This is a genomic window from Hyphococcus sp. D3-15 (assembly GCF_055809375.1).
This window is the reverse complement of sequence record NZ_CM147910.1, coordinates 335,026-388,764: the sequence shown is the minus strand read 5'-3', so window position 1 is coordinate 388,764 and position 53,739 is coordinate 335,026. Positions and strand designations below refer to the sequence as shown.

Below are 53,739 nucleotides of genomic sequence, written 5' to 3'. Positions count from 1 at the left end.
AAGAGGCCGGGCTCTCCCGCGTGCGGGTTGAGGGCGCGACGGCGTGCGACTGGGTGCTGATCGACGCGGAAGATGTCATTGTCCATCTGTTCCGGCCGGAAGTTCGCGAGTTCTATAATCTTGAGCGCGTCTGGTCCGAGGCGGCGCATGCGCCGGACAAGACCAACGCCTAAGGCGCCAGACTGCAATGCGGATTGAGATCGCCGCCATCGGAAAGAAACGCGGCGGCCCCGAGGCGGCGATGGTCGAGGACTATCTCGACCGCGCGCGCGGCTTCGGCAAGCGCATCGGCTTTTCAGATGTCTCCCTGAGTGAACAGGATGCGCCCAAGGCGCTTTCCGGCGAGGCGCTGAAAAAGCGCGAAGGCGAACTTCTGTTGAAAACTATTTCCGACGGCGCCGTACTGATCGCCCTCGATGAGCGTGGGGAAAACCTTTCCAGCGAAAAACTAGCGTCGCTGCTTGGGCGCATGCGTGACGAGGGCGCGCCTGGTGCGGCCTTTGCCATTGGCGGCGCGGATGGCCATAGCGACGCGGTGCGCGCGCGCGCCAGCCGGCTTGTCTCTTTTGGCGCGGCGACCTGGCCGCATATGCTTGTCAGGGCGATGCTGGCGGAGCAAATATACCGGGCGATGACGATATTGTCCGGCCACCCCTATCACCGCTCATGAAATGGCGTTTTGCATTGCTGCCTTTGCTCTGGTGCGCGCCTGTAATGGCGCAGGCGCCGCAGCACGACCTTGAAAAGGTCGAAAAGCAACTGAAAGAGCGTGCGGAAGAAGAAAAGCGGCTGCGCAGTGAAGCGGCGGCGAAACAGCGCGAAGTCGCGGCGCTCCGAAACAGCCTGATCGAGACCGCGAATTCGATTCAGGAATCCGAACGCAAGATCGTCGATCTTGAAGAATCGATCGCAGAGCTGGAAACCGAAAAGGCCGAGGCCGAGGCCGCCCTGCGCAAGGAAAGCGCCAATCTGTCTGAAGTGCTGGCCGCGTTGCAGTCGCTGGAATTGTCGCGCCCGCCGGCTTTGCTGGTCTCGCCGGAAGACGCCAACAAGGCGGCGCGGGCGGCGATGCTGCTGTCTGATGCGGCGCCGGAAGTCGAGGCGCGGGCGGCGCGCTTGCGCAGTGCGATTGATCGCCTGTCCGAACTCGCGACGGAGCTCGCCAGGGACCGGGCGAGTTTCGCCTCGGAAAATGAAAAGCTCGCTTCGCGTCGCGATGTGCTCGCCGATCTGATGGCGCAAAAGGAAAAAGAGCGCGATGTCGCCGAAGCGCTCGCCGCCTCGGCCCAGCGTGAGACCGCGCGCATCGCCGCCGAGGCTTCCACCTTGCGGGAAATGATCGAGCGCCTGTCGCGATTTGCCCATTCCATCACGCCGCGCCTGAAACCCCCGGCCCCGAAAGAAGAGGTCCCGGTGATCTCTGCGACGCCGAACCTGCCGTCGATCAAGCGGGTCGCGCCGGAGCCGGTGCTGACCGCCAAGGCCTTCAGCGATGCGCTTGGCGCGCTGCGGGCCCCGGTGGCGGGACGGTTAACAGGAAGTTTCGGAAAATCCCGGCCGGAAGGCGGGAATTTCGAGGGACTGCGGTTTTCCGTGCGAGATCAAGCCATTGTGACCGCTCCCTTTGAGGGGCGGGTGGCTTTTGCTCAGGATTGGCAGCCCGTGGGCAATATGATCGTTCTGGACGTGGGCGAAGGCTACCATATATTGTTAATAGGCGTCGGCCGGATTCTGGTGAGCGAACATCAGCGTATCACGGCCGGAGAGCCGGTGGCGGAAATGGCCGGCGCGGGGGCGTCGCTGGACCTTGAAGTCCGCAAAAATGGTGAGCCTGTTAACCCGGCGTTGTGGCTCTCGCGCAAAACTATCGACAGCCTGATGTAGGTCAGGCCCGAAATTTAAGGTGTAGATTACTGATGGTGAAAAGCCCCAAATCCGCTCTCCGCTCCCAGTCCTCGATGTCCGGGAATTCGCGCTCCGGCGGCAGACGCTATTCCGGCGGCGCGATGATCGCTGCGGCCTGCGGCGGCGCGCTGGTGTTCGGCGCCCTGTCCAGCGCGGTTTTCGCGCGCGCCTCGATCTCCGCAGACACATTCCGCCAGCTCGACCTCTTCGGCGAGGTCTTCGAGCAGGTGCACGAAAATTACGTCGCCGATCCCGATGACGCCGATCTGATCAAGGGCGCCATTGACGGCATGCTGAATACGCTCGACCCGCATTCGAGCTATCTGACGGCGGAAAATTACCGCACCATGCAAGAGCAGACGCGCGGCTCCTTCGCCGGTCTCGGCATCGAAGTGACGATGGACAATGAAGGCCCCGACAAGGGCTATGTGAAAGTCGTCGCGCCGATTGACGAAACCCCGGCGCAGCGCGCGGGCATTCAGACCGACGACCTCATCGTTGAAATCGACGGCACGGAAGTGCTGGGCCTGTCGATTGATGAAGCGATCTCCAAGCTCAAAGGCGAAAAAGGCACCAAAGTCGAAATCGCCGTGGTGCGCGACCGCACCAAAGAGCCGTTCGATGTCACCATCGTCCGCGATATTGTGAAAGTGCAGTCGGTGCGTTCACGGATCGAAGGCGATTTCGGCTATATCCGCATCTCGACCTTCAGCGAGCAGACCGAAGCCGGCATTCTCAAAGCGCTGAAGGAATTCGAAAAGGAAATCCCCGGCGGCGCGAAGGGCCTGGTGCTCGATCTGCGCTGGAATCCCGGCGGGCTCCTCGATCAGGCGGTGGCGGTCTCCGACACATTCCTGACCGGCGGTGAAATTGTGTCGACCCGTGGCCGCCGCCCGCGCGATTCCATGCGCGAAATGGGCACCCCCGGCGACAAGTTTAACGGCAAGCCGATTGTCGTGTTGATCAATGGCGGTTCGGCCTCAGCGTCGGAGATCGTCGCCGGCGCGCTGCAGGATCGCAATCGCGCGCTGTTGCTCGGCACGCGGTCCTTCGGCAAGGGCTCGGTGCAGACCGTGATCCCGCTGCAAAATGGCTTGCAGGGCGCGTTGCGCCTCACCACCCAGCGTTATTACACGCCGTCCGGCCGCTCCATTCAGGCCCATGGCATCGATCCCGATATCGCCATGCCGCTGATCTATCCGGGTCAGGATGATGTGGCTGAGCGTCCGGGTGAAAAAGACCTGCCGGGCGCCCTTGATGTCGCCGAGGAAGATCCCGTGGAAGAAAAGGCCGCCGCCTCGCTGGACGCGCCGAAAGTCGAGCCGGTGCTGTGCCCCTTCAAGGAAGACGGCAAAACCCCTGAGGATTGCCAGCTCAACCGCGCGCTGGAAATTCTCGCCGATGCGACCACCTATAATCAGGCGCTGGCCCATGCGGGCGAGACCCGGACCGAATAATCCGGCTTATATGCCTGTCTGAACATTAAAACGGGGTCCCGGGCGGGCCCCGTTTTCATTTGGTTAACTGTGTTTTTCGTAAGTTGCCGGTTGGAAGGCCGCGCCCGCCCCTGGGCGTGGTGTTTGGCGCATGGGCGAAAGCAGGCGAAACGGAATGCACCGCCGCAAACGATTGAAGACGCCGGTTATCAGCCGCCTCACTATGGCGTGGCTGGGCGCTTTCGCCATTCTTGCTGGCGGGGCGAGCTATTTTGTCCATGCCTCGCGCAGCGGCGAGGGCGCGCAGCGTATCGCGCTGCCGGTCGATCAGGTCGAACGTCTCGCCCGCGCCCCGGAGGTCGCCACCCCCCATACGGAAGAACGCATCGCCGCGCCGGCGGTCCTTGAAGAACCGCCGATGATGGACAGCCTTGAAGGCGAAGACGCCGAAGACGGGCTGACCCTGATCTATCCCGGCGAAAACGATCTTTATGCGGAAAATGAAGAAGACCCGCTCTATGATGATGACGCGCTATATGGCGAGGATGATCCCGATGGCGAAGTCGTCATCACCATCGCCGGCCATAAAAACCAGGCGGTCGAGGCGCGCACTGCGTCGCTGACCCCGCCGGTCCGCGCGATCCCCGATCCCGATGCGGCGCTTTTGAGCAATACCGCGCTGGGGCAAATCCCGCGCATCGCGCCCGACGGCCGCAAGGCGATGCGCTATTATGCGCGCAGCTTTGAAGGCGATCGTTCAAGCCCGCGCATCGCCATCATTGTTGGCGGATTGGGCCTGAACGCAGCCGTGACGGAGCGCGCGATTGACGATCTGCCGCCGGAGGTCTCGCTCTCCTTTGCCCCCTATGCGAAAAATCTTGACTTCTGGACCCGCAAGGCCCGCCTTGCCGGTCATGAAGTGCTGATCGAATTGCCGATGGAAGGCTATGGCGCCAACAACCAGGCGCTTGGCGCCGCCGCGTTGTTGTCATCGCGCAGCGAGCAGGAAAATCTCCAGCGCCTTGATTGGCTGATGGCGCGTTTCGGCGCCTATGTGGCGGCGACGAATTATCTCGGCGCGAAATTCTCCGCCAATGAAGACGCCATGGCGCCAGTGCTCAACCGCCTCAAGGATGCCGGCGTCGGCTATATCGACGATACCGGCGCGGCGACCCGCGCGGGCGCGCAAACCGGCATCGCCATGGCCATGGTCTCGCGCATGATCCCCGCCGCCGCTGACGATGCGGATCTGCGCGCGGTGAAGCGCGAACTCGCTCAACTCGAACAGATCGCCGAACGCGACGGCTTCGCGCTCGGCAAGACTTACGCCTATGCGGCGACGATTGACGAGCTGGCGCAATGGACGAAATCGTTGGAAGCGAAGGGCTACGCCAATGCGCCCGCCTCCTCGCTCTTGCGAACCGCAGCCGCATCCCGCTAAGGGTGCCCGAGCGAGCCTCCCGCTCGCGAGAGGTTGCGTGATGAGCCAGAAGAATTTTCTCAAGCAATATCGGCCCAATGTGGGCGTCGTCCTGTTCAATCGCGACGGCCGCGTATGGATCGGCCGCCGGGTCACGGATTTCTCCGACCTGTCTGAATTCGCCGACCGGCCGAATGACTTCCGCTGGCAGTTCCCCCAGGGCGGCATCGACAAGGGCGAGAGCTTTGAGGCGGCCGCCTATCGCGAATTGCAGGAAGAAACCGGCGTCAAGCAATCAAAAGTCCAGTTGCTGATGATGACGCCGGGCTGGCTCGCCTATAATTTTCCGCCGGGCTACAAGAAAAAGGACTGGCGCGGCCAGCGCCAGAAATGGGCGGCGATGCTGTTCACCGGCGCCGACAGCGATATCGACATCGCCGCCGACGATCATCAGGAATTTGACGACTGGCGCTGGGGCGAGCTGGAAGAAACGCCGGAGCTCATCGTGCCGTTCAAGCGCGTGGTCTATGAAGATCTTGTCGCCGGCCTCGCGCCCCTGCGCGATTATATTCGCGCGCAGCAATAGATGGAAAAGGATCGCTTCATCCTGAGGGTAAAGCTTATTTCCCCCCACCCAAAACGGCGATGCCGTTTTGACCTCCCCTCGAGGGGGAGGTGAGTGTTGCGCCAGGTCCGGCCCTTTACCTCCCCCTTGAGGGGAGGTCGAAAGTGCGCCAGCGCTTTCGGGTGGGGGTGAATTTGCCCGCACCCGGAAAAATTCAAGACCTATCCAATGCCGTATAACGCGGATTTCCTTCTCGACCGGCTGCTTTATCGCGACGGCTTGATGTTGATCATCGACAAGCCGGCGGGCTTGCCGGTTCATGGCGGTCCGGCGGGCGGCGATAATCTTGAAAATTATTTCGACGCCTTGCGCTTCGGGCTGCCGCGCCCGCCCGCGCTCGCCCATCGCCTCGACCGCGACACGTCGGGCTGTCTGGCGCTGGGCCGCCACCCCAAAGCCTTGCGCAAGCTGGGCAAGCTGTTTTCCGGCGGCGCGGTGGAAAAGACCTATTGGGCGATCACCAAAGGCGTTCCTGAAAAGCTGTCGGGAACCATCGATGCGCCGCTGAAGAAGGAATCCCGCGGCTCCGGCTGGACCGTGGTTATCGCAGAAGACGGGCAGAACGCGGTCACCACCTATCGCGTCATCGCGCAGAAAGACGGGCGCGCGGTCATCGAGGCGAAACCGAAAACCGGGCGCACCCACCAGATCCGCGTGCATCTCGCCTCGCTCGGCGCGCCAATCCTCGGCGATCCTCAGTATGGGGACTTATCGCCTGAAGATCGCGCGCAGCCGATGATGCTGCATGCGCGCCGCCTCATCGTGCCGATCTCCAAAAACAAGGAGCCGGTCGTCGCCGAGGCGCCGCCGCCCGGGGCGATGCAGACTGTTCTTTCCGATCTCGGAATAGAATAGGCCGCGTTCCCCGGAAGTTTTCACAATGTCAAAGAGCCCGACAGGACAGGCGATCATGCCTTCCTGCCTGACGCTGAAAGAGCCTTCGGGCTTTCATGATGGCGCCGCCCGTCATGGGTCAGGCGCGGGTCGCTTTAGGGCCGCATCTCAACGCGAGGGAGATGATAAGGCCGTTTCAGAAGTGGGGGATAAGTCCGCACCAAATGCGGGATTCATGAAAGAATTCATCACTTTTGATGAATTTTGAAAGGCGCGATTCCCGTAATCCGTGTGGAAAAGCTAGGGGGTGACAGTCCGTCTGCCTGCTGAAAAACTCGGCGAAATTTCACGTGCGCAATTTTGATGGTGTGGGTGGAATATTTCCCCGAGAAGGAATTCAATCTTAAAATGTTTATGTTGAAAGATCGGCGTCGTACCCTTTGGGTCATGTTTGCGGTAGCGGTAGGGTTGAGTTTGGCTTTCTTTTTTGAGCCAGACGCGCCATCTGTAATCTCCGACAATACAAATCAGGTAACCGCGAGCGCTTCTTACGAAAGCGAGGTCACTTGTTACGCTGATTGCCAAGTGAAATTCCTGCGCGGCGGTGATGATAGTGCGGGCGAGGTGCGGGGTGACGGAGTGGGCGGGGGTGTTGAATTAGCTCAAACTGTCGACGGCGCAGACTTGCTCGCTCAGGAAAAAATGGCGTACTGGACAAGTGTAATTGGTATACTGACAGCATTGGGGTTGGCAGTCTTATATTTGACGCTTGAGGCGTCGCAGAAAGCGGTCAGAGAGGCCGAAAGCGCAACAAAGGTGGCAATATCTTCTTTAGAGAGAGATAGGCCGTGGGTTTTTAGAGAGGATCCGGCGCACTCTGTTTCACCTGAACAACCTCTTAAAGTTATATTCTACGTGAGTTGGAAAAATGCAGGAAGGAGTCCTGCGTTTATATTGAGTTCTGACGTGCGCGTTGATGCAATTTCATTAGATCAGGACGCTAGTGAAATATTCAAGAAATTGCCCCCTCCACGTGAAGGAGATCGATCCATACTTGCCCCAAATCAAGCATTTAACACAACTCCAGTTATGATGGATGGTCCGGATTTGCAGGCGTTTCGGCAAAAGAAACGGAAAATTGTGCTTTGTGGGCGAACCAGATACTCTGACGTCACAACGTCGAGTAAAACTTGGGAAACGACTTTTTGTTGTGAAGCTGCCTATGCCGGAGAAGCACGAAAAGCAGATGGCTCTTGGGAGTTGCAGTTTATGTTTAAGTTTGTCGGCCCCCATAATATGGCTACATAAGTAGTGAATGCGGGGATCCATGAGATTAGAGCAGTTTTTGTTTTCTGGATCCCGGCCTGCGCCGGGATGAGCGGGGAGAGGGGCGCCTATAACGAAGCGCCCAACATCTCCTCCGCCACCCTTACGGCCTGGGCTTCGCGCGCGTCCCAGTCGCTGCCTGAAATGATCGTATAGGGCGCGCGCCACAGATCGAGGCGCTCCTTCGCGGCGTTGAAAAACCACTCGCGCTCTTCCTGCTTGCCCGCATATCTGACGCCATCATCCGTCCACGGTGTTTCCGGCGTGAGCAACAGATAATGATCGGCGAGGTTTTCCCGCGCCAGCCGTTCCAGCCGCGCCAGCGGCGCGCCCAGCAGATATTCCGCCCAGACGGCGGTCATCAGCGCGTCGGTGTCTTCGATGATCAGCGGCCCGGCGTCGGGCGCCAGCGCGTCGCGCATCACTGCGTGGGTTTCGGCGATGGCGATCAGGTCCTGCTCGCGCCAGCCCTTGCCGTGCTTGTACCGGCTCTGCATGTATTTCTCGTCATAGATGCGGCCATATTCCGGCACCAGGCGGGTCGCGAAACGCTGGGCGAGGCGCTCCGCCAGCGTGGTTTTGCCGACGCTTTCCGGGCCGAGCAGGGTCAGGCGCTGTTGCTTCATCTCACTCATGCTTCGACCGTCTCGCCGCGCGCCCATGCGCGCCGCCAGCCCACATAGCCGATGGCGGCGATGATGAAAAACACCGCATAGAGCACGGCGGTGGGATAAAGTCCCTTGGTCGCATAAAGCCCGATGGCGAGGGCGTCGACCACGATCCAGACCAGCCAGTTTTCCAGAATGCGCCGGGCCAGCAGGATCTGCGCGACGACGCTGAGCGACAGGATCGACGCATCCCAATAGGGAAAGCTCGCGTCGGTGAAGCGCGCCATAAGCGTGCCCATCAGCGCGGCGCCCGCAATGGCGACAGCGGCGCTGGCGATTCCTGCACGGCGGCTGATGCGCTCGACGATGACGAGGCCCGCCGCGTCGCGCCGGCCGAGCCAGTGCGCCCAGCCATAGATCTGCACGACGAAGAAAAACACTTGCAGGATGACGTCGGAATAAAGCTTCGCGCCGTAAAAGACCCACGCATACAGCGAGACCATGATGATGCCGAACGGATAGTTCCAGATCGACCGGCGCGCGAGCAGCACGATATTGGCGATACCCAGAAAAAATGCGGTGATCTCAATCGGGCGCGCGCCGATCATCGCGGTCAGAAAGTCCAGCGCGTTTTCCATCAGAACGGCGCGCAGGCTTCATCTGCATGGCGCATGAACGGCGATCCCCCGAAAGACATGATCAGACCCTTATACCGTCGGCTCGCGCGGGACGAAGAAGTGAAATCCGATATAGGCCGCGCCCGGCAGGCCCGGCAAAAGGGCGATGGTCCAAAGCGGCGCGCCGAGCAAATCACCATCGGAAAACGCGCCGATAACCGCCAGTGCGACGCCAAGCGCGACCAGAAGAATGCCGCGGCGCAGATCGCCATTGGCGCCGATCGCGTCATGGGTGATGGCGGCGATCAGTTTCGGGTCCGCCTCGCCGGTTTTTTCAACGCTGGTTTTGAGCGCGTCATAGATCACCCGCCGATTGCGGTGGTGAAAATAGAACGGCATGGCGATGATGAGGACGATGCTGGCGAACACGATCAGGGGAACGACGATGGCGACATCCATGAGCTTCGTTCCTACTCTGCGGCCTTGACCAGGGTCGGGCCTTTCAGCGCGCCGGCGATGCGGTCGCCAAGCTGGCGGGCGACTTCATCCTTGGACATTTCCGGCCAGGTTTCATCGCCCTTGTCGGTGATCAGGATGATCGTGTTGCGGTCGCCGCCCATGGCGCAATGTTCGCCCGGCGAGACGTCATTGGCGACGATCCAGTCGCAGCCCTTGCGGTTGCGTTTCGCCTCCGCATGGCCGAGCACGTCGTCGGTTTCGGCGGCGAAGCCGACCACGAGACGCGGGCGGCCCTCTTTCATCTGCGACAGGGTTTTCAGAATGTCGGGATTTTCCGTCAGCGGAATATCGGTGAGGCCGCCGCGTTCTTTCTTGATCTTGTGCGTTGTTTCAATCGCCGGGCGGTAGTCGGCGACGGCGGCGCAACAGATCGCGCAATCAAGCGGCAGCGCCGCCTTGCTGGCGTCCATCATTTCCCGCGCGGTCTGCACCTGCACGACATTCATGCCCGCCGGAATTTTTTCATGGGTCGGGCCGGTCACCAGCGTCACCTCCGCGCCGAGATTTCGAAGCGCGGCGGCGATGGCGTAGCCCTGTTTGCCGGAGGACCGGTTGGCGATGAAGCGCACCGGGTCAATCGGTTCGACCGTCGGTCCGGCGGTGACGAGAATGCGCCGTCCCGCCAGCGGGCCATGGGCGTCTTTCAGGAAGAAGGCCTCGATTTCGTCAGCGATAGCGGCTGGCTCCGCCATGCGGCCATAGCCATATTCGCCGCAGGCCATGTCGCCCTTGTCCGGGCCGACGATCATCGCGCCGTCGCTCTTTAGGGTTTCGAGATTGCGCCGGGTCGCCGCATGCTCCCACATCCGCACATTCATGGCGGGGGCGACCATCACCGGCTTGTCGGTGGCGAGCAGGGCGGTGGAGGCGAGGTCGTTGGCGATGCCGTTCGCGGCCTTGGCCATCAGATCGGCGGTGGCGGGCGCGGCGACCACGAGACCGGCCGAACGCGACAATTCGATATGCCCCATTTCCGCCTCGTCGGTGAGATCGAATAAATCGGTGAAGCATTTCTCGCCGGTCAGCGAGGCGACCGAAAGCGGGGTGATGAATTCCGCCCCGGCGCGGGTCAGGATCGCGCGGGTTTTCACCCCGCGGCGAGCCAGCTCGCGGATCAGTTCGAGGCTTTTATAGGCGGCGATGCCGCCGCCGATGATCAAAAGAATGCGTCTGTCGTCCATGGCCTACAAATAAGACCATTGCGGGTTAAAGTCACGCGATCTGCTCGACCCGGGCTTTCTCACAAAGCGGGTAGTCGGCGAGGAAGGGGGAGAGTGCGGCCTTCATCTCGCTATAGGATGCGCCATAGCAAAACAGCGCGGTTTCCCGCTCGCCTTCCCAATAGCCGCGAAAGGCGCCTTTGCCTTTCAGAAGGCGGTCAAATTCGTCGATCACATGATTGACGTCGCAATTGCGATAGACTTCGTCCTCAAGTTCGCTGCCATTGAGATAGACTGCGAGACCTTCCGTGACGCCGAACGGGATTTGCTTGCCATTCGCTTCGATGATCAGGCGCGAGCCCTTGGGCGCGCCGAGATCGTTGAGGCGTTTGATGATGACGGCGAGCGCTTCTTCGCTGGCTTCATGAACGCAGATTTCCAGGTCGCAAAATTCGATGCCGTAGGATTCTTCGGAAAGCTGCGTGCCGCCGCCGGTGACCTCGCCAATGCCGGCGGATTTCAGCGTGTCGGACAGCGGGTCTTCATAGTAATCGCCGCGATCAATCGGCTGCACTTTCGCATTAAGACGTGCAGTGACAGTTTCGCCCTGCGGCGCGCTTTCCTGCTTGCGGGCGCCGCCAAGTTTGAATCCGAACATCGGAAACCCTCCCGAACTAAGCATTAAAGATCGGTGAGACAGCCAAAAAATCGGTGAGTGAAATAGCTGCAATTGAATCTACTCGCTCGAAAGTGAGTGTCAGATCCAGTTTGCGATGACCGCCGCGAGCACCAGCGTGGCGCCGGCGATCGCCCACAGCGCAAGGGCGCTCGCGCGTTTTGGCGCTTCGGCGGGCGGGGTTTGTCCGGACGCGATTTTCTCCGCCGCGATGCCGAGATTCTCAACATAAGAGGGCAGCTTCGGCGCGATTTCGAGGGCTTTGATGGTGGCGCTTTTCAGCTTCTCCGCATGCGCGGCGGGGCCGATCGCCTTGTTCACATAGTCTTTCACTACCGGCGTGGCGGCGGCCCACATGTCGATCTCCGGATCGAGCAGGCGCGCCACGCCCTCCACCGTCACCATGGTGCGCTGAAGCAGCACAAGCTCGGGCCGCAGATGCATGTCAAACAGGGCGGTGACGTCGAATAGCTGTTGCAACACGCGGGACATGTCGACCTGCGCCGCGTTGCGGCCCTGCAAGGGTTCGCCGACCGCGCGCAGCGCTTGTGCGAAGGCGTCCATGGAGTGACCCGGCGGCACATAACCGGCGGCGAAATGAACTTCCGCCGTGCGGGCGTAGTTGCGCGTGATGAAGCCGTAAATGATTTCCGCGAAAGTGCGCCGCGCTTCATCGTCAAGCCGGCCCATAATGCCGAAATCGATCAGGCCGAGGCGGCCTTCCTTGTCGACGATCATATTGCCCTGATGCATGTCAGCGTGGAAGAATCCCACATGCAGGGCCTGTTTCAAAAACACATGAATGACGAGGCGGGCCAGCGCTTTGCGGTCGATGCCGCGCGCATCGAGCGCTGCAATATCGCCCAGGGGCGTGCCGTCGATCCACTCGACGGTGAGGATGCGCTTGGCGCTTAAGGGCCAGATCACATCGGGGATGCGGATTTGCGGCTCGTCTTTCAAATCCTCGGCGATTTCCGAGGCGGCGCCCGCTTCCATGCGCAAATCGAGCTCAATGGCGGCGGCGGCTTTCAAGGTCTCGACAAATTTCACCGGTTCCATGCGCCGCGCAGTTTTGGAAACCGCTTCGAAGGCGCGGGCGGCGCGGCCAAAGGCGCGAAATTCGTCTCCGGCTTTCTGTTCGATCCGGGGGCGGAGGATTTTCACCGCAACCGTCTCGCCGTTTTTCAGTTTCGCCTTATGGGCCTGCGCGATGGAAGCGGCGGCGATAGGCGCGGAGAACTCATCATAGAGATCGTCCACCGGCTTGCCGAAGGCGCTTTCAATTTCGCGGCGCGCTGCCTCTTCGGAAAAGGGCGGCATCTTGTCTTGAAGCCGGCCAAGATCGGCGGCGAGTTCAAAGCCGATAATGTCGGGCCGCGTCGCCATGAACTGGCCGAGCTTGACGTATGCCGGGCCGAGCCGTTCAAACGCGCTGGCGAGGCGCTCTCCGGGCCGTCCCGTGCGGTTTGCGCCAATGCGGGTCAGCGCGCCGAACGCGCGCACCGGCGCGGGCGCGAGATGCGCGTATTCGCGCGGGATCAGCGCGTCGCGGCGGACCAGCGTCCAGCCGGCGCGGAGAAGGCGTGCATAATCGGCGAGGGCGGAAATCATGGCGCGCTCTAAACCCGCCAGCCGGAATGAATCGCGGCGACCCCGGCGGTCAGGTTTTCATATTTCACATTAGCGAAGCCGGCATTGCGAATGCGCGCGGCGAAAGCTTCCTGTCCCGGAAATTTGCGGATCGACTCGACGAGATACTGATAGCTTTCGCGATCCTTCGCAACGACCTCGCCGAGCTTCGGGATGACATTGAAGGAGTAAGCGTCATAGGCCTTTTGCAGGCCTTCCGTAATCGGATGAGAAAATTCCAGACAGAAAAATCGTCCGCCCGGCTTCAATACGCGATGCGCCTCGCGCAAGGCCGCATCCATGTCGGTGACATTGCGAATGCCGAAAGCGATCGTATAGGCGTCGGCGGATTTGTCAGGGAACGGAAGATTTTCCGCGTCGCCGGTAATGCGTGTCAGGCGGTCCGCGTAACGGGCCATGTCGGCGCGCGCTTCGCCGGCTTTCAGCATTTCGTAATTGATGTCGCAAATGATCGCGGTCGCCGGCGGCTTGGTTTTCGCCGAGGGGCGCTCATCGGCGCGTTTCAAAAACCCGGCGGCCACATCGCCGGTGCCGCCCGCCACATCGATCAGCTTTTCGCCGGGCAGGGGCGCGATCCGGTCGAGCATCACCGATTTCCAGATCCGGTGGACGCCGCCGGACATCAGGTCGTTCATCAGGTCATAATTGGAGGCGACACTGTCAAAGACCGACCGCACAAGGCGCGCCTTCTCCCCGGTCCGCACGGTGCGGAACCCGAAGGAGGTTTCTTCATCCTGGGCGTTGCTCATGAAAGTGGCTTAATCCCTTGTATGGCCTGCGAAAAGCGCCTTGACGCCGCATCCGTCCTTTGACAGTGTTAAGCAATTGAATTCAACGGCGTTTTCGGCGCCGCGCTAGGAACAAAGGGGTTCCGCCATGATCAAGTCGGAATTGGTGCAAAAACTTGCTGACGAAAACCCGAACCTGTTTCATCGGGATATTGAGCGGATTGTCTCCATTGTCTTCCAAGAAGTCTCTGATGCGCTGGCGCGCGGCGACCGGGTTGAACTGAGGGGCTTTGGCGCATTTTCGGTCAAACACCGGCCGTCCCGCGTGGGGCGCAACCCACGCAGCGGCGAGGCGGTGCATATTGAAGAGAAATGGGCGCCCTTCTTTAAAGCCGGCAAAGAGCTGCGCGACCGCCTCAATCGCGAGGGCCGGTTTTCCGGCGCGGCCAACCCCGGTCCGGGCGAATAGGCTTCTGTGACCAAAGCGCGCCATATTCGCCACACCGCCTGTCTTGCGGGAAGCGGGCGATTTCGGTGACAATGCTCCCATGAAGAAATGGCTTTTCCGCATTGTCTGGATCCCCGTCCTGGCGGGCGCAGTGCTTTTCCTGGTCGCCAACCGGACTTTGGTGCCGATCAGTCTCGATCCATTCCGTCCCGATAATCCGGCCTTGTCGACCCCGGCCCTGCCCATGTGGTTCTGGCTGATGGGGATGTTGTTTGTCGGCGTCGGTCTCGGATCGCTGGGCAGCTGGTTTTCCGGCCGTGAATCGCGCGCCCAGGCGCGCGACAATCGCCGCGATCTCAAGGCCCTGAAAAAGGAGCTGGCGGCGCTGCAGGCCCGGACAGAGCGGGCGCCGTCCGAAACCGAAGCGGCGGATGAGCCGGCCAAGCTCGAAGCCCTGAATTCCTGATATGCAAATATGAGCGGACCTCTCGTAAAAATCTGCGGCTTGAAAAGCGCCGCCACAGCCATTGAGGCTGCGCGCGCCGGGGCGGATTTCCTCGGCTTCGTGTTCTTCCGCAAAAGCCCGCGTTTCGTGACGCCGGAGCAGGCGGAAGAGATCATTGTCGATCTCAAACAGGCGAGCTTTGATGAAGGCTTTCCCATGCCGAGCCTGGTCGGGCTGTTTGTCGACGCCGGTGAAAAGGAATTGTCGGAAGCCGCGCCCCTGCTCACCCATTTCCAATTTCACGGCCATGAAAGCGCCGATCGCTGCCGCGAAATCGGCGACGAGTTCGGGCTTGAGGTGATTAAAGTGGTGCCGGTCAGCGAGGCCGGCGATGTGGCGGAGGCGGGCGCCTTTGACGGCGCTGCCGACATCATCTTGTTCGACGCCAAGCCGCCGCCAAATGCCGGGCGCCCGGGCGGTCACGGCGTCTCGTTCGACTGGTCGCTGCTCGCCGCCTATGAGGGCGAAACCCCCTATATGGTTGCGGGCGGACTGACGCCGGACAATGTCGCCGCATCGGTGAAGGCTCAGAATGCGCGCGCTGAATTTCTCGGCGTTGACGTTTCCTCCGGGGTCGAAAGCGCGCCGGGGGCGAAAGACATCGCGCTGATCAAGGCGTTTGTCGCCGCTGCGAAGGGCTGAGCCCCGCCATTTATGCTGCAGCTTTTTGTGCAGCATAAAGTGCAGCATTTTTCCGACTGATGAGCCCTGACGATGGCTCCCCCGTGGTGAATCGACCGCGCCGCCTATTTTGGCTAGGCTTCATTCTTTCGGGGCTTTGCGGGGGCGAATGATGACCAGGAAAAATCTCAACTTGCGGGCTTGCGCGCCTGCGAAAAGGGCGCTGCTGGCGCTCGCGCCGCTCATGCTTGCCGCCTGTGCGAGCGATACGGCGCCGCAACGATATGCCGGCAGTATGGGCGATGGCCGGAGCGCTGCGCCGACGGACCACACCGCTGCGCAATATCTGCCCCGGGACATGGCCTCGGTCCGCCAGTCGATGATCGTCTCGCTTGGCCGCGACGACATTGCCGACTTTGTGTTCACTGCCGCGCCCTCGCATCGCGCCGCTGTCGGGCTGGAAAGCGATCCTGCTTCCGCCGCCCATGAGGCGGCCTTTGCGGCCGCCAGCCCCGGCGATCCGGTGGGCAAGCTCCGTAACGGAGCCGCGCCTGCGCCTGCGCGCAATATTCTCGTGCAAAATCAGATGTCCGGGCAGGGCGGCTGGCGTCAGGTCGGCGGGGCGATGGTGCACGACTATTCCGGCATGCGCTGCCCGGTGAAGCTGGACATGACATTGAAGGATGAAAACGACGTCGCGGTTGAATCCGTGTCGGCGCCCCTCGGCAGGATCAATCTCTATAATGCGTCGGGCCAGGACACGTCCTGCGACTACGCCAATGCCGATGCCGGGGTGTATCTGACGCTCTACGCATCGAACTGGCCCTCCGTCAGCCTGCAAGATCATTTCGCCTCCGCATTGAAGCTGATTGTAGATCGCTTTCCCCTCAAGGAAGAGGCGCCGGTGCTGGTGATGAAGGGCGATCCCTACGCCAATAGCCAGGTTGAGGGTGAAACGCTGACGGCGGGATACATCACGGAACCGATGCTCAATGGCGGGACTTTCAAAACCGCGCTTTGGCTCAACAAGGCCGGGCCATGGCATGTTAAAGTGCGCGCGACGTTTTTGCTGCCGGCGGAGGGCGGGCTGACCGGGCCGAAACTAGTGGAGATGGTGGCGGCGACCATGCATGCGGTCACGCTGAAAGATGTGGACCTCCATGGCGGCGTCAGTCAGACAGTCTCTTTTGACGGCCAATGAGCGGAAGAAGAAAAGGATGAGCGCTTTGATGACGAGATTTTTGTGCGCAGCATTTTGTGCAGCATTTTTGTCCGCCTGCGCCACGCCGACGATGGTTCGCGAGAATGAAGCAGCGTCGTCAGTGGCTTTCGAGGCGCTGAAACGCGGCGGCTATGTCATCGTCATGCGCCACGCCAATTCGCCGGGCGACCAGCGCGGCGCGGTGGGCCTGTCGGATGGCTGCAAGCTCGCGCCGGGGCGCGGCCTTGATGCGGAAGGTTTTTTCCAGGCCCGCGCCATTGGCGAAATTCTCAAAGAAAACAACGTCCCGATCCTCAAGGCCTATACCAGCCCTATGTGCCGGTCATGGGACACGGCGGCGCTGGCCGCAGCCGGCGCGCCGGTGGTGATGAGCCCGTCGCAGATCAGCGAAAAGCCCGCCGATGTCGCGGCGATGAAGGCCAAGGTCGCCAAGGAACTCGCGGCGAACCCCGGCAAGAACATCATCCTCTCCAGCCATTCCAACATCGCGCCGCTCTATGGCGCGACGACCAGAGGCCGCGAGGATGAAGTGCCGTCCGGCGTCATCTGGCTGGTCCATCCCAGCGACTGGCAGGCGATTGCGCGTGTTGATTTGCTGGTGCGCTATCCGAAGGTGACGCCTGCCGTGGAGTAAGATGAGGAGCCGCTTATGCGCATGCTGGCCACGGTCACCTTGTCAGCGCTTTGTTTGGTAGTTGGAGGACTCGCAAAGGCGCGTGTTGATCAGTCATCCTTACCCGCTGGGAAATGGATCAGCGACGGCGATAAGACTCTCGTCATTACTTATTTTCGCCAGCGTCATCCTCAGCAAGAGGCCGATGACGTCGTCGGCCTTTTATTGATCAATCACAGCGATGCGCCAAAGCAGGCTCGCGTATACTGCTATGATGACATGGCTCATTTCCAAAGCGGAACGACTGCCTTTCGCTTTACTCTGGATTTGAGTCCGGGCGAAAAGAGGCAGCTCTTTGCGGAAAACGACATCATCGAAAACTTCTCAAGCGTTGCTTGCCGATTTGAGGAAATGGCCGGACCCGCGCTCATGAAGGGATCGCCGCTCGGTCCGCCCCCCACAGACAGGCCAAACGCGCCCACAAGCCCGCCCGATCCTGTCTTCCAATGGTCTCCGGGTGCTTTTAACCAGCCGGACGCCAAGGAAAAGGAATAGAGATTCCGCGCCGGATGAGTTAGCAACGTGAGCAATTGCAACCTGTTAGGCTCAAAGACGTGACCCAACTCAATTCTTACCGCACCGGACCCGACAGCGAAGGCCGATTCGGCATTTTCGGCGGGCGCTTCGTCGCCGAAACCTTGATGCCGCTCGTCCTCGCGCTGGAGAAGGAATACAAGGCGGCGAAGAACGACCCCTCATTCCGGTCCGAGCTTGAGTATTACCTCAAACATTATGTGGGCCGGCCGAGCCCGCTCTATTACGCCGAGCGGTTAACCACCTATGTGCGCGGTATGGCCGACGAAAAGTCGGGTAGCGCCGGCAAAAAGGGCGCGAAAATTTACTTCAAGCGCGATGAGCTCAATCACACCGGCGCTCACAAGATCAACAATTGCATGGGCCAGATCCTGCTCGCCAAGCGCATGGGCAAGACAAGGATCATCGCCGAGACCGGCGCCGGTCAGCACGGGGTGGCGACCGCCACGGTCTGCGCCCGCTTCGGTCTTCCCTGCGTTGTCTATATGGGCGCCACCGATGTGGAGCGGCAAAAGCCCAATGTCTTCCGCATGCAGCTTCTCGGCGCGGAGGTCATACCCGTTGTGTCGGGCACGGCGACCCTGAAAGACGCCATGAATGACGCCTTGCGCGATTGGGTCACAAATGTGGACTCAACTTTCTACATTATCGGTACGGCCGCCGGCCCGCATCCCTATCCGGAGCTGGTGCGCGATTTCCAGTCCGTCATCGGCATTGAGGCGAAGGAGCAGATGAAGGAGGCCGAGGGCCGCCTGCCTGACGTGATCATGGCCTGCATCGGCGGCGGATCGAACGCGATCGGGCTTTTCCATCCCTTCCTAGATGACAAGGATGTTGAGATCATCGGCGTCGAGGCGGCGGGCCATGGCGTCGACACCGACCAGCACGCAGCAAGTCTGACCGGCGGTAGGCCCGGCGTCTTGCACGGCAACCGGACATACCTGCTGCAGGATGATGACGGACAAATTCAGGACGCCCATTCAATTTCGGCGGGCCTTGATTATCCGGGCATCGGGCCGGAGCATTCCTGGCTGCATGAGACGGGCCGGGTGCAATATGTCTCCGCCAAGGATGATGAGGCGCTGGCCGCGTTTCAGCTTTGCTCAAAACTCGAAGGCATCATCCCGGCGCTGGAGCCGTCCCATGCGCTGGCCCGCGCCATCGACAAGGCCGCCGAAATGGATCGCGACCAGATCCTGCTGCTCAATATGTGCGGGCGCGGCGACAAGGATATTTTCACGGTGATGGATTTGCTCGGTGCTGAGTAGGGCCGGTTCGGGAGAGAGCCATTGAATATTTTGATCCTCGGCGCGTCGGGCGCGACCGGGCGCCTGCTTGCGCGTCATCTGCTGGAGCGCGGCCATGAGGTGACGGCGGTGGTGCGCTCGCTCTCCAGCCTGCCGGAAGACATTCTTGATCACCGCAATATGACGATCATCGAGGCGAGTCTGCTCGACCTTGATGACGTGGAGCTGGCGCGGCTGGTCGCGGGCGTCGACGCGGTCGCGTCTTGTCTGGGGCATAATTTGACCTTCAAGGGCATGTTCGGCGAACCGCGCGCCCTCGTCACCGATGCGGCGCGGCGGGTCTGCGCTGCGATCCGGGCGAACGCGCCGGCCCGGCCGGTGAAATATGTGCTGATGGGTTCGTCCGGCGTGCGAAACCGCGATTTGGATGAGCCGATTTCGCTCGCCCAGAAATGCGTGATCGGGCTGCTCAGGGCCTTGTTGCCGCCTCATGCGGACAACGAAAATGCTGCAGATTTTTTGCGCACAAAAATCAGCCGCGACGATCCGGCGATCGCCTGGACCGCGGTGCGGCCAGACGGGCTTGTGGATGCGGCGGAAGTCACCGCCTATGACCTGCATCCCTCGCCGATCCGCAGTGCGATCTTCGACGCGGGCCAGGTCAGCCGCATCAATGTCGCGCATTTCATGGCGGATCTGATCACCGAGGAGGCGGTCTGGGATCGCTGGCGCGGTCAGATGCCGGTGATTTACAATCGCGGCGGCGACGCCTGACGGACGCGCAGGGAATCTGCATCGAAAAAAACGATGTTTCAAATTAATATTATCTAGTTGATCTATAAGTCTTCCGCCCCCAAATAGAACCTCATAGAGGCGCGCCATCCGGCGCCGCCCACTGAGGGAGATCATGATGGCGGACAAAGAGACCAGGCTGACGACGACAGCAGGCGCGCCGATCGCCGATAATCAGAATTCGCTGAGCGCGGGCGCGCGCGGTCCGCTGCTGATGCAGGACTATCAGCTGCTGGAAAAACTCGCCCACCAAAACCGCGAGCGCATCCCGGAGCGGGTCGTGCACGCCAAGGGCTGGGGCGGTTTCGGAACCCTAACGGTCACAAACGACATCACGAAATACACAAGCGCCGCAATTTTCTCGAAAATCGGCAAGGCGACGCAGATGCTGGCGCGGTTTTCCACGGTCGCCGGCGAGCAGGGCGCGGCGGACACCGAACGCGACGTGCGCGGCTTTGCGCTGAAATTCTACACCGAGGAAGGCAATTGGGATCTGGTCGGCAACAACACGCCGGTCTTCTTCGTGCGCGACCCGTATAAATTTCCGGACTTCATTCACACCCAGAAGCGCCATCCGAAAACCAATCTCAGAAGCGCGACCGCGATGTGGGATTTCTGGTCGCTGTCGCCGGAGTCCCTGCACCAAGTGACGATCTTGATGTCCGATCGCGGCATCCCGACGACGCCGATGCATATGAACGGCTATGGTTCGCACACTTACAGTCTCGTCAATGCGGCGGGCGTGCGCCATTGGGTGAAGTTTCACTTCAAGACCCGGCAGGGCCACAAGCACTACACCAATGCGGAGACCGCTGTGAAAATCGGTCAGACCCGCGAAGCCTATCAGGAAGCGCTCTATGGCGCGCTCGAGGCGGGCGACTATCCGCAATGGGATCTGAAAATCCAGGTGATGAGCGAAGCCCAGGCCGAGGCGGCGCTGTTCAACCCGTTCGACCTCACCAAAGTATGGCCGCATAGGGACTACCCGCTGATCGATGTGGGCGTGATGGAATTGAACCGCAATCCGCAGAACTACTTCGCCGAGATCGAGAATGCGGCCTTCAGCCCGTCCAATGTCGTGCCGGGGATCAGCTTCTCCCCCGACAAGATGTTGCAGGCGCGGATATTCTCTTACGCGGACGCGCATCGCTACCGGCTTGGCACCCATTACGAAAGCCTGCCGGTGAACCAGCCGAAATGCCCGGTCCATCACTATCACAAGGACGGGACGATGAACGCCTTGGGTCAGCGCACCGGCAATGTGGACGCGTATTACGAGCCGAATTCGGTTCCCGGCGCCGCACGCGAGGACAAGCGTTTCGCCGAGCCGCCGCTGGCCATTTCAGGCGATGGGGACCGGTATGACCACCGCGAGGGCAATGACGATTTCAGTCAGCCCCGCGCCTTGTTCAATCTGTTCGACGATGCGCAAAAGGCGCGGCTCTATTCCAATATCGCCGAAGCGATGGGCGGCGTGCCGGGGGCAATCGTTGAGCGCCAATTAGCGCTGTTTGCGCAAGTCCATGCGGATTACGCCGCCGGCGTGCGCGCGGCGCTGGACGCGAACGGTTCGCCGCCAGCGGACGCGGCGCCGACTTTCGCCGCGCCGGAGAGCGACAAGGCGGATGGCCGCAAGCCGCTGCTCGGCTGGCTTTCCAAACGCAAAGACTGATGCAGTTTCGGCGGATGTTTCTCTCTTTTTCATCCGCCGGATAAGGTCGACCGCTCCGGCGTCTGTTCGTTTCTCTCCCCCAAGGAACAACGCCGGGGCGGTGGCCGCTTATTCCGCCAGAGAGATTTTCCGGCGCAGCGCCGCGCGCAGCAAAACATAGAGCAGCAGTCCAACAGGGCCAAAGATGAAAGCGCCGATCAGGCACGGAACGACCAGCAGATGCGGCAGGTTCTGGCGAATCGCATCCCGTCCGATCCATGCGCCTACAAACAAATCGAAGACAAGGTAGTGCGTCCAACCGATGATCACGCCATTGGGGTGATCGAAGATCGCCATCACGCCTTCAAGGCTGTTGAAGCTTGCGCCTTCCGCCGATTGTGCGAAGAAAACCCCTGCTGCGAGCGCCGCAACATAAATGGCGCTCATCACCACCGGATACAGGATTGAGTGAACCAGTGTTGCGGTCACTGCGGCGCGCGGCGCCAGGGTCAGCAGCAGCCATCCCGGTAAGACCAGGGCGTTGATCAGGAGAAAGGCGTCATTCCAGTCCATGGCGGGGCTCCTTGTACGGGCGGCGCAGTTTGCGCCCGCCTGAAGGCGGCGTCCAACCGATTTGGCAGCGCAGCCGGTCGCCTAATGCCCTGCGCCGAAAATCCCGGTGCGCACATCATAGTCGACGGCCAGCTCATATTCCGGGTCGTCATTGGAATCGACCAGAAGCTGTCCCGCATGGTTGAGCATTTTGTGGCAGTCGCGGGTGAGATGGCGCAGGCGCAAGGTTTTGCCCAAGGCCTCATATTTCACGGCGAGGTCTTCAATCGCCTGCAGCGCAGACTGGTCGACAACCCGTGAGCGCAGGAAGTCGACGATCACCACATCCGGATCTTTTTCCGGGGTGAATAATTCAGCAAAGCCGTCGGTCGATCCGAAAAATAACGGGCCGTCGATTTCATAGACTTTTGCGCCCGCTTCGGTGTGGCTCTCGCGGGTCACCGCATGAATGCGCTTGGCGTTGTTCCATGCGTAAGCCAGCGCGGAGACGATAACGCCGACAACCACCGCAACCGCGAGGTCATGCATCACCGTCACCGCCGTGACGAGCACGATGACAAAAGCATCGGTCAGCGGAATGCGCCGCATGATCTTGAAGGACTGCCAGGCGAAGGTGCCGATGACGACCATGAACATCACGCCGACCAGCGCGGCCAGCGGGATCTGTTCAATCAGCTTCGAGCCGACCAGGATAAAGGCCAGCAGGAACAGCGCGGCGGAGACGCCGGAAAGGCGCGTGCGGCCGCCGGATTTTACATTGATCATGGACTGGCCGATCATCGCGCAGCCGCCCATGCCGCCGAAAAATCCGGTCACCAGATTGGCCGCGCCCTGGGCCACGCATTCTTTTGACGCGCCGCCGCGCTTGCCGGTGATTTCGCCCACGAGGTTCAGCGTCAACAGGCTTTCGATAAGCCCGATGGCGGCGAGGATGAAGGCGTAGGGCACAATGATTTCGAGCGTTTCAAAACTCATCGGCACGCTCGGCAAATGAAACGCCGGCAGGCCGCCTTTGATCGAAGCGAGATCGCCGACTCGCGGCACATCAAGACCGAAGGCGATGACGATGCCGGCGACAATTGCAATGCCGGCGAGGGGCGCGGGGATCGCCTTGGTGAGTTTCGGCAGGCCCCAGATGATCGCCATGGTCAGCGCCACCAGCGCGAGCATCATGATCAATGGCAGGCCGGTCATCCATTCGCCGGTGACGCCCATGGAATGGCCGTCGCTTGCCGCTGCGCTGCCGGGAACCTGAAACTGGCTGAGCTGGGCGAGGAAGATGACGATGGCGAGGCCGTTGACGAAACCGAGCATCACCGGATGCGGCACCAGCCGGATGAACTTGCCGAGACGAAAGATCCCGGCGAGGAGTTGCAGGACGCCCATCAGGACGACGGTGGCGAACAGATATTCAACCCCGTGCTGGGAGACCAGGGCGACCATGACCACCGCCAGCGCGCCGGTGGCGCCGGAGATCATGCCGGGACGGCCGCCGATCAGCGCGGTGATCAGGCCCACAAGAAAGGCGGCGTAAAGACCGACCAGCGGATGCACGCCTGCGACAAAGGAAAAGGCGACCGCTTCCGGCACCAGCGCCAGCGCGACGGTTAGCCCGGCGAGCAGCTCGATTTTGACGCGCGAGGGCGTGAACACGGAGAGGTTCGCGTTTTTCCAGTCAAATCCTGACCAGTCGGCGACAGACAAACGCTCAGCGAACGCGGCGAGAGTGGTTTTCGTCACGGGGGACCTATTTTCTTTTCGGGGTGGGCTCGATTGCGCCTTTCATACCGAAATCATGCTGCGATGCAACATTTTACCGGCGGGCCAGAGGCCATGGGGCCAAAAAGGCGGCGCCCCGATAACAGTTTGTAGGGCTGCGTGATTTCCCTTTCCCATCGAAATTGGTTAAGCAGGCCCTAAATCTGATCAAGGAAACCCGCCGGTCGATTTCATCAAACCGGCGTAAATGATGAGTATTCTGCGTTACATGCCAAACACACTCCCTGCCGCTGTCTCCCGAAATTTCGCCAAAATTCAGGGGGCCGCCGATCATGCGGCTGCAAATGTCGATGCGGCGCGCACTGAAATGCTGCGCCGTATTGTTCAGCATTGCGCGCGTTTCCAGCATGTGGATCTCAGCCGCTCCATCGGCCAGGCGGCGTTGTCGCTGGGGCTTTATTTCGGCGCGCTGGCGGTGATGTTCTGGCTGGTCAAGGCCGGTCAGTGGCCGATCGCGCTGTTGCTGGCGCCGGTGACGGGTCTGTTTCTGGTCAAATTGTTCACCATTCAGCATGATTGCGGTCACGGCAGTTATTTCAAAAACCAGCGCGCCAATCATGCGCTTGGTTTCCTCATCAGCCTACTGACGTTTACGCCCTATGGGTTCTGGCGCGATGCGCATAATCGCCATCATGCAAGTTCCGGCGATCTCGACCGCCGCGGCGTCGGCGGCGTGGATACGCTCACCGTGCCGGAATATCAGGCGCTGACGCCGGGCAAGCGCATCATGTACCGGATTTATCGCAATCCCATGGTGATGATCGTGCTCGGGGCACCGGTCTATTTCCTGTTCATGCAACGCCTGCCGCTGGCCGGGCCGATGCCCTTTGCGGAAACCTATCAGGGCATGAAGCTGCGTCAGGTCTGGCGCTCCGTCCTGACGCTCGATGTGGCGCTGCTGGTTGTTTATGGCGCGCTCGCCGCATGGCTCGGTCTTGGCGCGGTGGCGCTGGTGGTCGCGCCGGTGGTTTCCGTCGCCGCATGGACCGGCGCCTGGCTGTTCTTTGTGCAGCATCAATATGAAGACACCTATTGGGAGCAAAAGCCGAACTGGAATTACGCGGAAGCGGCGGTGTTCGGGTCTTCCCATTACAAATTGCCGACGCCTTTGCGCTGGCTCACCGGCAATATCGGCCTGCATCACATCCATCATTTGTCGAGCCGCATTCCCAATTACCGGCTGATGGAATGCTACAAGGCGAGCGAGGATCTGCTTTCGCTGCCGGTGATGACGATCCGCGACAGCATCAATTGCGCGCGTCTCGCCCTGTGGTGTCCGGCGCGCCGCAAGATGGTGAGCTTCTCCGCCGCCTGATTTTTCTGACGTGGTCTGACATTGCGCGCCGAATGGTGTTAACTGGCTCCAGGGGTAATTCTGGGAGCCGTTTCATGAAATCGAATCTGTTGACCTGCGCCGCCATCGCGGCGCTTGCTGTCTTTGCTGCGCCTGCCGCCGCGCAACCATCCTTGAAGGCCGATATCGCCGCCGATTATGAGGCCAATCTGGAAGACCTGTTTCTGTGGTTTCATCAAAATCCGGAACTCTCTCACCGCGAATTCAAAACCGCGAAACGCCTCGCAACGGAAATCAAGGCGCTGGGCTATGACGTCACCGAGGGCGTTGGCGGCACCGGCGTCGTCGCTGTCCTGAAGAATGGCGACGGGCCGACGGTGATGATCCGCGCTGATATGGACGGCCTGCCGGTCAAGGAAGACAACGACCTGCCATATAAATCCACTGCGACGCAGGAAGATATCGACGGCATCGTCAAACCGGTGATGCATGCTTGCGGTCACGACACGCATATTACGGGGCTTGTCGGCACGGCGCGGCAGATGGCGGCCCATAAGGATTTGTGGTCCGGCACGCTGGTGCTGATCGGCCAGCCGGCGGAAGAGCGCATTTCCGGCGCCCGCGACATGCTGGAAGACGGGCTCTATAAGCGCTTCCCGAAACCTGACTACGCCATCGCCTTTCACGTTGCGGCGGAAACGCCCACGGGCCGCATCGAGGCGCCGCTGGATGTCGTCGCCTCCAGCTCTGACAGCGTCGACATTATCGTGCGCGGCGTCGGCGCCCATGGCGCGTCGCCCCATAAGGGCGTCGATCCGGTGCTGGTCGCCTCGCAGATTGTGGTGTCGCTGCAATCGGTTGTCGCGCGCTCGATCGCGCCGCTGGACGCCGGCGTTATTACGGTTGGCTCGATCCATGGCGGCACCAAGCACAACATCATCGGCGAAGAAGTGCATCTGCAACTGACCGTGCGTTCCGACGACCCGGAAGTGCGCACCCAATTGCTCGACGGGATAGACCGGGTGGCGGCGGGCGTCGCCATGTCGCTCGGCGTACCGAAGGACCGGATGCCCGAAGTGATCCGTTCAAAGACGGAAACCACCCCGCCCACCATTAATGACGCCGCCGCCGCGCAGATCGTGCGCGACGCCATCACCCGGAAAATCGGCGAGGGTGTTTTGTATGAACAGCCCCGTACTGGCATGGGGGCGGAGGATTTCGCCTATTTCGTCACCCCGGAAACCGGGGTCAAAGGCGTCTATCTCGCGGTTGGCGGCACGCCGGAAAAAGATGTTGAGGACGCGCCCTCGCATCACTCGCCGATTTTCAAGATCGAGCCGGAGCCGTCCATCAAGCTCGGGGTCGAGGCGATGACGGTGTCCGCGATCGCGCTGTTCAACGCAGAGTAGCGCGCTGCAAAGCATCGTAGCGGTCCGGCTTTCTTTTGCCTATTCTGCGGCGGAGAGAGACAGAGGGGCGTTTCATGATTTTCCGTATTTTCGCCGCCGCGTGCTTCGCGGCCTTAGCGGCTTGTGCAAAACAAGAGGCGCCGCCGGCGCCGGTAAATGCAGATGAAACCGCCTTGCGGATGACGGCGCAGGGCGAGGTGATCGGCTTCGCCACGGCAGACGGCGCCCATAGCTGGCGCGGGCTTCCCTTTGCCGCGCCGCCGGTCGGGCCGCTGCGCTGGCGCGCGCCGCAACCGCCGGCAAGCTGGCAGGGCGCGCGGGTCGCCACCGATTTCGCCGAACGCTGCGTGCAGATGTCAAACGGCCTCGACGCCAGCGACGGCATCGAACCGGGCCTGATGCTTGGCGATGAAGATTGTCTCTATCTTGACATTTACGCGCCGAAAGACGCGCTGGAAAAAGCCGGGCAGGGCGAAGGCCTGCCGGTCATGGTGTGGATTCATGGCGGCTCGAATGTCTGGGGCCGCAGCTCCTCCTATGAAGGCTCGCGGCTTGCGGTGCATGAAGACATCATCATCGTGCCGGTGCAATACCGGTTGGGCCCGTTAGGATATTTCTCCCACGCGATGCTGCGCGACAGCGCGCAAAGCCCGGAAGATGCGGCGGCCAATTTCGCGCTGCTTGATCTGATTGCCGCGCTTGAATGGGTGCAGGCGAATATCGAGGCCTTTGGCGGCGATCCGGACAACATCACGATTTTCGGCGAAAGCGCCGGCGCCCATAATGTCGGCGCGCTGCTCGCGTCGCCTTTGGCGAAAGGCCTGTTTCAAAAGGCGATCCTGCAATCGGGCGGGCTGAACAGCATCTCCGCCGAGAAAGCGGAAAACGCCGATAGCGGTGAAATCAACACCGCCGGCGCCATCGTCGAGAAGCTGGGCGTGGACGACGCCGACGCCTTGCGCGCAGTTTCTGCGCGCGAGTTACTTGAGGCGTATGGCCTGGGCGCCGAGCCCCGGCTGGTGCTGCCGCGGATGATTGAAGATGGCGTGACGATCCCGTCGACGCCGATGCGTTTTGCGTTCTCTTCGACAGAGACCTTCAACGCAGTGCCGATCATGTCCGGCGTGAATCGCGACGAGTTGAAATTTTTCAACATGGCCAGCCCGCTGCTCACCAAGAAATTTCTGAACTTTTTTCTCGTCTCCCGCGACAAGGATTTTTACGACGCCATGTCCGAATATCCGAGCCGCGCCTGGCGCCTGCGCGCCATTGACGAACCGGCGGCGATGATGGCGGCGGCCGGTCATCAGGCGGTCTATGGCTATCGCTTTGACTGGGACGAGGCGGGACGCATCGGCTTCACTGATTTCGCGCATCTGCTCGGCGCCGGTCATGTCGTTGAAATTCCTTTTGTTTTCAATCGGTTCGTGATCTTCGGCAAGCTCGACAAGGTGGTCTACGGCAAGAAAACCGCCGCCTCGCGCGAGGTGCTGTCGCGCGCCATGGGCGCCTATTGGGGCGCCTTCGCCCGCAACGGCGCGCCGGATGTGGACGGGCTCGCCGACTGGCCGGCCTGGTCTTCCGCAGGCGGAACAATCATGCGGTTTGACAGCGCCGAAGATGGCGGGATCGGCGCCATGCAGGATGTGGAGACGGCGGAGAAACTGGTCGCCGATCTCAAGGCCGATCCGCGTCTTGATCAAACCAAGCGCTGCATCGTGGTTGAAGGAATCCGGGTCTGGCTCGCGGATCTCGCGGATGACATCGCGCAGCAGGTCGGATGCGCCCCGGCCTGATCGCGCGCCGCGCGGCCGCAATTTCGCCTTGAAATGACCCGCAAAAGACCTCGCCCCGGCGCGACGGGCGCGCCGGCTCGGCGCCGTTTCACTTGCATGAGATGAACGGGCTTGGGGCTCTCGTCTCACAGAAGTTGGAGCGAAGTCATGTTGAAGAAAGTTGCGTTGAGCCTGTTCGGGGCGGGGATAGTGATGATGAGCGCGCCCGCATTCGCCGGGGAGTGGAAGCTCAATCCGCGGGCCTGTCCGGACCTGGTTGAAGATCGCTATGATCGCCGCGAGGACCGCCGGGATTCTGCGCGTTGACTATGGCCGCCGCGACCGCGTTGAAGACCGATATGACCGCCGCGAAAACCGGCGCGACAGGGCGGTCACGATCTGTCCGGCGCGCGCTTTTTACTATGAGCCCTCACGCAAGGAATTGAGCCATGGCGGCAATGGGCGCCACAAAAGCTGGAGAAACGCGCGGCCCCGCCTGCCCCTGAGCTATGACCGCCGGGCGCGGATGTATTTCCGCTATGACAATGGCCGCAAGATTTACGTTCGCGGATAAGGCGAAGCGTATATAGGCGCATAAACAAAAAAAGCGGCGCTTGAACAGGGCGCCGCTTTCGTTGTCACGCATGGCGTGTGGATTGCGCGAACGGCGTTTCATGACTGTGTTCAAAGACGCCGCCACCATTCCTTATTCGCGCTGCATTCCTTGTTGCTTTGCTTTTCCAGAGCGCGGGCCAGATCGTCTTCGGCGGCGGCGATGGCTTCCGGCAGGCCGTCGGTCTGATATTTTGTCCAGCTGTCGCCGACTATCGTCCGCTCAATGCGGACCGGCGCCGCCCGGAGATAGGCGATCACCTGCGGCGGCGTATTAGCTTGGGTAATGGCGTAATTGGCGCTGAGCGGCACGGTGAACGCGGTTCCGTCGGGCAGGCGCATGGTGAAGTCGCCGCCCCTGTAATTGTGCCAGATATTCAATTTCGGCACGGTGCTTTCGCTGGTGTCGTAGGTGATGCGGATGCCGAAATGAGCGCTGAAATTTCGCGATGTTTCCCATTTTTTGAAGATGACCGGTCTGGAGCCGTCCGGCGCAAGGCCTGCGGTCACGGTCCATCCGGCGACCTCGCGCTCACTGTCGCAATTTGGCTTCAGACCGGGCCGGTTTTGCGCAACGGCGCCGTTGCTGGTCAGTAATGCAAGGCTAAAGGCGCAGGCCGCCAGTCCCGGGTGGTTCATGCGCATGCTCAATCCCCCGATTTCCCACATTAACGCTGCGACGATGGCGCCTTAAGGGATTGCGGGCAAGCCTGTTGGATTTATGCGCCGGTTGGGGCGAGCGTTTTCCCATTGACTCTGGCGCTTTGCGCTGCGGCGCGGTATAGGCGCGGCGCAGCAAGAAGGACGCCGCCATGAGTTCGAAGAAAGACGTGAAAAAAGTAGTGCTGGCCTATTCAGGCGGGCTCGACACTTCGGTGATCCTGAAATGGCTGCAGGTGGAATATGGCTGCGAGGTGGTCACTTTCACTGCCGACCTGGGCCAGGGCGAAGAATTGGAGCCGGCGCGCCGCAAGGCTGAGCGAGCCGGGATCAAGGACATCTATATCGAGGATGTCCGCGAGGAATTCGTCAGCGATTTCGTCTTTCCGATGTTCCGCGCCAATGCGGTCTATGAGGGGCTGTATCTCCTCGGCACGTCGATCGCGCGCCCGCTGATCGCCAAGCGTCTGGTTGAGATCGCGGCGGAGACCGGCGCCGATGCGATCGCCCATGGCGCGACCGGCAAGGGCAATGACCAGGTGCGGTTTGAACTGAACGCCTATGCGCTGAACCCGGATATCCGCGTCATCGCGCCCTGGCGGGAATGGAACCTCAACAGCCGCGAAAAACTGATTGCGTTCGCAGAGCAGCACCAGATTGAGATCCCGAAAGACAAGCGCGGCGAAGCGCCGTTTTCGGTCGACGCCAATCTGTTGCACACCTCGTCGGAAGGCAAGGTGCTGGAAGACCCGGCGGATGAAGCGCCCGATTATGTTTATCAGCGTACGGTCGATCCGGAGGATGCGCCGGACAAGCCGGAGATTATCGAAATCGGGTTTGATCGCGGCGACGCGATCTCGATCAATGGCAAGCCCCTGTCGCCGGCGACATTGCTGACCCAGCTCAACGACTATGGCCGCAAGCACGGCATTGGCCGTCTCGATCTCGTGGAGAACCGTTTTGTCGGCATGAAGTCGCGCGGCGTTTACGAAACCCCGGGCGGGACGATCCTGCTCGCCGCCCATCGCGGCATCGAGCAGATCACGCTGGATCGCGGCGCCGGGCATCTTAAAGACGAATTGATGCCGCGCTATGCGGAGCTGATCTATAACGGTTTCTGGTTCGCGCCGGAGCGTGAAATGCTGCAGGCCGCCATCGATAAAAGCCAGGAACATGTGGCGGGAACGGTGAAGCTGAAGCTCTATAAAGGCTCGGTCAATGTCATCGCCCGGTCCTCGCCAAACACGCTTTATTCCGAAGCCCATGTCACCTTCGAAGAAGACATGGTCTATGACCAGAAAGACGCCGAAGGCTTCATCAAACTGAATGCGTTACGGCTTAAACTGCTGGCGCGCCGTAATATGAACGCGGATTAAGGCGGCGGCCCGGCGCGGCGATTGACAATGTTCCGCTTCGTACCGCGCGTCCTGCGCGATTTTGTCTACACCCGGATTGCGCGCAACCGCTATGCGCTGTTCGGACAGTTGCGCGAGTGCTATGCGCCCGCGCTGGAATTGAAAAGTCGTTTCACCCTGCCTGAAGGATAGAGTTAAAGTATCATGGATCTCACGAAAATTACGTCCGGCGTTAACGCACCCAAAGACGTCAATGTCGTCATCGAGGTGCCGCTTGGCGGCGAGCCGATTAAATATGAAATCGACAAGGCGTCCGGCGCCATGTTCGTCGATCGCTTCCTGTACACGTCGATGCGCTATCCCTGCAATTACGGCTTCATTCCGCAAACCCTCGCCGATGACGGCGATCCGGTGGATGTGATGGTCATGGGCAACCGGCCGCTGGTGCCGGGCGCCGTCGTCGCGGCGCGGCCTGTGGGCGTGTTGCTGATGGAAGACGAGGCTGGCATGGATGAGAAAATCCTCGCCGTGCCGTCGGAGCGGCTGACCCGCTATTACGCCAAGATCAAAACCTATGAGGATCTGCCGGACATCATGATCGAGCGGATCACGCACTTTTTCGAGCATTACAAAGACCTCGAACCCGACAAATGGGTGAAGATCGTTGGCTGGCGCGGCGCGGAAGAGGCCGAAAGGCTGATTTTGGAAGGCATCAAGGCCGAAAAGGCGGCGCGCGCCTGAGGCGGGATGCGGCCCCGGCGGCCCCAGGCGGGTTAACTCTTTTTTAACCCGCCGCTTTGGGGTAAGCTCGCCGGGCCCATGACGGGCATTGCGCTTGGCTCACGGGTTTCGGGCGGCGCAGGGGCGGCGAAATATAAGGGGTGGAGATGCGTAATATTGAAGCCATATTCGGGGGAGTATTGGCGCTCGTTGTTCTGGGCGTCGCCTTTTTCGCGGTTATGAACACCTCCTTTTCGTCCGGCGATGGCGGCGTCGTTACGGCGCCGACCTCCGGATCGGATTATTCCGGCGCCGCAATGACCCCGACGCTGACTGCCGCTTCGGGTCAGGACCTGATTTGCGAATGCTATGATGCGGGTTTTGAGCTGGCCGGGCAGGTGGAAGTCCTGTCGCCGGAATATCGCACCGGATTCCAGCAATGCCGGGCGCGTGGCGGCGTCGATGCGGGTGACGCCTGGACAGCCGGCTGGAATGCGCGGCTTTCGGGCCGCCCCTATGAAGCGAGCTGCCGCGCCTATAAGCGCCGGCGCTAGGCATTCGACTTAATCAGCCTTTCGAAAAATTCTCGATCACCGTTTTGAACGGCTTGATCTGCGTTTCCACAAACAGGCCCGCCTTGGCGTAGGGGTCGTTTGCCGCGATGACGCGTGCGGCAGCCTCGTCCGCCGCCTCCACAATGATCAATGAGCCGACGGGATCGCCCGTCTCGCCGAGCAGCGGACCCGCCAGCAGGAGCTTATTTTCAGATTTCTGAAAATATTCGAGATGCGCCGGCCGCGTATCCATGCGCAGGGCCAGGGAGTCCGGTTTGTCCCGGCAAAGTAGAATGAATTGAGGCATCGTTACGCTTCCGTTTTGAATGGCCGCGAGAGCAGGGCGGCGATGATTTCGTCTACCGTCATGTCGCCGGCGACCAGAGCTGCCACCGCTTCGCAGATCGGGGCGTCGGCCCCGGCCTTGACGGCGAGGGCGTGAATGGCGCCGGCGGTCGCGACCCCTTCGCTCACCGTATTGCGCTCGGCGAGAATGTCCGCGAGGGCGCGGCCTTTTCCCAGCTCGACCCCGAGCGACATATTGCGCGATTGCGGGGAGGAGGCGGTGAGAATGAGGTCGCCGAGGCCTGAAAGCCCGGCCATGGTCTCGGGCCTCGCGCCCAGCGCCACGCCAAGGCGCTGAAATTCGGCGAATCCCCGCGCGATCAGCGCCGCCCGGGCGCTCTCGCCGAGGGCGCGGCCTTCAACCACTCCGGCGGCGATGGCGAGCACATTCTTTACCGCGCCGCCCAACTCCGCGCCGGTGAGGTCGTCCGACAGATAGGGCCGGAAATGCGGCGCCCCGACCGTGGCGACCCATCGAGCTCCGAGCTGCGGATCGCCGGCGGCGAGGGTCACCGCCGTGGGAAGGCCCAGCGCCACATCGCGGGCGAAGCTCGGCCCGGACAAAACAGCGGGCTCCGCCTCCGGCCATACTTCGGCCAGAACCTCGGTCATCAGCATGCCGGTGGACCGCTCAATGCCCTTGGAGCAGAGCGCCACCGGTACGGCCCGGCCATCGGCGCCGGCGCGCAGATCGGCCAGCACGGGGCGGGCGAATTGCGCCGGCACCACGAAAAGTAGGGCCTCGTTTTTCGCGGCCATACCCAGTGATTGCGCGGCTTTCAGGCTCTTTGGCAGGGGCGCGCCGGGAAGGAAGTCGGTGTTCTCATGGCGCTCATTAATGGCGCGTATGACCGATTCCTCCCGCGCCCAGAGCGTCGTCGCAACGCCATTCGTCGCGCAAAGGGAGGCCAGCGCCGTACCCCAGGCGCCGCCGCCGATCACGCCAAGCGACGCAAATGGCTGGCTCTTATTCATCGACATGTGATCTCGCTGATTGCAGTGTGACGACTGAACGGTTTATAAAGATGTCAGCATACACATATAGAGCTTATGCCCACCGAAGTCCTCGATGAAACCGCGAAGCAGATTCTGGACGCCGCAAGCCGGCGGTTTCTGCATTACGGCTATGGTAAAACGACCATGTCGGAGATCGCCCAGGACTGCAATATGTCCACCGGCAACCTCTATCGCTACTTCCCCTCGAAGCTGGATATCGCCGAAATGTTCGTCCGCGTGCTGCGGCGCGAGCAGGTGGCGGAGCTGCGGGCGGTGGCCGATGCGCCCGACCAGACGTCGATCGAGAAATTGCGGGCTGTGTTTGTGCGCAAGTTCCAGCTCGCCTATGAGCGCTTCCATGACCGGCCCAAAGCCTATGAGCTGTCGAGCGAGCTGCTCGCCTCGCGGCCCAAAGTGGCGATTGAATGGGGCAACGCCGAAGCGCGGGTGATCTCCGAGATCCTCATACAAGGCGATCAGGACGGCTCCTTCGCCGTCGAGAACGCCGCAGAAATGGCGAAAATCCTTCAGGACGCCTGCTACCGCTTCACCAGCCCGGTGGTTTTCCTGGAAGGCGAGTTTGATGAGCTCGCAAAGGAGCTGAATGAGGTGATCGACCTCATCATTGACGGCTTCGCCTGGCGGGCGGCGAAAAGAGCCGCCCTCGAAAAGCGCAAACACGGCTGAATTTAGCTGTTTCACGCGCCAAACTGATCACATAGCAGTGATTAGTTTTCCGCACTCCCTGAATCAAGCCCTATAACCCATTGGAAAATAACGACCTATTGCCGTTGATAGAAAAATTACAATTAAACAATGAATATTTATGAATTCGTTCATTGACAATCATTCAGTCCAGGCCTATCTGCCCCTCATCGGAAGCGGGGATGCCGCTCCGGTGAGCGCCAAAGCGGCTTTCAAACCCATCAGGATTGCCGGCTCGCGGCGGCGCCAAGATCAAGAAACGAACTGAATAAGAAAAGAGAAAACCATGACCAACATTCGCAATTTTGCGGTCCAAGCCGCCGCTACGCTGACCCTTACAAGCGCCCTCGGCGCACTTCTCTTCGGTGTTGCAGATCTCGCGACTCGCGGCGTCGTAATCGCCTAAGAGACCTACCGAAAACGCTGTTGCAGTCTGTCCCCTCCCCTGAGGACACCCTCCCCCCTGACTGCAGCAGCGCTCCCTTAAATGCGCGGAAGCCAGCCCCGGCTTTCGCGCATTTTTTGTGCGCGCTATGCTGCGCCTGCGATACGGGTGAATTGAAACTGCGTGCGTTACACATTTACAAGGATTGGCCGCTAGCCTGAGACCGATCAGGGAGCACGCTTATGGCCGCCTCAACGCGTTTCGCCGTCGCCGTTCACATCATGACCATGCTCGCCGCCAATCGCGGCGCGCCGCAAACCTCTGAGGTGTTGGCGCGGTCCGCCGCCACCAACCCTGCTGTGGTGCGCCGCCTGCTCGGTGCGCTGGCGCGGGCGGGGCTGACGAAATCGCAGCTTGGCAAGGGCGGCGGGGCGGAACTCGCCAGAGGTCCGAAGAAAATCACCCTCGCGGAAATCTATCTCGCCGTAGAGGAGCCGGGCCTGATCCCGCTGCACCGGGCGGCGCCCGATCCGGCCTGTCCGGTGGGGCGGAATATCCAGCCGGCGCTGAAAGAGGTTGGCGGTCTGGCGGAAACCGCCTTCATGGCGGCGCTGGAAGCGGTTACGCTGAAGCAGGTCGCGAAGGAAATTGCTGCAGCAAATGCTGCAGCAAAAAGCGCAGCATAAGCTGAAAATGCTGCGGTCTATGTTGCGCCTTTCGGGTGCAGCATAAAACGTCAGGCTTTCGGGCCTTTGCGCCCCGATCCAAACCGTTTTCCATTCCCCGGATCTGCCAGCGGCCAGCGCGCCCGCGGCGCCATGGCCATTGCCTCTTCCGGGTCCATGGCGAGGCCAGCCGCCAGTCTTTCCGCCCCCGCCCAGGCGATCATCGCGCCATTATCGGTGCAATATTTCGGCGGCGGGGCGATCAGCGCCCATGAATTTGCTGCGCACAGTTGCTGCAGCATTTTTTTGACCGCGCAATTGGCGGCGACACCGCCAGCGACCACCAGACGGCTCGCCTCAGGCATCAGCGCCATCGCCTTTTCGGTGCGCTGCGCAAGATGGCGGGCGGCGGCTTCCTGAAACGAGGCGGCGAGATCGGCGATGTCCTGCCCGCTGGGGTTCTCAAGGCTTTCCGCCGTTTCGCGCACCGCCGTCTTCATGCCGGAAAAGGAAAAGTCGCATCCCTCATGCTTCAGCAGGGGGCGCGGCAGGGTGAAACGGTCGGCGCGCCCGCCAACAGCGGCGGCTTCCACGCGCGGCCCGCCCGGCGCGCCGAGCCCGAGCAGCTTGGCGGTCTTGTCGAAACATTCGCCCGCCGCATCGTCGATCGTGGTGCCCAGCCGGTGATAGCGGCCAACCCCGTCGACCCGGATTAGTTGGGTGTGGCCGCCGGAAATCAGCAACAAGAGATAGGGGAAGGGCGCATGTTCCGTCATCCGCGCCGACAGAGCGTGGCCTTCAAGGTGGTTCACCGGGACCAGTCTGGCGCCATGTGCAAGTGCGAAGGCCTTGGCGGTGGTCAGTCCGACCATCACCCCGCCCACAAGGCCCGGCCCCGCCGTCGCCGCCACCGCATCAATCTCCTCATAGGCGATCCCGGCCTTCGCGACCGCCCGCTCGATCAGCCCGTCCAGGCGCTCGACGTGGCTGCGCGCGGCGATTTCGGGCACGACGCCGCCAAAGGCCGCATGATCGTCATGTTGAGCCCAGACTTCGTTGGAAAGAATCTGGCAGGAGCCGTCGGCGCGCCGGCGCACCACCGAGGCGGCGGTGTCGTCACAGCTCGTTTCGATGCCGAGCGCTATTATCTCCGTCTTTATTTCCGTGTCTTCCGTCATCTGGTCCTTGGCCAAGTGAAGGTCTGCGCTGTCCGGCGGCTTGCCTAATCCTTCTGGACTGCGATAAGCCCGAATATAGGTCGCATGGACAGCAAAGCTCAGGCGGGCGCAAGTGTGTGCATAAAGATAAGCCGGTTGCGCCTTCGTTCCTTGCCCTGATCCGATGCTGTCGCGGCCGCCGAAAAATGAAACGCCAAAGCTGATTCCGAAAGCGAAACGAGTGCCGAAAGACAAGACCTTCGCCATCGCAAGCCGTCGCTCGCCCCTCGCCATGGCGCAGGCCCATATGGTTCAGGCGATGGTGGCGCAAGCCGCCGGGATCGCGCCGGAGGCGGCGCCGGTCCGCGATTATGTCTCGAGCGGCGATGTAAACCTTGCGGGCTCCCTGGCGGAGATCGGCGGCAAGGGGCTTTTCACCAAAGAGATCGAAGAGGCGCTGCTTTCCGGCGTCGCGCGCTTTGCGGTTCACTCCATGAAAGACATGCCGGCGGCATCACCGCAGGGGCTCGTCACTGCGGCCATACCGGCGCGTGAAGATCCGCGCGATGCGTTTATTTCATCGAAAGCGAAAACGCCCTGGGACCTTGAAGAGGGCGCGCGGGTCGGCACAGCGTCGGTCCGCCGGCAGGCGCAAATGCTGTCGCGTCGGCCGGATTTGAAGCCTGTCACCCTGCGCGGCAATGTGGGAACGCGGCTGGAAAAGCTCGCCGCCGGAGAAGCCGATGGCACCTTCCTGGCGCTTGCGGGCCTGAAAAGACTGGGCTTTTCCGGTAAGGCCACGGCCATACTTTCAACTGAAGAGATGTTGCCGGCGGTCGGGCAAGGGGCGCTATGCGTGCAGACCCGCGCCGACGACAAAGAGGCGAGGGCGATCGCCGCGCAATTTTCCTGCGCCGGCACTACCGCCTGCGTCGCGATGGAGCGGGCCTTCCTCGCCGGCCTCGACGGGTCATGCCGAACACCGATTGCTGGCCTTGCGATCATCGACAATGGCGAGATTTTTTTTCGCGGCGAGCTGTTGTCGCTCGATGGCCGCGAGCGGTTTCACATTGAGCGCCGCCTTCCCTATGCGGAGGATTGCGCCGGCGAGGCGGCGGCGATGGGCGCTCATGCGGCGGCGCAGATCCGCGCGCAAGCGGGCGAAGAGTTTTTCCGGAAGCTGGTTCTGTGAACAAAGTGATCGTCACCCGGCCGGAACCGGATGCGACCCGCTTCGCCGATCTTTGCCGCGCCCATGGTCTTGATCCGGTTTTGTCGCCGGTGATGGAAATCCACATTGCGAAAACAATTGTCGACCTCTCGGATGTTGGTGCGCTGGCCTTCACCTCCGCCAATGGCGTGCGCGCTTTTGCAGCGAATTGCGACGCGCGGGATTTGCCGGTGTATGCGGTGGGCGATGTAACTGCGCAGGAAACGCGGGCGGCGGGATTTGCGCGCATTCATGTTGCGGGCGGCGATGTGCAAAGCCTCGCCGGTCGTATCGCCTCCGAAAACAGGCTTGCGGGCAAAGCGCTATTGCATGTCGCCGGGGAGCATCGCGCGGGCGATCTCGTCGCTTTGCTGGGAAGCCAGGGGATTGCAGCCCGCCGCCAGAGTTTTTACCGCGCCGCGCCGGCGCAAGCGCTGTCACCGGCGGCGCTCAGCGCGCTCGATGAGCCGGGCGCCGATGGTGATTTGTGGGTGAGTTTGTTCTCGCCCCGCACCGCCAGGCTGTTTGTTGCACTAGCGGAACGAGCCAATGCGCAGGCAGCGCTTGGGCGTGTTCACGCCGCCTGCCTCAGCGAAGCGGTGGCCGAGGCGGCCGGTCCTGGCTGGGCGGCGTATCACATCGCGCCGGAAATGAGCGCGGAAAGCCTGATATCCCTCATCTCAGCGCAGAAGCGCGCTTGAGCGCGGCCGCGCCGCCGCCTATCTAAGGAGGGGCGCGCTGCGGCGCAAAATGGAGACCGATAGTGGCGGATGAAGCCGGCAAACGAGAAGGCGGTGAGGATGAAGGCCTTCCCGAAGTCGAGGCAGAGCTTGTTAGCGAGACGCCGCCAGTTGAAGGCGCGTTTGATGCGGAGGAGGCTCCGAAAGCTGCGCCGGAAGCTGAACTGGAACCGGATGCGCCAGAGGGCGATGGCGGCGGCGGCCCAGCCGGAAAACCGCCCCTGACGCAATCCCTGACCCCCGGCGTCATGTTGTTCGGTGCGTTTGCGGTGGTGGCGCTCGCCGCCTTTGGCGTCTGGCGGGTTTTGCCGCGCGCCGAGCCCGGCCCGGCGCCAGTATCGGCGGAGGAATCCCCGGCGGCGACAACCGCCGAGCCTGATCAGGCCGCCACGGATGCCGCGACGCCGGCAAAAATCGACAATGCGCCTGTGGACGCCGCTGAGACGGTGATGAAGCGCGCGTCGGAGGCGGGCGCTCCGGAAGGCGAGATCACCGCTTTGCCGCCGGTCACCGAAGCGGGCGCTTCAAAGCTCGCCAATGTCGCCGATGACGGCGTGAAACAGGTGGCGGCGGACGCTTCAGAAGAGGGCGTGTCGCTGGAGATTGAACCTGACACGGGAGAGGCTACGGAAATTGATCCGTCTACGGCGGAAGGCGCCATCCCCGTTCTTGATGAAGAACCGCCGGTTGAAGAGCCGGTTGAGGAAACGTCTGCGGACGAGCCGTCAGGCGAAGAAGCGGATGGGCCTGCGGTTGAACCCGATACAGCGCAGGCGCAAGACGAACCGGCCTCCGTTGGGGAAGCCGATACGGGCCCCGTAGCGACGGAAATGGCCCCGCCGGATGAGGCGTTTGCACCCGCCCCGGCCGATAGCATTGCCAATGCGGAAAATGTGCAGAGCCTGGAACAGGAACTCGCGCAAGTGCGGGCGTCATTCAGCGAACAGCAGCGTCAGCTTGAGACTGCGCTGGCGAATGAGCACCGCACCAATCTTGAGTTGAAAAACGAGGTGGAGCGGTTGCGCACGGCGCTTTCCGCTGCCGAGGCGGCGCGCGATGAAGCCGCGAATGAGGAAATCACGGATTTGCGTGCGGAAGTTCAAAAGCTGCGCCGCGAACAGGCGAACACCTCGGCGCGCCAGATGCGCGCATCCTTCGCGCTCGCTGCGCTGGCGCGGGCGGTGGATCAAGGCGGTCCCTATACGGAAGAATTGGCGGCGGTCGCAGAGTTCGAGCCTGCCGCAGCCGCGGCGCTTGAGGTGCATGCGGAAACCGGCGTCCCCAGCGACGCGGCGTTGCGCGATGGCTTCGATGCGGCGGCCCGGTCTGCGCTGGCCGCTGCGGGGCAGGAAAAGGCCGGCGGCGGTTTTGCGGGGCTTATCGCGCGCGCCCAAAGCCTGGTCAGCGTGCGTCCTGCGGCGCCGATGAATGGCGACGGACCTGGCGCTGTGTTGTCGCGCGCAGAAGCCGCGCTGGATCAGGGCGAGATCACTTTCGCCCTGTTGCAATTGGAAGATTTGCCCTTGTCGGCGCAGGAGGCCATGGCGGACTGGATGGCCGATGCACGTCGCCGGGCCGAGGCTGAGGCCGGGCTGGCCCGGCTAGAGGCAGCATTAACCGGCGAAGCGGGGTAGCGCTATTATGATCCGTATCCTGATGTTCTTGCTGGGCGCGGTGTTTTTCGCGTTTGTCATTACTTACTTCGCCAGCCTCGACAGCCGCATCACCGGCGAGGCGTTCGGCTATCACATTGACGGACCCTCGGGCCTGATCATTGGCGGCGCCTTTGTCGTATTGCTGGCGGCGATCTATCTCACCCACAAGATCAAGGACATTCTGGCGATCCCGGCGAAAATCCGCGCAAAGGACGCGCAGACCAAACGCGAGCGCGGCATTGCGGCGCTGACCCGCGGGCTTGAAGCGGCCGCCGCCGGCAATGGCGAGGATGCGGCTCATCACGCCCGCGTCGCCCGGCGCAATCTGGAAGATGTGGCGCTGACCCGGCTGCTCACCGCGCAAGCGGCGCAGCTTTCCGGTGACGCCGCGACGGCGAAGGAAAGCTTTTCGGCGATGCTCGCCGCGCCGGAAACTGAATTTATCGGGCTGAAAGGTCTTTACGCACAGGCGATGTCGGCGGGCGAAATGGACGCCGCGAAGGGCTATGCGGAACGCGCTTTTCGCTTGCGCCCCAATGCCGCCTGGGCGTTTCAGTCGGTGTTCGATCTCGGCCTTGAGCGCGGCGCCTGGCGCGAAACCCGCGAGGCGGTGGCGCAGGCGCAAAAGAACAAGATTATCGACAGCGTCCGGGCCGATCGCGCTCGCGCGGCGCTGCTGACGGCGGATGCATATGCGGCGGGCGATGCGGCAGGTGACGTGACGGGGGCGCTAAGCGACGCGGAAGCCGCGCTCAAGCTCTCGCCCGGCTTTACCCCGGCGGCGGTGCTGGCGGCGCGCATCGCCATGGAAGAGGGCAAGACCGGCAAGGCCGCGAAAATTATCGAAACCGGTTTCGCCGCTGCGGCGCATCCGGCGCTGATCAAGCTCTATGATCGTCTTTATAAGGACGAAGCCGCAGACAAGCGCGCATCGAAATTGCTGAAGCTCGCTGAAAAGAACGCCGATGCCGACGAGGCGGCGTTGCTGAAAGCGCGCGCGGCGACCCTGACCGGCGACTGGGCGGCGGGCGTTGACGCGCTGGAGCCCCTTATCGCGAGCCGCCCCAGCGCGGCGGCGTTCGCTCTGATGGCGAAAGCGGCGGCGGGACTTAATGGCGAGGCGGCGGCGCAAGTCTGGTACGAACATGCCGCCAATGCGCCCCATGATCCGCGCCCCGGCGCCGATGGCGAGTTCCATCTCACCCGCGATGGCTGGGCCCGGATGATCCGCGATTATATGGACTTTGCGCGGCTTTCACCGCCGCCGCTGGAAGAGGCCGCGACCGGCATGTCGCCCGATGAAGTTCGCCTTTTGCTAGCGCCGCCTGTGGTCGAAGCGCCGGAAGACGAGACTACGGAAGACGAGCCGGAGACTGCGGAAGCGGCGCCGGAAAAATCCGCCGATGCATCGGCTTCGTCCGATGAAGATGATCACATCCATGATGACGAAGAAGCCGAACGCGCGGCGAATGCGGCGCGGCAAGTGTCTTAGGCGCTGGGAATAGCGCGCGCTTCATCCTGAGGAGCAAAATCCTTCATGTCCTTCGAGACGCCGCACAAATATGCGGCTCCTCAGGATGAAGGATTTGCGTCTCGAAGGATGAATGCTGGCGCTTGTTGAGCAAGATCCCGGCATTCGCCGGGATGAGCGTAGAACGTTATTCCGCTGCGTCTTTTTTCTCGCCGCCCTCGTCATTGGCCGGCGTGGATGCTGATGCGGCTTTCGCTTCTTTTTCCGCCCGCTTCTTTTCGGCTTTTTCTTCGGCTTCGCGTTTTTTGAGTTCGCGTTTGGAAGGTTCTTCAACCGGCGCGGCCGCTTTCGCCGCCTCCGCCGCAATCATGGCTTCCTCTGCGATGGATTTGACCTTGAGGAAATCGATCTTGCCGGTGCCGAGCACGGGGATTTCATCGACGCAGACAATCTTTTTCGGTACGGCGATTTCCGGCACGCCGTGGCTCTGCGCCCAGGCCAGCAGCAGCGCGCGCGGCGCGTCGGCCTTGTCGGTGACGAGGATCACCTGCTCGCCCTTTTTGGGGTCGGGCATGATCGCGGCGGCATGAAGATTGTCCGGCCAGACGGCGGAGGCGCAGTTTTCGACAATCGCGAGCGAGACCATTTCACCGGCGATTTTCGCGAAGCGCTTCAGGCGCCCGCGGATCGACATATAGCCTTGCTCGTCAAAGGAAACGATGTCGCCCGTATCGTGCCAGCCATCGGCGAGCGGCGTGATGACGCCGGGATTGTCAGGCGAGAGATAGCCCTTCATGATGTTCAGGCCACGGACGAAAAGCCGCCCCGCGCCTTCAAGGCCCTCCACCGGCTCAAGCCGGTGCTCAATGCCGGGCAGGAGCTGGCCCACCGTGCCGGAGCGAATGTCGCCGGGCTGGTTCGCGGCTAGCACCGGCGATCCCTCGGTGACCCCATAGCCTTCAAGAACCTCGAAACCGAAGCGCTTTTCCGCTGCTTGCCTTGTTTCATCGCGCACCCGTTCCGCGCCGCAAACCGCGATCCGCAAGGACGACATGCCGCCATCGGGGCTCGCGCGCATATATTGCGACAGGAAGGTGTCGGTGGCGAACAGCACGGTCGAACCGGTTTCGAAAATCCGCTTCGGGATGATCTTGGTCTGTAGCGGCGAGGGGTGGAACACCACCGGATAGCCGTTCAAGACCGGCCATAGCGCGCCGGCGGTCAGGCCGTAGCAATGAAAAGTCGGCAGCGGGTTGAAGAAAATATCCGTCGGCAGAAGTTCAACATGGGCGGAAATCTGTTCGATATTGGCGATAATGTTGCGATGGGAAAGGACAACGCCTTTCGGCGCGCCTTCCGTGCCGGAGGTGAACAGGATGACGCCGGGATCTTCCGGGTTCGGATTGGCGGCGAGCACCGTCGGAAAGATCGGCCCGAGCAACGCCAGCGCCTTGTCGCGGGCGTTGATCTCTTCGCGCACATCTTCGAGATTGATGATCGTCTTCTCGGCGGACAGCTCGCCCATGAGCTTTTCCAGGCCGCCAAGCTCGATGAATTTTTTCGCCGTGACGATCTTGGTCACTTCGGCGGCCTTGCAGGCGGCGAGCAGGTTTTTGGAGCCGGAGGTGAAATTCAGCATCGCCGGCACGCGCCCGCGCGATAACAGCGCGAATAGCGCGATCACCGCGCCGGCGCCGGTGGGGAGCAAAATCCCGACTTTTTCGCCTTTTTCCGTATGGCGTGCGAGCGCGCCGCCCAGCGCAAAAGCGCCGCGGGTGATGTCCTTGAAAGTCAGCTTGCGGCCATCGCCATCGGTGATGGCGATTTTGCCGGCTTTTTCGCGCCGTGCGTTATCGAGATACGCCTGAAAGATCGCGCGCCGCGACCGGCGCTCGATGCGTTTTACCGGATCACCCATTCCCTGACTGCCTTCCGCCCCGAGTTGGTTGTTCGTCCCCAATTGCCCTTAATTTAGGGGAGGCGGGGGCGAATTGCCAGAAAAAGCAGGGGCCTACCGCCCGCTAAAGGGTCCGTTACAGGGCTCTGGCGATCTCGTCCTGAATGGCGCGGGCCGCTGAATTCGGGTCTTTTGCGGCGATAATCGGCCGCCCGACCACCAGATGATCGGCCCCGGCGATGATCGCGTCAGCAGGCGTCACCACCCGTTTCTGGTCATTGGCGTCGGAGCCGGCGGGGCGCACCCCGGGAGTGACGATCTGCAACGCATCGCCGAACCGCGCCTTGATCGCGGCGGCCTCTTTGGCGGAAGCAACGACCCCGTCCGCGCCGGCTTCGGCGGCGAATTCCGCGCGCTTCAACACGAGATCAGGAAGCGCGATGTCGATGCCCATTTTGGTGAGGCTCGCCTGGTTGAGGCTGGTGAGCACGGTGACAGCGAGAATTTTGAGCCGCTTGTCATCGCCGCGCCCGTCGACTGCACCTTTCAGCACATCGGGTTCTGCATGAACGGTCAGAAAATCGCCGCCGAAAGTCGCAACGCTTTTCACCCCGCGCTCCACTGTCGCGCCGATATCGTGGAATTTGAAATCCAGAAAAACTTTCTTGCCGGCGTCAGAAAGCCGCTTGGCCAGATCGAGCCCGCCGATCGGCATCAGCTGATAGCCGATCTTGTAGAACGCGCCTTCGTCACCGATGGCGTCGATGGCCTTTTGCGCATCTTCCGCAGACGGAAGATCGAGCGCAATGATCAGGCGGTGTTTGGGGTGCATGCGGGTTCGTTCCTTTTATTGGTTGCAACCTCTGAGCGTCCTCCCCTCTCCCGCTAGCGGGAGAGGGGCCGGGGGTGAGGGTGGTCCAAATCGAAAACTTTCCCCCGTTTAACATTCCACCCTCACCCGGCAAGCGACAGCCTGTCGGCTTTGCTTGCCACCCTCTCCCGCCAGCGGGAGAGGGTTCGCGCGCGCTAACTCTTCTTTGCGGTTCTCAGTTTCGGTTTGCTGACCAGTTTCTTTTTCGCAGTTTTCTTCTTGGCTGCCGCCTTTTTCTTCGCAGGCTTCGGCTTATCCTTTTTTGGTGAATTGGGCGACATCACCTTGTCCTTAAACTGGCACAAATCGACAATCGGGCAGCGCCAGCATTCGGGTTTGCGCGCCTTGCAGATATAGCGCCCATGCAGGATCAGCCAGTGATGGGCGTGCAGCATGAAATCATCAGGGATGATTTTCTCAAGCCCCAGCTCAACCGCCAGCGGGGTCTTGCCGGGGGCGAGGCCGGTGCGGTTGCCGAGGCGGAAAATATGGGTGTCGACGGCGATGGTCGGCTGCCCAAAGGCGACATTCATCACCACATTCGCGGTCTTGCGGCCGACGCCGGGCAGCGTCTCCAGCGCCTCGCGGGTTTCTGGCACGTCGCCGCCATATTTGTCGAGCAGGCGCTGCGACAGCGCGATGACGTTCTTCGCTTTGCCGCGCCACAGGCCGATGGTCTTGATATAGGTCCCGAGTTTTTCCTCGCCCAGCGCTGCCATTTTCGCCGGCGTATCGGCGATTTTGAACAGGTCTTTTGTCGCCTTGTTGACGCCTACATCCGTCGCCTGCGCCGATAACGCTACCGCCACCACCAGGGTGAACGGATTGGTGAAATGGAGTTCCGTCTGCGGCTCGGGGCTCGTCTCGGCGAGGCGCTCGAATATGTGTCGCGCAGTTGCGCGCGTCATTTTGGGCATGAAGGAACCTTGGATCAGCTGGCGCGACCATAACGCGCGCCGCGCAGGCGTAAAGTTCTAGAGAGTGTGAATTGCGGCGCGGCGGGCGGAGGCTTATGTTTTCCCCATGACCCGCGCCGCACAGATCGAAACGATGGCCCCCTTCGCCAAGGGAAGGGCTTCCGATGCGTCGGGGCTTGATGATGTGGCGGTTGGCGAGAGCCTGTTCGATGCGGTGCTGTATCCCAACCGGTCGCTGCCCAAGACCGGCTATCGGGCGGTGATGAGCATCGTCATCATTTCAAACCTGTTTTTCGGAACCTATTTCTTTCTTGAGGGCGCGTGGCCGGTGCTCGGTTTTTGCGGGCTCGATATTTTCGCGGTCTGGCTGGCGTTCAAGCTGAGCTACCGCCAGGGCCGCCTGCGCGAGCGGGTGCGCGTCACCCCTGAAGAGATGTGGGTCGCGCGCGTCCTGCCCTCGGGGCACGAGACGCGCTGGCGGCTGCAGCCCTATTGGACGCGGGTGTTTATCGAGCGGCCGGTGGAGCATGAAAGTCAGGTGCGGGTGACCTCCAAGGGTGAAACCCTGATCCTTGGGGCCTTCCTGTCGCCTGATGAGCGGGGCCGTTTCGCCGAGGCCTTGTCAGACGCCTTGGGAAAAGCGCGGGCGTAGGGTAAACCGGCGCCCTTCTCGGGATGGAATAGGACCCCTTCATGCTCGGCTTTTTCCTTGTTGTGTTTGCAGGCCTTGCGGTCGCTGGCGGGCTCTATTGGCGCTGGCGCCGGAAAATCGCCGAAGAAGTCATCGAGGGCGCCGCCTATGAATGGGCGCATTTCCAGAAAACCGAACCGGAATTCCTCGATGGGGTCTCCGAAGAGAAGTTTCGCGAGATCTACGCCAAGGTCCACACGCCGCGTTTTCCCGGCTATGTGCTGGCGACGCTGGCGACGTTTTTCATATCCTTGCCGGTGACGCTCGGCCTGCTGAGCTTTCTGCAATGGGTGGGCGAAAAGCTCGGCATTCTGCCGGAGCCGGTGGAGGTTGTGCGTTACGTCAATCTCGGTGAAGTGAAGGCGGCGGAGGCGTGGCAATGTACGATCGACTGCCAGCTTTACATCGCCGAGGCGTTCTCCGGATTTTACTATTTCTTCGGGGTGATCGCCTTGTGGCTGGGGATTGTCTGGTTTTTCATGCGGCGGTTTCACGCGCGCCGGCCCGGCTATCTGCGTGATGAAATTATTCGGGCAAAAGAATAAGGAGCAGAATTTTGCGCTATTTGCACACCATGGTGCGGGTCAAGGACCTCGACGCATCGCTTGATTTTTATTGCAACAAGCTCGGTCTTGTTGAGGCCTATCGCATGGAGAATGAAAAGGGCCGTTTCACACTGGTCTTCCTGGCGGCGCCGGAGGATGTGGAAATGGCGAAAGAAAGAAAAGCCCCGCTGGTTGAGCTGACCTATAATTGGGACACGGAAGATTATGATGGCGGCCGCAATTTCGGCCATCTCGCCTATCGCGTAGAGAATATTTACGATGTCTGTCAGCGGCTGATGGATGGCGGCGTCGTTATTAACCGTCCGCCGCGCGACGGCCATATGGCGTTTGTGCGCTCGCCGGACGGCATCTCCATTGAATTGCTGCAGGAAGGCGATCACTTGCCCCCGGCGGAGCCCTGGGCCAGCATGCAAAACACCGGCTCCTGGTAAGCAGAGTTTAGCCTTTCCTTAACGCCGAACACGCCAAAAATAGAGCGGTGAAAACAGGGTCTGACCCGGCCGCCGGAAACGCCAAGAAAGCAGATGCATGACGGACCATCCCGTTCAGCTTGAGCCGGTACAGCTCGAGAATGTCACCAAGCAATATGGCGCCTTCACGGCGGTGAACGATCTCTCCTTTTCGGTCGGGAAGGGCGAGATTTACGGTTTTCTCGGCCCGAATGGCGCGGGCAAGACCACGACCTTGCGGATGATGCTCGACATTGTGCAGCCAAGCGCCGGGCGCATCACGGTCCTTGGATCGGACTCGGCGATTTCCGTGCGTCGGCGCATCGGCTATCTCCCCGAAGAGCGCGGGCTGTACCGCAAGATGAAGGCGGCGGAGTCGATCGCCTATTTCGCGCAATTGCGCGGCCTGTCCGGGGGTGATGCAAAGAAGAAAGCCTATGCACTGCTCGAAGAATTCGGATTGCAGGAATTTGCGCGGGCGAAAAACGAAGCCCTGTCGAAAGGCATGGCGCAAAAGGTTCAATTGCTCGCCACCATCGCTCATGAGCCGGAACTGCTCATCCTCGATGAACCGTTTTCCGGCCTCGACCCGATTAATCAGCAGACGCTGGAAAAACTGATCGCCGATCAGCGCGCCGGCGGGCGCACGATTATTTTCTCCACCCATGTGATGCAGCATGCGGAACGCTTGTGCGACCGTTTCCTGATCATCGCCAAAGGGCAAAAACGATTTGAAGGCACTTTGTCGGAAGCGCGCGCCAATTACGGGCGCCGCTTGCATGTGCGGTCAACCGCGCCGGCGACGGCGTTTGAGGCCTTGCCCGGCGTGATCGCCGTGCGGCTTGAACGCGATGGCGGTGAGGAAAGCGAGTATGATATCGAGCTCGCCGACGGCGCCGATCCGCAGGATTTTCTGCACCGGGCGGTCGCCGCGGGGATTGCGTTGAGCCGCTTCGAACAGGCAGGCGCCACCTTGCACGATATTTTTGTCGATCTCGCCGGTGATGACGCAGGCGACGCCGCGCAACTGGCGGAGGCCGCGGCATGAAGCAGGTTTTTCTCATCGCCTGGCGCGAATACAAGCAATATGTCTTCTCGCGCGGCTTTCTGATTTTTCTCCTGATGTTCCCGGTCAGCCTGGTGGCGCTGACGGCGGCGATGGGGCTGGTCGAGCGCAACAAGCCGGTGCGCGCTTTCGTCGTCTATGATCAGGTCGGGCAGTATACGGATGATATAGATCGCGAGATTGAGCGGCGATATCAGTTTGCGGCGATCCGCGCCTGGGATGCCTATGTCGCGGCGGCGATTTTGGCGGGCGGCGCGGAAGACCTGCCGGAGCCTTTTGCGCCTGACGGCGTCAATGATGCGCGGTTGCGCGCTTTTGAGGCGGCGGGCGGATTTGATGCGGCGAAGGACGCCGCCGCACCGCTTTTGCGCGAAGGCGCGCCGGCCTTTGAAATGCCGCGTCAGCAATTTGAACGGATCGCAGCGGACCGGCTGCTCAAAGACGTGAAAAGCCTGGAGGCGGCGGAAGAAGCGCTCAGGCCGTATCTGCTGGAAGACCGGCATGTGGGCCGCGCGGACGGAACCGCCGCGACGCTCTTTGCGGCGGTGCTGATTCCGCAGGATTTCGGCGACGGCGAGGATGCGCCGGCGGCGCAATATTGGAGCCGCAATCTCACCGACAATGCGCTTGAGGATTTGATCGGTGATGCGCTGACTTCCGCGCTGAAACGTGAAGCCATCGCGGAAATGGGCCTGTCGCAGGAAGCGCTTGATGATGTGGCGGCGATTTCCGCGCCGTTTGATTCCTATCGCCCGGACCGCGAATCCGAAGAGGCGCAATTGAGCCTTAAAGACAAGGTTGAAACCGGGTTGCCCGCCGCGCTCACCTATATGTTGCTGGTGATTATTTTCGGCGTTGGCAATTTGTTGCTCACCAACACGATTGAAGAGCGTTCCAACAAGATCGTCGAGATTTTGCTGTCATCGGTGACGGCGGGGCAGTTGATGGCGGGCAAGCTGGTCGGCATTGCGGCGGTCGGACTCACCATGCCGGCGATATTCCTGTTTGGCGGTCTCGCCGCCTCGGCGACCATTGCTTCCGCCGGTGAAAATTTCGTCGGCGCCGCCATGGGCGCGCTGTTCGGCTCGCCGCTACTGCTGATCTATCTGTTCTATTTCTTCTGCGCCTACACGATTTTCGCGATGATCTTTCTGGCGATTGGCGCGGTCTCGAATTCACTGCAGGACGCCCAATCCTATATGGGGCCGGTGATGATCCTCGTTTTCGCGCCGATGCCTTTCATGATTATGGTGTTCCAGAATCCGAACGGCTTCATCGCCAGCTTGCTGACCTGGATCCCGATCTACACGCCCTATGCGGTGATGATGCGCGCCGCCGCCGATCCGCCCATGTGGGAGATTATCGGCGCCACGGCGCTGATGCTCGCCTTCGCCTTTGTGCTGATGCGCTTCATGGGCCGTATCTTCCGCAACGCCATCCTGCAATCCTCGCCGCCGAAAGCGCGCGAAGTCTGGCGGCTGGCGCGCAAGGACGGGATCTAGGGCAAGGTCGCCTGCGACCGCGAAACGCAGGCGCCAAGCGCTAGCCAATGAGCCGCCTGACGCCGTACAAAATGCCGGCGCATTGCGGGAAAGCGGCATGCCACGATCACGGTTTAAATATAATCGCCTCAATCACCGGCTCGACGTGCTGGTGCGCGGCCGTTTGTGGCTGCAGGTCATTATTGCGATCATTCTGGGCGTCTCGGTGGGGGCGTTGTTCGGGCCGGACCTGGCGCTGGTGTCACGGCAATTCGCGGCGGTGGCGGGCGAATGGCTGGCCCTGCCCGGCCGGTTGTTCCTGGCGCTGATCCGCATGGTGATTATCCCGCTTGTGGCGAGCTCGATCATCATGGGCATCGCCGCTGCGGGCGCCGGTTCGGATCTGCGCCGCATCGGCATGCGGCTTACGGCGTTTGTCGTGGTGACGACCATGTGCGGCGCGGCGTTGGGCGGCAGCCTCGCCTGGCTCGCTGGCGCAGGCAAGGAGATCGCGATCAAGGCGCCGCCGACCCCGCATTTAAAACCTGATCCATCAATGCTTGAAGAGGCGGCCTCGCCGATCCTGACAATCTCGCGCGAATTGCCGGGCATGATCTCAAACCTCATTCCGCAAAATATTTCCGCCGCGATCCTTGAACAGGACATGCTGGCGATTGTGGTGTTCTCGCTGTTCATCGGGATTGCGGTTGTCACGGCGGGCAATCGCGAATTGACCAAGCCGCTGGTGGCGCTTTCCGGCGCCGTGCTCGAAGTCTGCATGACCGTGATCCGCACGGCGATGCGCTTTGCGCCTTTTGCGGTGTTCGGCCTGATGGCGGAAACCACAGCGCTTTACGGGCTCAATACGCTGATCGATCTTGCGGTCTATTGTGCTGTCGTGGTCGGCGGGCTTGCGGCCTTGCTGGCGCTCTACATCGTCATCGTTGCAGTGTTCGGCGCCATCACGCCCTGGAACTTCCTGCGCGCCGTGGCGCCGGTGCAGTTGCTTGCCTTCTCCACGTCCAGTTCGGCGGCGGTGATGCCGCTCACCATGAAGACCGCAGTGGAAAAGCTCGGCGTCTCGCCGTCGCTTGCGGGCGCGGTCATCCCGCTCGCCTCGACAATCAACATGGCGGGCACGGCGCTTTACCAGTCGGCGGCGATTGTGTTCCTCGCCAATATTGCGGGCGTATCGCTGTCCTTTGGCGAGCTTGCTTTCATCATGATCACTTTGACCGGCGCCTCCATCGGCGCGCCCGCCGCGCCCGGCGCTTCTATCGCGGTGTTGTCGGCGACAGCGACCAGCTTCGGCATTCCCCTGACCGGGCTTGCGCTGGTGCTTGGCGTCGACCGCCTCCTCGACATGGCGCGCACTTCCGTCAATGTGACCGGCGATCTTGTGGTCTGCCGGTTGCTGTCGCGAGACGAAAAGTCCTCAGCGCCGGCGCCTGAAACAGCGCCGGAAACCGTGGAAGAGCCTGCGCCCGCATAAATGCAAGCCGGTCTTTCCGGCCGCTCGTTGATATTCGCACGCGAGTGAGCGTATGGTCGCCGTTCCTGAAAATGGCGAGGCGGCGGGCATGGCGGCGAAGCAGAACTCTCTTTTCTTTCAGCGGATTATGGCGGCCGCATTTTGTCTGTCGGCGTCCTGCGCCCCGGTTGAGAAAACGGAAGCCGCACCGGAAGTGACCGTCAGCGAAGGCAGGCTGTCCGGCCTGGCGGAAGACGGGTTGCATATTTTCAAGGGCGTTCCCTATGCCGCAGCGCCGGTCGGGGATCGCCGTTGGCGCGCGCCCTCGGCGCCGGCGTCTTGGAACGGCATACGCGAGGCTTCCGCCTTTGGTCCGGCCTGCGTGCAGCCAATGCCGAACCCCGCAAGCCTTTATGCGGATGCGCCGGAAGCGATGAGCGAGGATTGCCTGACGCTCAATGTCTGGGCGCAAGCGAGCGCGAAAAAGGCGCCGGTGATTGTATGGATTCACGGCGGCTCTTTGCAATCGGGGTCAAGCGCGAGCGATCTTTATGATGGCGCGAATTTCGCGCAGCGCGGCGTTGTGTTTGTGTCGGTCAATTACCGCCTCGGCGTGCTCGGCTGGCTTGCGCATCGCGAACTTTCCGCCGAGTCGCCGGACGGCGTTTCCGGCAATTACGGTTTGCTCGACCAGATAAAAGCGCTGCATTGGGTGCAAGAGAACATCGCCGCTTTTGGCGGCGACCCGGACAATGTGACCATTATGGGCGAGTCGGCGGGCGCGCTCAGCGTCGCCTATTTGCTGACCAGTCAGCTGGCGCGCGGGCTTTTTCACAAAGCCATCGCTGAAAGTCCGAACATCCGTTCGTTCCCGGCATTGAACCGCAGTGTCTATGGCTTGCCGCCGGCGGAAGCGGTTGGCGCCATGGTCGCGAAAGCAGCAGGCGCAACCGATATCGACGCCTTGCGCGCGATGGAGGCGGAAGCCTTGACAGCTGCTGCGATCAAGGCGCGGTTCAGGCCGCAGGGCGCGATTGACGGATATGCGCTGCCGCAACAGCTCGTTGAGGTTTTCGACGCCGGCGAGCAGGCGCGCGTTCCCCTGCTTGCGGGCTTTAACAGCGGCGAAGTGAAATCACAGCGGATATTCCTGCCGCCCGCGCCGGCGGATGCGCCGGCCTATGAGGCCGTCATCACCGAGCGCTATCGCGATCTCGCCCCGGCGTTTCTCGAAGTTTATCCGTCTACGGATATTGAGGCGAGCATGCTCGCGACGTTACGCGATGCGATCTATGGCTGGGCGAGCGAACGCATGGTCGCGGATCAGGCCGCCGCGGGGCTTCCCGCATTTTTGTATTTGTTCGATCATTGTTATCCGGCGGCGCAAGAGCGGGATTTATGCGCCTTTCACGCCAGCGAGCTTCCCTTCGTGTTCGGCCAGACCGGCGCGGATGCGATGTTGCCGGTGAACTGGCCGCGCCCGGAAAGCGCGCGCGATCAGTCGCTGTCGGATGTGATGATGGATTACTGGGTCGCCTTCGCCGCGACGGGCGCGCCTGCAAGCCCGGATGGTCCGGGTTGGGCGCCCTATTCCCAAGACCAGGCCTATATGCGCTTTGCAGATGGCGCGCTGGCCGAACATGATTTGCTGCCCGGCATGTTTGAAATGCAGGAAGAGCTGGTCAGCCGCCGCCGCCGCGCGGGCCAGCCATGGTTCATCAATGTGGGCGTCATCGCGACGCCGGTTGAGCCTGCGGACGGAGTGCAACAGTAAGACGGCGTCAAGCCGTTTCGCCGCTGTCCTCGCCGCCGTCCTCACCGTCGCCCTCGCTGCCGCTCACATGCCATTTCAGCAGCGCATCAAGCACGGGACAAAGCGATTGTCCCCAATCGGTCAGCGCATATTCAACCTTCGGCGGCACTTCCGGATAGACTTTGCGCGTGACCACGCCGGCCTCTTCAAGCTGACGCAGTTGTTGCGCCAGCATCTTTTGCGACACGCCGGAAATGGCGCGCTCCAGCTCGGAAAAGCGGCGCACTTCGCCGCCGAAAAGGCAGAACAGAATTTCGAGTTTCCAGCGGCCTTCGATAATGGCGAGCGCGTCTTTCACCGCCAGCGCCGCAGTCGCGGAACTATAGGGCGGCGGGTAAGCCGGCGCGCGCGGCGCAGGCTTACTTTGAGGTGAGCGGCCAACCTTTTCGTGCGTTCTTGTCATGATGTGAGGCTAGGCCCCATCTACGATGCAGGCAATGCAGCAATAGCCAAAGGAGCCCCGCCATGACCATCGACGCGCCGCAACCCATACTCGATTATTACGCCGCAAAAAATCGCCATGACATTGACGGCATGCTTGCGCCTTTCGCCGCGAACGCCGTCGTTGTCGATGAAAAGAAAACCTATGAGGGCAGCGCCGCCATACGCGCCTGGATGGAAGAGACGACCCGCAAATATCGCGTCACGTCCGAGCCTGAAGCCCTGGAGAAAAAAGACGGCCAGCATGTTGTAACCGCCAAGGTGTCGGGAAATTTTCCGGGCAGCCCGGTGCGGCTGTCTTTTCGCTTTGCGCTGGCGGAGGCGCAGATCGCCGGGCTTGAGATCGGTTAATGCCCGGCAGCGGAATCGCCATTCGCTTTGTAGATGAACTTACGATCGCAATAGCCGCATTCGGCTTCGCCGTCTTCGAGTGAATACCAGACCAGCGGATGGCCGAGCGCGCCGCCGCCGCCATTACAGGAAACGCGGCGCTTGTCCGTGTAAACGACTTCCGGATCGGGCGTGACGGGGGTTTTCTGTTCGCTCATGGGTTGAAGGTCTTCCGGCTGTTTTTCTGCATGCTGGATTGCCGCCGCCGGGGCCATTCGTCAAGCCTCAGACCGCGGCGAGGACGCGGCGAGGGCGGGGAGGCTCGCGCCAATGTGCGTTCCGGCGCGGTTGACCCACCTGTTGTGCAGCGCGATAAGCAGCTTTCAACCGACCGGATGACCTCACTCATGGATTTCAACGCCAACGCTGAATACGCCATCGCCGCGCGCGGCGTACGCAAAACCTATGCGGGAACGAAAAAATCGCCGC

At 61.5% G+C, this 53,739-nt stretch carries 60 protein-coding genes (2 of these 60 cut by a window edge); 42 read left to right on the top strand and 18 right to left on the bottom strand.

Annotated features, from left to right (window positions below):
• The 9 genes from rsfS to AC0L8G_RS01950 form a co-directional block, all read left to right on the top strand.
• On the top strand, positions 1-173 hold the final stretch of the coding sequence (rsfS, locus tag AC0L8G_RS01990) for a ribosome silencing factor (RefSeq protein WP_473388940.1). Its footprint begins 190 nt before the window's first position; only the last 173 of its 363 coding nucleotides appear in the window; its start codon lies off the left edge, out of view; its stop codon occupies positions 171-173.
• A gap of 14 nt (positions 174-187) precedes the next feature.
• Positions 188-670: a 23S rRNA (pseudouridine(1915)-N(3))-methyltransferase RlmH gene (rlmH, locus tag AC0L8G_RS01985; RefSeq protein WP_473386307.1), complete on the top strand. Its 483-nt coding sequence runs from the start codon at positions 188-190 to the stop codon at positions 668-670.
• Between the two features lie 44 nt (positions 671-714).
• Complete coding sequence (locus tag AC0L8G_RS01980) at positions 715-1,884, top strand: murein hydrolase activator EnvC family protein (protein ID WP_473386306.1); 1,170 nt, start codon at positions 715-717, stop codon at positions 1,882-1,884.
• A 74-nt stretch (positions 1,885-1,958) separates the two neighbouring features.
• Complete coding sequence (locus AC0L8G_RS01975) at positions 1,959-3,362, top strand: S41 family peptidase (RefSeq protein WP_473386305.1); 1,404 nt, start codon at positions 1,959-1,961, stop codon at positions 3,360-3,362.
• 154 nt (positions 3,363-3,516) lie between these two features.
• Positions 3,517-4,782: a divergent polysaccharide deacetylase family protein gene (locus AC0L8G_RS01970; RefSeq protein ID WP_473386304.1), complete on the top strand. Its 1,266-nt coding sequence runs from the start codon at positions 3,517-3,519 to the stop codon at positions 4,780-4,782.
• Positions 4,783-4,822: 40 nt separating this feature from the next.
• Entirely contained in the window at positions 4,823-5,347 is a 525-nt protein-coding gene (locus tag AC0L8G_RS01965; RefSeq protein WP_473386303.1) for an RNA pyrophosphohydrolase, read from the top strand.
• A gap of 207 nt (positions 5,348-5,554) precedes the next feature.
• The gene (locus AC0L8G_RS01960) at positions 5,555-6,241 is read left to right on the top strand and encodes an RluA family pseudouridine synthase (RefSeq protein ID WP_473386302.1); all 687 of its coding nucleotides are present in this window, start codon (positions 5,555-5,557) and stop codon (positions 6,239-6,241) included.
• A 25-nt stretch (positions 6,242-6,266) separates the two neighbouring features.
• Positions 6,267-6,488 carry a hypothetical protein gene (locus AC0L8G_RS01955; protein WP_473386301.1) on the top strand — a complete coding sequence of 74 codons (222 nt, stop codon included), beginning with the start codon at positions 6,267-6,269 and terminating at the stop codon, positions 6,486-6,488.
• Between the two features lie 95 nt (positions 6,489-6,583).
• Positions 6,584-7,528 (top strand): hypothetical protein, encoded by a 945-nt coding sequence (locus AC0L8G_RS01950; protein WP_473386300.1) that lies wholly within the window; start codon positions 6,584-6,586, stop codon positions 7,526-7,528.
• 86 nt (positions 7,529-7,614) lie between these two features.
• Here AC0L8G_RS01950 and AC0L8G_RS01945 read toward each other — a convergent pair whose 3' ends face one another.
• From AC0L8G_RS01945 to AC0L8G_RS01915, 7 genes are all read right to left on the bottom strand, one after another.
• Positions 7,615-8,181 (bottom strand): AAA family ATPase, encoded by a 567-nt coding sequence (locus AC0L8G_RS01945; RefSeq protein ID WP_473386299.1) that lies wholly within the window; start codon positions 8,179-8,181, stop codon positions 7,615-7,617.
• Positions 8,178-8,792: a nicotinamide riboside transporter PnuC gene (pnuC, locus tag AC0L8G_RS01940; RefSeq protein WP_473386298.1), complete on the bottom strand. Its 615-nt coding sequence runs from the start codon at positions 8,790-8,792 to the stop codon at positions 8,178-8,180. The genes AC0L8G_RS01945 and pnuC overlap by 4 nt, the downstream gene beginning before the upstream one ends.
• A gap of 69 nt (positions 8,793-8,861) precedes the next feature.
• On the bottom strand, positions 8,862-9,230 hold the full coding sequence (locus AC0L8G_RS01935; protein WP_473386297.1) for a DUF6249 domain-containing protein: 369 nt from the start codon (positions 9,228-9,230) through the stop codon (positions 8,862-8,864).
• An 11-nt stretch (positions 9,231-9,241) separates the two neighbouring features.
• Positions 9,242-10,471 (bottom strand): bifunctional phosphopantothenoylcysteine decarboxylase/phosphopantothenate--cysteine ligase CoaBC, encoded by a 1,230-nt coding sequence (gene coaBC, locus AC0L8G_RS01930; protein WP_473386296.1) that lies wholly within the window; start codon positions 10,469-10,471, stop codon positions 9,242-9,244.
• A gap of 31 nt (positions 10,472-10,502) precedes the next feature.
• Positions 10,503-11,108, bottom strand: coding sequence for a hypothetical protein (locus AC0L8G_RS01925; RefSeq protein ID WP_473386295.1), 606 nt, complete (start codon positions 11,106-11,108; stop codon positions 10,503-10,505).
• A 99-nt stretch (positions 11,109-11,207) separates the two neighbouring features.
• A complete protein-coding gene (gene ubiB, locus AC0L8G_RS01920; protein WP_473386294.1) occupies positions 11,208-12,737 on the bottom strand; it encodes a 2-polyprenylphenol 6-hydroxylase in 1,530 nt (509 codons plus the stop codon).
• Between the two features lie 8 nt (positions 12,738-12,745).
• Positions 12,746-13,525 (bottom strand): class I SAM-dependent methyltransferase, encoded by a 780-nt coding sequence (locus AC0L8G_RS01915; protein WP_473386293.1) that lies wholly within the window; start codon positions 13,523-13,525, stop codon positions 12,746-12,748.
• 127 nt (positions 13,526-13,652) lie between these two features.
• Here AC0L8G_RS01915 and AC0L8G_RS01910 point away from each other — a divergent pair, with 127 nt between their 5' ends.
• The 9 genes from AC0L8G_RS01910 (at position 13,653) to AC0L8G_RS01870 (ending at position 21,218) form a co-directional block, all read left to right on the top strand.
• Entirely contained in the window at positions 13,653-13,973 is a 321-nt protein-coding gene (locus AC0L8G_RS01910) for an integration host factor subunit beta (RefSeq protein ID WP_473386292.1), read from the top strand.
• Between the two features lie 79 nt (positions 13,974-14,052).
• Positions 14,053-14,418 carry a LapA family protein gene (locus AC0L8G_RS01905; RefSeq protein ID WP_473386291.1) on the top strand — a complete coding sequence of 122 codons (366 nt, stop codon included), beginning with the start codon at positions 14,053-14,055 and terminating at the stop codon, positions 14,416-14,418.
• A gap of 9 nt (positions 14,419-14,427) precedes the next feature.
• On the top strand, positions 14,428-15,099 hold the full coding sequence (locus tag AC0L8G_RS01900; RefSeq protein WP_473386290.1) for a phosphoribosylanthranilate isomerase: 672 nt from the start codon (positions 14,428-14,430) through the stop codon (positions 15,097-15,099).
• A gap of 148 nt (positions 15,100-15,247) precedes the next feature.
• A complete protein-coding gene (locus AC0L8G_RS01895; RefSeq protein ID WP_473386289.1) occupies positions 15,248-16,279 on the top strand; it encodes a hypothetical protein in 1,032 nt (343 codons plus the stop codon).
• 28 nt (positions 16,280-16,307) lie between these two features.
• Positions 16,308-16,934, top strand: a complete 627-nt coding sequence (locus AC0L8G_RS01890) for a histidine phosphatase family protein (RefSeq protein ID WP_473386288.1) — start codon at positions 16,308-16,310, stop codon at positions 16,932-16,934.
• A gap of 15 nt (positions 16,935-16,949) precedes the next feature.
• Complete coding sequence (locus AC0L8G_RS01885) at positions 16,950-17,468, top strand: hypothetical protein (protein ID WP_473386287.1); 519 nt, start codon at positions 16,950-16,952, stop codon at positions 17,466-17,468.
• Positions 17,469-17,527: 59 nt separating this feature from the next.
• A complete protein-coding gene (gene trpB, locus AC0L8G_RS01880; RefSeq protein ID WP_473386286.1) occupies positions 17,528-18,775 on the top strand; it encodes a tryptophan synthase subunit beta in 1,248 nt (415 codons plus the stop codon).
• Positions 18,776-18,796: 21 nt separating this feature from the next.
• On the top strand, positions 18,797-19,528 hold the full coding sequence (locus AC0L8G_RS01875) for an NAD(P)-dependent oxidoreductase (protein ID WP_473386285.1): 732 nt from the start codon (positions 18,797-18,799) through the stop codon (positions 19,526-19,528).
• Positions 19,529-19,664: 136 nt separating this feature from the next.
• Complete coding sequence (locus tag AC0L8G_RS01870; protein ID WP_473388938.1) at positions 19,665-21,218, top strand: catalase; 1,554 nt, start codon at positions 19,665-19,667, stop codon at positions 21,216-21,218.
• Between the two features lie 108 nt (positions 21,219-21,326).
• Here the strand turns inward: AC0L8G_RS01870 and AC0L8G_RS01865 are convergent, their stop codons facing one another.
• Both AC0L8G_RS01865 and AC0L8G_RS01860 read right to left on the bottom strand, forming a co-directional pair.
• Positions 21,327-21,770, bottom strand: a complete 444-nt coding sequence (locus AC0L8G_RS01865; protein WP_473386284.1) for an ABA4-like family protein — start codon at positions 21,768-21,770, stop codon at positions 21,327-21,329.
• An 81-nt stretch (positions 21,771-21,851) separates the two neighbouring features.
• Positions 21,852-23,510 (bottom strand): SulP family inorganic anion transporter, encoded by a 1,659-nt coding sequence (locus tag AC0L8G_RS01860; RefSeq protein ID WP_473386283.1) that lies wholly within the window; start codon positions 23,508-23,510, stop codon positions 21,852-21,854.
• A 247-nt stretch (positions 23,511-23,757) separates the two neighbouring features.
• On the opposite strand from AC0L8G_RS01860, the gene AC0L8G_RS01855 reads away from it, so the two are divergent.
• The 5 genes from AC0L8G_RS01855 to AC0L8G_RS01835 all read left to right on the top strand — a co-directional run bounded on the left by AC0L8G_RS01855 (position 23,758) and on the right by AC0L8G_RS01835 (position 28,601).
• Entirely contained in the window at positions 23,758-24,864 is a 1,107-nt protein-coding gene (locus AC0L8G_RS01855; RefSeq protein WP_473386282.1) for a fatty acid desaturase, read from the top strand.
• 74 nt (positions 24,865-24,938) lie between these two features.
• Positions 24,939-26,252 carry an amidohydrolase gene (locus AC0L8G_RS01850; protein ID WP_473386281.1) on the top strand — a complete coding sequence of 438 codons (1,314 nt, stop codon included), beginning with the start codon at positions 24,939-24,941 and terminating at the stop codon, positions 26,250-26,252.
• A gap of 74 nt (positions 26,253-26,326) precedes the next feature.
• The gene (locus tag AC0L8G_RS01845) at positions 26,327-28,048 is read left to right on the top strand and encodes a carboxylesterase/lipase family protein (RefSeq protein WP_473386280.1); all 1,722 of its coding nucleotides are present in this window, start codon (positions 26,327-26,329) and stop codon (positions 28,046-28,048) included.
• A gap of 147 nt (positions 28,049-28,195) precedes the next feature.
• A complete protein-coding gene (locus tag AC0L8G_RS01840) occupies positions 28,196-28,354 on the top strand; it encodes a hypothetical protein (protein ID WP_473386279.1) in 159 nt (52 codons plus the stop codon).
• On the top strand, positions 28,317-28,601 hold the full coding sequence (locus AC0L8G_RS01835) for a hypothetical protein (protein ID WP_473386278.1): 285 nt from the start codon (positions 28,317-28,319) through the stop codon (positions 28,599-28,601). Before AC0L8G_RS01840 ends, AC0L8G_RS01835 begins: the two co-directional genes overlap by 38 nt.
• Before the next feature lie 110 nt (positions 28,602-28,711).
• Here the strand turns inward: AC0L8G_RS01835 and AC0L8G_RS01830 are convergent, their stop codons facing one another.
• Positions 28,712-29,284: a hypothetical protein gene (locus tag AC0L8G_RS01830; protein WP_473386277.1), complete on the bottom strand. Its 573-nt coding sequence runs from the start codon at positions 29,282-29,284 to the stop codon at positions 28,712-28,714.
• Positions 29,285-29,451: 167 nt separating this feature from the next.
• Between AC0L8G_RS01830 and AC0L8G_RS01825 the strand changes: the two genes are divergently transcribed.
• From AC0L8G_RS01825 to AC0L8G_RS01810, 4 genes are all read left to right on the top strand, one after another.
• Positions 29,452-30,675, top strand: a complete 1,224-nt coding sequence (locus AC0L8G_RS01825) for an argininosuccinate synthase (RefSeq protein ID WP_473386276.1) — start codon at positions 29,452-29,454, stop codon at positions 30,673-30,675.
• Positions 30,676-30,702: 27 nt separating this feature from the next.
• The gene (locus tag AC0L8G_RS01820; protein WP_473386275.1) at positions 30,703-30,846 is read left to right on the top strand and encodes a hypothetical protein; all 144 of its coding nucleotides are present in this window, start codon (positions 30,703-30,705) and stop codon (positions 30,844-30,846) included.
• A gap of 12 nt (positions 30,847-30,858) precedes the next feature.
• Positions 30,859-31,395 carry an inorganic diphosphatase gene (gene ppa / locus AC0L8G_RS01815; RefSeq protein ID WP_473386274.1) on the top strand — a complete coding sequence of 179 codons (537 nt, stop codon included), beginning with the start codon at positions 30,859-30,861 and terminating at the stop codon, positions 31,393-31,395.
• A 146-nt stretch (positions 31,396-31,541) separates the two neighbouring features.
• The gene (locus AC0L8G_RS01810; protein ID WP_473386273.1) at positions 31,542-31,928 is read left to right on the top strand and encodes a hypothetical protein; all 387 of its coding nucleotides are present in this window, start codon (positions 31,542-31,544) and stop codon (positions 31,926-31,928) included.
• A gap of 13 nt (positions 31,929-31,941) precedes the next feature.
• On the opposite strand, the gene AC0L8G_RS01805 is transcribed toward AC0L8G_RS01810, so the two are convergent.
• Together AC0L8G_RS01805 and AC0L8G_RS01800 are read right to left on the bottom strand one after the other, a co-directional pair.
• Positions 31,942-32,235 carry a YciI family protein gene (locus AC0L8G_RS01805; protein WP_473386272.1) on the bottom strand — a complete coding sequence of 98 codons (294 nt, stop codon included), beginning with the start codon at positions 32,233-32,235 and terminating at the stop codon, positions 31,942-31,944.
• A gap of 2 nt (positions 32,236-32,237) precedes the next feature.
• Positions 32,238-33,254 carry an NAD(P)H-dependent glycerol-3-phosphate dehydrogenase gene (locus AC0L8G_RS01800; RefSeq protein ID WP_473386271.1) on the bottom strand — a complete coding sequence of 339 codons (1,017 nt, stop codon included), beginning with the start codon at positions 33,252-33,254 and terminating at the stop codon, positions 32,238-32,240.
• Positions 33,255-33,323: 69 nt separating this feature from the next.
• On the opposite strand from AC0L8G_RS01800, the gene AC0L8G_RS01795 reads away from it, so the two are divergent.
• Together AC0L8G_RS01795 and AC0L8G_RS01790 are read left to right on the top strand one after the other, a co-directional pair.
• Complete coding sequence (locus AC0L8G_RS01795; protein WP_473386270.1) at positions 33,324-33,956, top strand: TetR/AcrR family transcriptional regulator; 633 nt, start codon at positions 33,324-33,326, stop codon at positions 33,954-33,956.
• A gap of 645 nt (positions 33,957-34,601) precedes the next feature.
• Positions 34,602-35,045, top strand: coding sequence for an Rrf2 family transcriptional regulator (locus tag AC0L8G_RS01790; RefSeq protein WP_473386269.1), 444 nt, complete (start codon positions 34,602-34,604; stop codon positions 35,043-35,045).
• 50 nt (positions 35,046-35,095) lie between these two features.
• On the opposite strand, the gene tsaD is transcribed toward AC0L8G_RS01790, so the two are convergent.
• Complete coding sequence (gene tsaD / locus AC0L8G_RS01785; protein ID WP_473388937.1) at positions 35,096-36,202, bottom strand: tRNA (adenosine(37)-N6)-threonylcarbamoyltransferase complex transferase subunit TsaD; 1,107 nt, start codon at positions 36,200-36,202, stop codon at positions 35,096-35,098.
• 271 nt (positions 36,203-36,473) lie between these two features.
• Here tsaD and hemC point away from each other — a divergent pair, with 271 nt between their 5' ends.
• From hemC to AC0L8G_RS01765, 4 genes are all read left to right on the top strand, one after another.
• Positions 36,474-37,373 carry a hydroxymethylbilane synthase gene (gene hemC, locus AC0L8G_RS01780; RefSeq protein ID WP_473388935.1) on the top strand — a complete coding sequence of 300 codons (900 nt, stop codon included), beginning with the start codon at positions 36,474-36,476 and terminating at the stop codon, positions 37,371-37,373.
• The gene (locus tag AC0L8G_RS01775) at positions 37,370-38,092 is read left to right on the top strand and encodes a uroporphyrinogen-III synthase (protein WP_473386268.1); all 723 of its coding nucleotides are present in this window, start codon (positions 37,370-37,372) and stop codon (positions 38,090-38,092) included. Before hemC ends, AC0L8G_RS01775 begins: the two co-directional genes overlap by 4 nt.
• A gap of 62 nt (positions 38,093-38,154) precedes the next feature.
• Positions 38,155-39,765 carry a COG4223 family protein gene (locus AC0L8G_RS01770; RefSeq protein WP_473386267.1) on the top strand — a complete coding sequence of 537 codons (1,611 nt, stop codon included), beginning with the start codon at positions 38,155-38,157 and terminating at the stop codon, positions 39,763-39,765.
• A 7-nt stretch (positions 39,766-39,772) separates the two neighbouring features.
• The gene (locus AC0L8G_RS01765; protein ID WP_473386266.1) at positions 39,773-41,278 is read left to right on the top strand and encodes a heme biosynthesis HemY N-terminal domain-containing protein; all 1,506 of its coding nucleotides are present in this window, start codon (positions 39,773-39,775) and stop codon (positions 41,276-41,278) included.
• 166 nt (positions 41,279-41,444) lie between these two features.
• Here the strand turns inward: AC0L8G_RS01765 and AC0L8G_RS01760 are convergent, their stop codons facing one another.
• The 3 genes from AC0L8G_RS01760 to nth form a co-directional block, all read right to left on the bottom strand.
• Complete coding sequence (locus AC0L8G_RS01760; protein ID WP_473386265.1) at positions 41,445-43,175, bottom strand: AMP-binding protein; 1,731 nt, start codon at positions 43,173-43,175, stop codon at positions 41,445-41,447.
• 115 nt (positions 43,176-43,290) lie between these two features.
• Positions 43,291-43,986: an orotidine-5'-phosphate decarboxylase gene (pyrF, locus tag AC0L8G_RS01755; protein WP_473386264.1), complete on the bottom strand. Its 696-nt coding sequence runs from the start codon at positions 43,984-43,986 to the stop codon at positions 43,291-43,293.
• Between the two features lie 194 nt (positions 43,987-44,180).
• The gene (nth, locus tag AC0L8G_RS01750) at positions 44,181-44,933 is read right to left on the bottom strand and encodes an endonuclease III (protein WP_473388934.1); all 753 of its coding nucleotides are present in this window, start codon (positions 44,931-44,933) and stop codon (positions 44,181-44,183) included.
• Positions 44,934-45,048: 115 nt separating this feature from the next.
• Between nth and AC0L8G_RS01745 the strand changes: the two genes are divergently transcribed.
• The 7 genes from AC0L8G_RS01745 (at position 45,049) to AC0L8G_RS01715 (ending at position 52,440) form a co-directional block, all read left to right on the top strand.
• Positions 45,049-45,594: a DUF2244 domain-containing protein gene (locus AC0L8G_RS01745; RefSeq protein ID WP_473386263.1), complete on the top strand. Its 546-nt coding sequence runs from the start codon at positions 45,049-45,051 to the stop codon at positions 45,592-45,594.
• Between the two features lie 41 nt (positions 45,595-45,635).
• On the top strand, positions 45,636-46,178 hold the full coding sequence (locus tag AC0L8G_RS01740; RefSeq protein WP_473386262.1) for a hypothetical protein: 543 nt from the start codon (positions 45,636-45,638) through the stop codon (positions 46,176-46,178).
• Between the two features lie 11 nt (positions 46,179-46,189).
• Positions 46,190-46,630, top strand: a complete 441-nt coding sequence (locus tag AC0L8G_RS01735; RefSeq protein ID WP_473386261.1) for a VOC family protein — start codon at positions 46,190-46,192, stop codon at positions 46,628-46,630.
• A gap of 97 nt (positions 46,631-46,727) precedes the next feature.
• A complete protein-coding gene (locus tag AC0L8G_RS01730) occupies positions 46,728-47,696 on the top strand; it encodes an ABC transporter ATP-binding protein (RefSeq protein ID WP_473386260.1) in 969 nt (322 codons plus the stop codon).
• Positions 47,693-49,216, top strand: a complete 1,524-nt coding sequence (locus AC0L8G_RS01725; protein ID WP_473386259.1) for an ABC transporter permease — start codon at positions 47,693-47,695, stop codon at positions 49,214-49,216. The genes AC0L8G_RS01730 and AC0L8G_RS01725 overlap by 4 nt, the downstream gene beginning before the upstream one ends.
• 97 nt (positions 49,217-49,313) lie before the next feature.
• Positions 49,314-50,687 (top strand): dicarboxylate/amino acid:cation symporter, encoded by a 1,374-nt coding sequence (locus AC0L8G_RS01720; RefSeq protein ID WP_473386258.1) that lies wholly within the window; start codon positions 49,314-49,316, stop codon positions 50,685-50,687.
• A gap of 52 nt (positions 50,688-50,739) precedes the next feature.
• Positions 50,740-52,440, top strand: coding sequence for a carboxylesterase/lipase family protein (locus tag AC0L8G_RS01715; RefSeq protein ID WP_473386257.1), 1,701 nt, complete (start codon positions 50,740-50,742; stop codon positions 52,438-52,440).
• Between the two features lie 7 nt (positions 52,441-52,447).
• Here AC0L8G_RS01715 and AC0L8G_RS01710 read toward each other — a convergent pair whose 3' ends face one another.
• Positions 52,448-52,882 carry a winged helix-turn-helix transcriptional regulator gene (locus AC0L8G_RS01710; protein WP_473386256.1) on the bottom strand — a complete coding sequence of 145 codons (435 nt, stop codon included), beginning with the start codon at positions 52,880-52,882 and terminating at the stop codon, positions 52,448-52,450.
• A 62-nt stretch (positions 52,883-52,944) separates the two neighbouring features.
• Here AC0L8G_RS01710 and AC0L8G_RS01705 point away from each other — a divergent pair, with 62 nt between their 5' ends.
• The gene (locus tag AC0L8G_RS01705; protein WP_473386255.1) at positions 52,945-53,271 is read left to right on the top strand and encodes a nuclear transport factor 2 family protein; all 327 of its coding nucleotides are present in this window, start codon (positions 52,945-52,947) and stop codon (positions 53,269-53,271) included.
• Here the strand turns inward: AC0L8G_RS01705 and AC0L8G_RS01700 are convergent.
• Positions 53,268-53,525, bottom strand: a complete 258-nt coding sequence (locus AC0L8G_RS01700; RefSeq protein ID WP_473386254.1) for a zinc-finger domain-containing protein — start codon at positions 53,523-53,525, stop codon at positions 53,268-53,270. The two genes, AC0L8G_RS01705 and AC0L8G_RS01700, sit on opposite strands and share 4 nt — an antisense overlap.
• Positions 53,526-53,645: 120 nt before the next feature.
• On the opposite strand from AC0L8G_RS01700, the gene AC0L8G_RS01695 reads away from it, so the two are divergent.
• Positions 53,646-53,739, top strand: partial view of an ABC transporter ATP-binding protein gene (locus AC0L8G_RS01695; RefSeq protein WP_473386253.1) — the 5' end (the start) only. It continues 869 nt past the right edge of the window; only the first 94 of its 963 coding nucleotides appear in the window; its start codon is at positions 53,646-53,648; its stop codon lies beyond the right edge, outside the window.

What these genes read in the sequence shown, in the direction of transcription:
- AC0L8G_RS01795 (WP_473386270.1), top strand. Translation starts at nt 33,324, where the DNA reads ATGCCCACCGAAGTCCTCGATGAAACCGCGAAGCAGATTCTGGACGCC.
- AC0L8G_RS01915 (WP_473386293.1), bottom strand. Translation starts at nt 13,525, where the DNA reads ATGAGCAACGCCCAGGATGAAGAAACCTCCTTCGGGTTCCGCACCGTG.
- AC0L8G_RS01830 (WP_473386277.1), bottom strand. Translation starts at nt 29,284, where the DNA reads ATGCGCATGAACCACCCGGGACTGGCGGCCTGCGCCTTTAGCCTTGCA.
- hemC (WP_473388935.1), top strand. Translation starts at nt 36,474, where the DNA reads ATGGCGCAGGCCCATATGGTTCAGGCGATGGTGGCGCAAGCCGCCGGG.
- AC0L8G_RS01850 (WP_473386281.1), top strand. Translation starts at nt 24,939, where the DNA reads ATGAAATCGAATCTGTTGACCTGCGCCGCCATCGCGGCGCTTGCTGTC.
- AC0L8G_RS01745 (WP_473386263.1), top strand. Translation starts at nt 45,049, where the DNA reads ATGACCCGCGCCGCACAGATCGAAACGATGGCCCCCTTCGCCAAGGGA.
- AC0L8G_RS01810 (WP_473386273.1), top strand. Translation starts at nt 31,542, where the DNA reads ATGCGTAATATTGAAGCCATATTCGGGGGAGTATTGGCGCTCGTTGTT.
- AC0L8G_RS01705 (WP_473386255.1), top strand. Translation starts at nt 52,945, where the DNA reads ATGACCATCGACGCGCCGCAACCCATACTCGATTATTACGCCGCAAAA.
- ubiB (WP_473386294.1), bottom strand. Translation starts at nt 12,737, where the DNA reads ATGATTTCCGCCCTCGCCGATTATGCACGCCTTCTCCGCGCCGGCTGG.
- AC0L8G_RS01980 (WP_473386306.1), top strand. Translation starts at nt 715, where the DNA reads ATGGCGCAGGCGCCGCAGCACGACCTTGAAAAGGTCGAAAAGCAACTG.
- AC0L8G_RS01870 (WP_473388938.1), top strand. Translation starts at nt 19,665, where the DNA reads ATGGCGGACAAAGAGACCAGGCTGACGACGACAGCAGGCGCGCCGATC.
- AC0L8G_RS01820 (WP_473386275.1), top strand. Translation starts at nt 30,703, where the DNA reads ATGTTCCGCTTCGTACCGCGCGTCCTGCGCGATTTTGTCTACACCCGG.
- AC0L8G_RS01950 (WP_473386300.1), top strand. Translation starts at nt 6,584, where the DNA reads ATGGTGTGGGTGGAATATTTCCCCGAGAAGGAATTCAATCTTAAAATG.
- AC0L8G_RS01800 (WP_473386271.1), bottom strand. Translation starts at nt 33,254, where the DNA reads ATGTCGATGAATAAGAGCCAGCCATTTGCGTCGCTTGGCGTGATCGGC.
- AC0L8G_RS01935 (WP_473386297.1), bottom strand. Translation starts at nt 9,230, where the DNA reads ATGGATGTCGCCATCGTCGTTCCCCTGATCGTGTTCGCCAGCATCGTC.
- AC0L8G_RS01710 (WP_473386256.1), bottom strand. Translation starts at nt 52,882, where the DNA reads ATGACAAGAACGCACGAAAAGGTTGGCCGCTCACCTCAAAGTAAGCCT.
- rlmH (WP_473386307.1), top strand. Translation starts at nt 188, where the DNA reads ATGCGGATTGAGATCGCCGCCATCGGAAAGAAACGCGGCGGCCCCGAG.
- AC0L8G_RS01885 (WP_473386287.1), top strand. Translation starts at nt 16,950, where the DNA reads ATGCGCATGCTGGCCACGGTCACCTTGTCAGCGCTTTGTTTGGTAGTT.
- AC0L8G_RS01960 (WP_473386302.1), top strand. Translation starts at nt 5,555, where the DNA reads ATGCCGTATAACGCGGATTTCCTTCTCGACCGGCTGCTTTATCGCGAC.
- AC0L8G_RS01730 (WP_473386260.1), top strand. Translation starts at nt 46,728, where the DNA reads ATGACGGACCATCCCGTTCAGCTTGAGCCGGTACAGCTCGAGAATGTC.
- AC0L8G_RS01900 (WP_473386290.1), top strand. Translation starts at nt 14,428, where the DNA reads ATGAGCGGACCTCTCGTAAAAATCTGCGGCTTGAAAAGCGCCGCCACA.
- AC0L8G_RS01825 (WP_473386276.1), top strand. Translation starts at nt 29,452, where the DNA reads ATGAGTTCGAAGAAAGACGTGAAAAAAGTAGTGCTGGCCTATTCAGGC.
- tsaD (WP_473388937.1), bottom strand. Translation starts at nt 36,202, where the DNA reads ATGACGGAAGACACGGAAATAAAGACGGAGATAATAGCGCTCGGCATC.
- AC0L8G_RS01720 (WP_473386258.1), top strand. Translation starts at nt 49,314, where the DNA reads ATGCCACGATCACGGTTTAAATATAATCGCCTCAATCACCGGCTCGAC.
- AC0L8G_RS01865 (WP_473386284.1), bottom strand. Translation starts at nt 21,770, where the DNA reads ATGGACTGGAATGACGCCTTTCTCCTGATCAACGCCCTGGTCTTACCG.
- AC0L8G_RS01805 (WP_473386272.1), bottom strand. Translation starts at nt 32,235, where the DNA reads ATGCCTCAATTCATTCTACTTTGCCGGGACAAACCGGACTCCCTGGCC.
- AC0L8G_RS01725 (WP_473386259.1), top strand. Translation starts at nt 47,693, where the DNA reads ATGAAGCAGGTTTTTCTCATCGCCTGGCGCGAATACAAGCAATATGTC.
- AC0L8G_RS01840 (WP_473386279.1), top strand. Translation starts at nt 28,196, where the DNA reads ATGTTGAAGAAAGTTGCGTTGAGCCTGTTCGGGGCGGGGATAGTGATG.
- AC0L8G_RS01715 (WP_473386257.1), top strand. Translation starts at nt 50,740, where the DNA reads ATGGTCGCCGTTCCTGAAAATGGCGAGGCGGCGGGCATGGCGGCGAAG.
- AC0L8G_RS01700 (WP_473386254.1), bottom strand. Translation starts at nt 53,525, where the DNA reads ATGGCCCCGGCGGCGGCAATCCAGCATGCAGAAAAACAGCCGGAAGAC.
- pnuC (WP_473386298.1), bottom strand. Translation starts at nt 8,792, where the DNA reads ATGGAAAACGCGCTGGACTTTCTGACCGCGATGATCGGCGCGCGCCCG.
- AC0L8G_RS01855 (WP_473386282.1), top strand. Translation starts at nt 23,758, where the DNA reads ATGCCAAACACACTCCCTGCCGCTGTCTCCCGAAATTTCGCCAAAATT.
- AC0L8G_RS01835 (WP_473386278.1), top strand. Translation starts at nt 28,317, where the DNA reads ATGATCGCCGCGAGGACCGCCGGGATTCTGCGCGTTGACTATGGCCGC.
- AC0L8G_RS01765 (WP_473386266.1), top strand. Translation starts at nt 39,773, where the DNA reads ATGATCCGTATCCTGATGTTCTTGCTGGGCGCGGTGTTTTTCGCGTTT.
- AC0L8G_RS01790 (WP_473386269.1), top strand. Translation starts at nt 34,602, where the DNA reads ATGGCCGCCTCAACGCGTTTCGCCGTCGCCGTTCACATCATGACCATG.
- nth (WP_473388934.1), bottom strand. Translation starts at nt 44,933, where the DNA reads ATGACGCGCGCAACTGCGCGACACATATTCGAGCGCCTCGCCGAGACG.
- AC0L8G_RS01910 (WP_473386292.1), top strand. Translation starts at nt 13,653, where the DNA reads ATGATCAAGTCGGAATTGGTGCAAAAACTTGCTGACGAAAACCCGAAC.
- AC0L8G_RS01970 (WP_473386304.1), top strand. Translation starts at nt 3,517, where the DNA reads ATGCACCGCCGCAAACGATTGAAGACGCCGGTTATCAGCCGCCTCACT.
- ppa (WP_473386274.1), top strand. Translation starts at nt 30,859, where the DNA reads ATGGATCTCACGAAAATTACGTCCGGCGTTAACGCACCCAAAGACGTC.
- AC0L8G_RS01760 (WP_473386265.1), bottom strand. Translation starts at nt 43,175, where the DNA reads ATGGGTGATCCGGTAAAACGCATCGAGCGCCGGTCGCGGCGCGCGATC.
- AC0L8G_RS01965 (WP_473386303.1), top strand. Translation starts at nt 4,823, where the DNA reads ATGAGCCAGAAGAATTTTCTCAAGCAATATCGGCCCAATGTGGGCGTC.
- AC0L8G_RS01905 (WP_473386291.1), top strand. Translation starts at nt 14,053, where the DNA reads ATGAAGAAATGGCTTTTCCGCATTGTCTGGATCCCCGTCCTGGCGGGC.
- AC0L8G_RS01890 (WP_473386288.1), top strand. Translation starts at nt 16,308, where the DNA reads ATGACGAGATTTTTGTGCGCAGCATTTTGTGCAGCATTTTTGTCCGCC.
- AC0L8G_RS01945 (WP_473386299.1), bottom strand. Translation starts at nt 8,181, where the DNA reads ATGAGTGAGATGAAGCAACAGCGCCTGACCCTGCTCGGCCCGGAAAGC.
- AC0L8G_RS01925 (WP_473386295.1), bottom strand. Translation starts at nt 11,108, where the DNA reads ATGTTCGGATTCAAACTTGGCGGCGCCCGCAAGCAGGAAAGCGCGCCG.
- AC0L8G_RS01740 (WP_473386262.1), top strand. Translation starts at nt 45,636, where the DNA reads ATGCTCGGCTTTTTCCTTGTTGTGTTTGCAGGCCTTGCGGTCGCTGGC.
- pyrF (WP_473386264.1), bottom strand. Translation starts at nt 43,986, where the DNA reads ATGCACCCCAAACACCGCCTGATCATTGCGCTCGATCTTCCGTCTGCG.
- AC0L8G_RS01845 (WP_473386280.1), top strand. Translation starts at nt 26,327, where the DNA reads ATGATTTTCCGTATTTTCGCCGCCGCGTGCTTCGCGGCCTTAGCGGCT.
- AC0L8G_RS01955 (WP_473386301.1), top strand. Translation starts at nt 6,267, where the DNA reads ATGTCAAAGAGCCCGACAGGACAGGCGATCATGCCTTCCTGCCTGACG.
- coaBC (WP_473386296.1), bottom strand. Translation starts at nt 10,471, where the DNA reads ATGGACGACAGACGCATTCTTTTGATCATCGGCGGCGGCATCGCCGCC.
- AC0L8G_RS01975 (WP_473386305.1), top strand. Translation starts at nt 1,959, where the DNA reads ATGTCCGGGAATTCGCGCTCCGGCGGCAGACGCTATTCCGGCGGCGCG.
- AC0L8G_RS01895 (WP_473386289.1), top strand. Translation starts at nt 15,248, where the DNA reads ATGATGACCAGGAAAAATCTCAACTTGCGGGCTTGCGCGCCTGCGAAA.